The organism is Pseudobutyrivibrio sp. LB2011, assembly GCF_000701765.1.
Lineage (GTDB): Bacteria > Bacillota > Clostridia > Lachnospirales > Lachnospiraceae > Pseudobutyrivibrio > Pseudobutyrivibrio ruminis.
The window spans coordinates 1-45,649 of record NZ_KL370823.1 but is presented as its reverse complement, the minus strand read 5'-3'; the positions used below and the strand labels follow the sequence as shown (position 1 = coordinate 45,649).

The window sequence follows — 45,649 nt, the reverse complement described above, 5'->3', positions numbered from 1 at the left end:
CACACAGCAATTTATGACTATATAAACAAGAAAAGCTGAAGATATATAGTCCAAAAGAGCAAGCATGACTATATAAATCAAAAGATGATGAAAAGGTATAGTCAGAAACAGTCAGAACACAACAAAAATGACTATATATTCCCACTCATCACAGAAATATATAGTCATCCTATCGAACCACGACGAATAACAATCGTCCGATGCGCAGCTATTTGCTCACTACATGCCCTGGATTCCCTACAACTGTGGCTCCGGCAGGGACATCGTGAACAACTACCGCGTTGGCGCCGATGCGGGCACCCTTGCCTACAGTGATAGGCCCGATGATTGCTGCGCCGGCGCCGATGTCTACGCCATCCTCAATCACTGGCACGCCGCGGCCATTTGTGCCAACAACGCAGCCCTGGCGGATTGTGACGCCACTTCCGATGACAGCGTCCACATGAATGACGATGCATGAAAAATGATCAATCATGAACCCGGCCCCAATTGGCTTGATGTGGCTTGGAATATCGATACCATATTTAACAGCAACACTATGAAAGCGAAGCCTGGTGATGAAGGCCAGAGGCTTCATCCAGCTATGTGAATTTTGGTAGCAGAGCTTTCTGTACCAGTAGCTCCAAGCATAGCCAGGCTTCATTTTATAGGCCTTGAAACGGCCGATAAAAGTATCATCATTTGAATATCTTAAAAAATCACTTCTGAGTAATTCCTTGTACTCTTTTTTTGTCATAAATTATCTCCAATAATGATTGTTAAACAGCATTGCGACTGCCATCATACCTTCTATTGAAATGATCTGTAAATGTCTAGCAGCTTTCCGCAATACTCATCGATATTATTATATTCCATGGCACGCTTGGTTGCACCAGAAGATTTGCTGGCATATAAATCAGCATCAGTCAAAAGAGATGTGATAGCAGCCACAAATTCATCCTTACCTTCACAGACGAAGCCACAGCTATCATCCATGATTTTCACTAGTCCGCCGCTATTTGTGCTGACAACAGGAACTCCAAGAGACATAGCTTCTAAAGCAACAAGTCCGAAACCTTCCCATTTTGAAGGCATCATCAAAACCTCTGTGCAAGCCATATAGTCGTAAGAATTCTTTTTGAATCCCTCTAAAACAACCACATCAGAAAGTCTATTATCAATGACAAATTGCTGAAGCTCTGGCATCAACTCACCATCACCTACAATTCGAACTCGCTTCACTAGTCCGGCCTCAGCTAACTCTTTAGCAACCTCAAGCACAAGCATAGGATTCTTTTGCTCTGTAAGACGCCCCACAAAAAGTAAATCACTGTCGTAGCACTGAAACTCCGTGTCAGCCACAGCTGAAATCTCAGCACCAGCCAAGCCGGCTTCACCCGAAACCCCAGCGCCATCAGCTCCAAAAAGCTCCTGCTTCACCTGAGACTTAACCCCATCCACAGAAAAAGGATTTCCCACGATGGTGATAGGGCATTTAATCTTGCTGGTGTAGCGATACTCATCTCTAACAGCATCGGAAACCATCAAAATATGGTCAATATACTTGCAAGCCATTAGATAAGAAATGGTCTTGTAATGAAATTTTTGAATCCATGGTGGATTGTTGTGTAGATGGGAAATGATTGGCACGCTACCCTTAAGCGCAAAAGCACAAAGAACGCTGGCTGTGAAATCGTGGGCGTGAACCACTGTTGGATGAAACTTTTCAACAGCTGCCTTTATTGAAGCAACATCGAGCTTGTCGATGCCGTAGTAATTGTCGTAAAGACCGATAGATTTGAGCTTGTCCTCTATAGGACCATGAGGAGCCATATAAATGAACTCCTCACGATCAGAAAGACCTTTTATAATTTGACAGACAACATTTTCTGCCCCTGAATATATTTTGGATTTGATTACATGTAAAATCATGAATTTATTCTCCTGCAATAGAATAGCGGGCGGTATTGCTGCCGTACACATATGTGCTTAAAAATTCGTCAATTTCGCTGAATGACTTAGGGAATTCCATTCCAAATTCCTCAGCAATTTTTCCGTTGTAAAGCTTAACTGAATCATCTGAGCTGCCGTAGCCGATTTTGATTGTTGTAATATCGTCTCCGTTGAAGACACGTACGGCCTTTTTGCCAGCTGCATATCCAAGTGAATATGGGTCAGAGAAAAGTGTTACAAGTGCGTTTTCGCCGATTGTTGTGTCTCCGGCAACAACAGTAACTTTTGATTCGGTAGCGATTTCTCCGATAACATCCATCTGGTCTGTAAGCATGCTGCCAAATGGGATGTAGATTGCTGAACACTCATCGCAGGCTTCCTGGATGCGAGACTCAAGAGTGATTTCCTCTTCTGATTCCTCAGATGAATCACCGTTCGAAGACTTTACGCTAGCAGATTCAGTCGACTCAGTAGATTCTTCCTCATCTTCCGAAGTCTCTTCATCTACCTTGCTAGATGCCCTTACAACCTTGCCGCCAGTCCAGAAATCTGACTGAAGAGCAACTCGTGTAGATGATGGTGAATTCAAACCTAAAACAGAGTCCTCATTAAGAGCAACTACGTTATTGTCCATTCCCTCTTTTGCAGAGAATGCAACGAATTTACTAGGAGTCAAAGCTGTGGAATTTTGTGCTTCTTCCTCCGCTGCATAATCTGTTGCTGTATCAGATGCTGGAATCAAATATTCCTTCCAAGGGATTCCCGCCTGATCCAGATATGCTTCGAAAATCTCGTTCTGATAGATGGCATCGGTGTCCTCTGGTGAAAAGAAAATGCCGACAGTCTGCAAATCGTCAGTTGCTTCTATCATAAGAGATACCTGGTCAACGATGCTTGGCTTACTGCTGATGCCAGTAACATTTTTGCCTGTAGTCTTGTCCCAGGATTTTCCATCAAGGCTGGCGATTCTAAGTGTGCCCTTGAAATCGATAATGCCAGTGGCGATGATTGGGATAGTATCTGTAGCAGATGTTGCCGATGAAAGTGTTTGTTTTCCAGCAGTGAAAATCATATCCGAACCGTCTTTCACAGCCGCCTTTGCAATTTCTTCACTAGTTGCATCCTCTGATACAGAAGATGTAGTGATTACAAAATGTTCCTCACCTAGATAATCTGAAAGGGCATCAGAAAAGCCCTTTAGTAGATTTTCATTGTAGGTATTGTCTTCGGATAAGAGTGCTGATATATTATATTGATATGAATCCTCAGTGGATTCTTCATTAACTTCTTTTTCAGACTCGGATTCGTTGTTGCTTCCACAGGCAACTGTTGAAAGACCGAGAGTAGCAGCTAATGCTATGCTTAAAAATCTTTTTTTCATATTGTTCCTTTCAAAGATTCAGTTACTAAATAATAATTAGAAATCCCAAATTAGTCAAATAGGAGTCTTATGAAACAATTCGACAAAGGTATTATAGACTTTTGCCTAGAGTTATTATATCCAAAACGATGTGTGGCTTGCGATAAAGTTTTATTAAAAATAGAAAAAGATATGGGAATCTGCAAGGAATGCGCCCCAAAAGTGAAACTGGTGGGAGGTACTTATTGCATAAAATGCGGCGGCCCTATCAATAATCCATCAGAAGAATTCTGCAATAATTGTAAGGAAAACAAGCATCATTTTGATCAGGCAAAAGCAGTGTTCAGATACACAGGTGGCATGAAGGAAGCCATGTACCGCTTCAAGTATTCTAATAGGAGATGTTACGGCAAAGTATTTGCAACTCACGCATTGAGAAACTATGGCAGCTGGCTAAAGGCCATTGATGTAGATGCAATTGTGCCGGTGCCTATGTACGGCCCCAAAGAAAAGAAGCGCGGATACAACCAGGCAGAGGTATTTGCAAAGGCGCTAAGTAAGGAAACAGGCATACCCATCGCTGATAAAATTGTCAGACGAGAAAGGGATACTGTTGCAATGAAAGAACTAAATAGTACAAAAAGAAAGAAAAATCTGTTAAAAGCTTTTATACTAACGGAAAATGTTGTACAATTTAGAAAAGTACTTATAGTTGATGATATTTACACAACTGGCACAACGATGGACGAAGTGGCCAGGGTGTTGAAGAGTGGGGGAGTAAAAGAGGTATTTGGTATGTGCGTCTGCATTGGCGAGTGCAGCGACTAAAGTAGGAGGAATCATCTATGGAGGTACGTAATTGTAGAACTTGTGGCAGATTGTTCAATTATATAGGAGGCAATCCTAACATGTGCCCTGCATGTCGCGACGATTTGGAGAAGAAGTTCCAGGAGGTAAAGAGTTATATCCAGGATAATCCACGTGCTAGCATTCAGCAGATTTCAGAAGACAATGAAGTTAGCACAAATCAGCTTCGTCAGTGGATTCGTGAGGAAAGATTACAGTTTACTGACGATTCACCAATCGGTATCGAGTGCGAAAACTGTGGCGCTAGTATCAAAACCGGTAGATTCTGCGAAAATTGTAAAAATACTATGGCAAATTCTTTGGCTCAATCTATTGAAAAACCAAAGCCAATTGAGGAGCCAAAGAAAAAACCAGATAATAAAAATAAGATGCGTTTCCTTGAAAAATAGTGCATTAATTCAAATACCTGCTAGCAAAAGCTAGTGGGTATTTCTTTTTCAGCCAATTTTATGCTATACTCATTCTGTATTACTAGGTAAAAAGATGAGAGGATTGTTATGATAAATGAAGAGCGCGTAAAGCACATGACATCCATGGCCATTTTCGAAAAGGAATTAGGCCCTGAATATCAGCCTATGCTTCGCTACTCCAAAAAAGAATACATAGCTCTACATGGCTGGGGAGGCTTCCTCGCCGGCACAGTATTTTTTGCGGTTATTTATGTAGGAATTGTTTTGTATATTACAGGCAATGTCCTTGAGAATATCACCACAATGTATATTTTACTTATGATTTTAATCGGGTTGTTGGTATACGCTTTGTACATCATCGTACATGTTCACAATACCCGTCGCAGGGCTGCAAAGCAGTACAGAATGGGCAAACGTCTCATCAAAGAATTGGCAGCTAAATACTCAAAGCTCAACCTCATGTACGAGGATGAAGCTCAACAGACCAAACCATTACTTGCTAGAAACAAAGAAGAAATATACTAAAGGATTATATAAAATGAACGCATTTATCAGATTACGAGATGACATTAGAAGATTCATTCTCTCCAGAGAAATGATTTTTTTGAAAATATGGAGCGCACTTATTGCCTTCGTAGGTCTTATGTGCATCAAATCCAACTTTGGCTATAATGATACAGTTAGCCAGCTTTGGGTTTCTATTATCATTACCATAATAAGCGCATTTTTCCCTATTCAGGGTGTTTCCCTAATTTTATTGTTAGTTTTATTGATTGATTTAGCGGAGCTTGGTGCTCAGGTTGCTCTTGTTGCACTAGCATTGGTGGTCATTGGCTATCTCGTTTGTGCATATTTTAGAAGCAAAAATACTTACAATATGGTCATGGTTCCAGTGTGCTATTCATTCCATTCACCATATGTGATGGCACTTGGCACTGGCCTTATGTCAAATATCAACGAGCTTTGCTCAGTTATCTGCGGAACAGTTACCGCATACTACTTACACGTAATCAAAAACAATGCAGCTGCAATCCTTGATGAGACTAGCGATGTTTCAGTCTTTTCTTTATTAAATGAGCAGCTTCTTAAGAGCAAGATGTTCTACTTCTTCTTGGCTGCCATGGTTGCAATGTTTTTAGTTGTTTATTTACTTCGCCAGGCTAGCATCAATATGTCATGGATAGTTGCAAACTTTGCAGGCGTAGCCGTAGAGTTCATTATCATGATTGCAGGATTTTTGCTCACTAGCCAAAAGGGCGAAATTCCAGGGCTCATCCTTGGCAATATTATCGTCTTAGTTGTAGGTTTCATTTTGAATTACTTCATTCTTGATTTGGACTACTCACGAATTGAAAAGGTTCAGTTTGAGGATGATGATTATTACTATTATGTAACTGCAGTACCAAAGATCAGAATTGTAGAAGAAGAAAAAGAAGTAAAGAAAATATAATCCCCGTTAGGGTAGTAAGGAAGTGGATCATTGGTTGATTTTGTCAATGCTGTAGATGCCTTCATCGATGATTATTTCAATGTAAATATTCCAGATGTTTCCATTACAGATGTAATTGAAATTTTCATAATTGCATACTTCGTATATCACTTATTGGTATGGGTGAAAAACAGCAGGGTTTGGATGCTTATCAGAGGCGTCATTTTTATCATGCTGTTTTTTGTGCTTGCAGCGATCTTCCAGATGAACACTATCCTCTGGTTGGGCGAGAAATTAGTCTCAGTTGCTGTCACAGTGTTGATTGTAGTGTTCCAGCCAGAGCTTCGTCGCGCATTGGAGCAAATCGGTCGACGAAAAATTACTTCCCTTTTCACCTGGAACTTGCTCAAGCCAGGTGCTAAGAAATTCGACGACTCAACCATCACCGGTATGGTTTCTGCATGCTACGAAATGGGCGCAGTTAAAACCGGTGCACTTATCGTTGTCGAAAATGATATGCAGCTTACAGAATTCGAAAGAACAGGAATCAGTCTGGATGCTCTCGTAACCAGACAGCTCCTTATCAATATATTCGAGAAAAACACACCACTTCACGATGGTGCTGTTATCGTCAGAGGAGACAGAGTTGTTTCTGCAACTTGCTACCTTCCTCTTTCTGACAATATGGCTTTATCAAAGGATTTGGGAACTCGCCACAGAGCAGCTGTTGGTATCAGTGAGGTTTCCGATTCCCTTACAATTGTTGTTTCAGAAGAAACTGGAACAGTATCATACGCAAGAGAGGGACGCATCGTTCGCGACGTCAAGGAGGATGAGCTTATTGCAGAGCTTAAGCGCATACAGAATCCTGATGTTGAAGAGGACGGCACAGCCAATACTTCGGAAGGAGGTATGGCATGAAGCAAAAAATTATTAATGCCCTTACAAAGGACGTAGGACTTAAGATTTTAGCAGTAGTATTTTCCTTCCTGCTTTGGCTGGTTGTTGTAAATATCGACGACCCAACCCAGACTAGGACATTCACGGCTGTTGTTACAGTCACCAATGCAGATGTCCTAAAGGAGGCAGGAAAGCTTTATGAAATAAAGGATGGCGTCAACACAGTCAGCTTCCGAGTTACTGCAAAGCGTTCCATCATTGAAAAGCTTTCTCCTTCAGATTTCTCTGCTACAGCAGATATGAACAGTCTGGAAAATGAGGAGCGTATCCCTGTCACAATTGCGGCAAAATCATATGCAAACTACATCACCATCTCAAGCAAGCAAAACTACCTATATGTAGTTCTTGAGGATGAGCAGACAGAACGCTTTGTTATCGAAGCGCAGACTACAGGTACAATTGAAACAGGCCTGACGGTGGATTCTGTCACAAGCAGCCCTACTGTTATCACAGTTACCGGTCCTGAGGATGTGGTTTCTACAATTGATAAAGTAGTTGCTTCAGCAAACATCACTGGTGTTACAAGCAACTTCACAGAAAGTGTTATTCCTAAGTTCTATGATTCTGAAGGCGAAGAAGTGGATTCAAAGGAACTTACGCTTTCGGTGTCTACAGTTAGTGTTAGTGTTACCTTCTCTAATATCAAAACTGTGGATTTAGTAGTCAAGACAAGCGGCACGCTTGATAGTAGCCTGACTCTTGATTCCATTAAAACTGATCCTTCATCAGTTGGTATAAAGGGAGAGGCGACAGCCCTTAATGATGTCACTTCAATCACAATACCTGATACAGTTATCAACCTTTCAGATTTGACTGGTTCATTTACCACCACGGTAGATATTTCATCATACATGCCTGAAGGCATTACTTTGGCAGATGGCTCGTCATCAAAGGTTACAATATATGTTTTGATGTCTGGCGAAACAGCTTCCACAGCAGAAGTCAGCGCAGACAACATTTCACTTACAAACATTCCTGAAGGGCTTGCAGTTTCACTGGATGCTTCTTCAGTGACAGTCAATGTATTCGGTACATCCGATGCACTTTCAGCTTTGAATGCAAGCAGCATCAAAGGCACAATTGACTGCACCAACCTTACAGTTGGGGAATCACAGACAGTTGTGGTTCAGTTTGAAAATATTGAAGGGGTCACCATTCAAAATACATCGGTGACAGTTACCGTTATTGAAGATACATCAGCGGCAACAGAAGATTCAGAGGAGTAATATGGGAAGATTATTTGGAACAGACGGAGTCAGAGGAGTTGCTGGCTCAGAACTTACTATTGAGCTTGCAAAGGCTTTGGGCCAGGCAGGCGCTTATGTACTTACAAAAGAAGCATCACATCAGCCTACAATCATCGTAGGATGCGATACACGAATCTCAGGAACAATGCTTGCTTCAGCACTTATGAGTGGTATCTGCTCAGTTGGTGCTAATGCAGTTTACGTAGGAGTTCTTCCTACACCAGCAATCGCTTACTTGACACGTAAGCACAAGGTAGATGCGGGAGTTGTTATTTCTGCCAGCCACAATCCAATGGAATTCAACGGAATCAAGTTCTTCAATGGCGAAGGCTTCAAGCTTTCAGATGCACTTGAGGACGAAATTCAGGAGCTCATCGAAAGCGATATGAAGGGCATCAGCCTTCCAACAGGCGCAGAAATCGGAAAGGTAGATTTCAGATTCGACCTCGGCCGTGAGTATGTTGATTTCTTAAAGCAGACAGTACCTATGGATTTGTCAGGATTAAAGATTGTTATCGACTGTGCAGAGGGCGCTTCTTACAGAACTAGCGTTGCTTGCCTTTCAGAGATGGGCGCAGAGCTTATCACAATCCACAACAATCCAGACGGAACAAACATCAACTCAAACTGCGGAAGTACACACATGGATGAGCTTAAGGCTCGTGTTGTTGCAGAGAATGCTAACATCGGTCTTGCATTTGATGGCGATGCCGACAGAATGCTTGCTGTAGATGAAAAGGGACGTCTTGTTGATGGCGATCAGGTTATGGCTATCTGCGCAAAACACATGAAGGATAAGGGCACACTTAAGAAAAACACATGTGTAGTTACAGTAATGACAAACCTTGGATTCACTTTGATGGCAAAGGAACAGGGCATCAATGTTGAGTCAACAAAGGTTGGCGATAGATATGTTTTGGAAAATATGCTTGCAAACGGTTATAATATCGGCGGCGAGCAGAGTGGACATGTTATCTTCTTAGATGACAACACTACAGGTGATGGACTTCTTTCAGCCCTTCACTTACTCAGAGTTCTTGTGGAGACAGGCAAGTCACTTTCTGAGCTTGCTTCTATTATGGAAGTATTACCTCAGGCACTTGTTAATGCAAAGGTGCCAAACCACAAGAAAGAAAGCTACATGGAGTATCCTGAAATTGCAAAGGCAATCGGCGAGCTTGAGGCTAAGTTCGCTGGCGAAGGACGTGTACTCATCCGCCCATCAGGCACAGAGCCACTCGTTCGTGTTATGATTGAAGGCAAGAATCAGGAAGAAATCGATGCAGATGCACACGCATTGGCTGAATTGATTACTAACACAATGTTGTAAACTAAACTAGGATATTTGATATGGTTTCAAGAAAAGTAAAGATTGTTAATGCAACAGGCTTGCACCTAAGACCGGCAGGGGTCTTATGCGAGACTGCCATGAAATATACTTCTAAGGTTACATTCACAACTGATAATCATTACGAGGCGAATGCGAAATCAGTACTAGGAGTGCTGGGAGCATGCGTCAAAGCCGGCGAAGAAATCACTATCATCTGCGATGGCGAGGACGAAGCCGCAGCCTTGGAGGATATCGTCAATTCTATCGAGGGAGGACTCGGAGAATAGTTATTATTTGAGTTAATCAAGTTAATGATCTGAAGAACAATCCAATCAAATGGTTTTGTTCAACAGATTCATTCATAGACAAAAAGTAGCATGCACTAAGAGTAAAAATAGCTTTTTATGTTTGACACATAGGTTAAAATAGCCTGTCTATAACAAGCTATGATAATTCTCAAGGGAAAAATTTCTTGATTTGCTAAGCAAATCGAGAACCTGACGAGCCCATTGCGATAGCAATTTGCATGGGCGAGTATCCGCTTTTGTTGACCGGAGAATTCATCATGCTTGTGATAGTAACAGGCGAGAAACCAACTAAAGTAGAACATAACAAGCGAGAGAAAGTCTTTGGGGCATGCGAGATACAAGACTAGGAGGAAGAATAATGTTGAACTACAAGCGTTACAAAGCAAACCCAGTGTTAGAGTTTCCACAGCGTACATGGCCTAACAAGCAGATTACCAAAGCTCCAATTTGGTGCTCAGTAGACCTACGTGACGGCAACCAAGCCCTCGTCGAACCAATGAACGTCGACGAAAAAATGGAACTATTCGACCTCCTACTAAAATTAGGTTTTAAAGAAATCGAGATTGGCTTCCCTGCAGCAAGCCAAATAGAATTTGACTTTTTAAGACAACTCGTTAAGGAAAATAAAATCCCTTCAGACGTTAAGGTGCAGGTGCTTTCTCAGTGTCGCGAGGAACTGATCGACCGCACATTCGAGGCTATTCAGGGAATACCAAATGTTATTTTCCATATTTACAATTCCACATCAACTCTTCAAAGAGATGTGGTTTTCAATGCAGACAAAGACGAGATTATCGAAATTGCCAAAGCAGGCACACAGATGGTAAAGGACAGACTTGACCGTTACAACGGCAACCTTCAGCTGGAATATTCACCAGAATCATTCACAGGCACTGAGGTTGAGTTCGCCCTTGATATTTGTACAGCTGTTCAGGATACATGGGATCATGCAACAGATGCACCTATCATCTTCAACCTGCCAGCCACAGTAGAGATGAACACACCAAACGTTTATGCAGACCAGATTGAATGGATGAGCACGCACTTCAAAGACAGAGATAACATCATCCTTTCAATTCATCCTCACAACGATAGAGGTACAGGCGTTGCTATTACAGAGCTTGGCCTTCTTGCCGGTGCAGACCGCGTGGAAGGTACACTTCTTGGAAATGGTGAGCGTACAGGTAATGTAGATATTCTTACAATTGCTTACAACATGTTCTCTCAGGGTGTTGATCCTGAGCTTGAGCTTGATGATATAAAAGAAATCGTGGAGGTATGTGAGAGAGTCACAAAGATGCCTACCGATGCAAGACATCCTTATGCAGGCGAGCTTGTATTTACAGCTTTCTCTGGTTCACATCAGGATGCAATCAACAAGGGCGTTTCTGCAATGCGCAGTCGCCAGAATATGTATTGGGAGGTCCCATATCTTCCAATCGACCCAGCCGATATCGGAAGAAAGTACGAGCCAGTGGTTCGTATCAACAGCCAGTCTGGAAAGGGCGGTGTTGCTTTCGTTATGGATACAGTTTACGGCTTCAAGCTTCCAAAGAAGATGCAGCGTGAATTTGCTGATGTTGTTCAGTATATTTCAGAAAAGCAGGGCGGCGAGGTTACACCTCAGCGCATTATGGAGGCATTCAAGTCTCAGTACTTGGAAAACAAGGAGCCACTCACACTGGAATATGTTGTTATCAAGGACGACAAGGATACTGACGATACAGTTGCTATTCTTGACTTCAGCTACCACGGAGAGAAATTCCACTCAGAGGCTGAAGGAAACGGTCCTATCGATGCTGTTAAGCTTGCAATTAAGCAGTGCGTACCAGAGCTTGACTTCTCACTTATTGACTACACCGAGCATACACTTGCTCAAGCACAGGGTTCTGGAGCAAAGGCTGCAGCATACATCGAGATGCGCGACGAGCGTCATGGCAACACCACATTTGGCGTTGGCGTAAGCTCAAATATTACTCGTGCCTCAATTCGCAGTATGTTTAGTGCTTATAATCGTCTTATAGCGAAAGCTAAAGACATTTAAAATAGCAAATAATTTGCATAAAGTTAAAGAGGAAATAAAATGAGAAAGATTTTAGTAACAGGATGCAACGGCCAGCTTGGACGTGCCATTCAGAAAGAGTATGGAAATGAAGTAGAGTTCATACTCACAGACGTAGTAGAGGGAGAAAAGATTTCTCCACTCAACATTATGGATTTGGAAGAAGTTCTTAGCTTCGTAGAAGATAAGAAGCCAGATGTCATCATCAACTGCGCAGCAGCTACAAACGTAGATGGCTGTGAAAAGGACTGGGATTTTGCTTACAAGCTTAATGCACTTGGCCCTAGAAACTTGGCTATCGCTGCTTCAAAGGTTGGAGCAAAGCTTGTGCATGTCAGCACAGACTATGTCTTCCCAGGCAATGCAACAAAGCCTATCACAGAGTTTGATCAGCCAGCACCAATCAGTGCTTACGGCAAGACAAAATACGAGGGTGAAAAGTTCGTTCAGCAGTTTGCAGACAAGTGGTTTATCGTACGTACAGCTTGGCTTTACGGCGATGGCAAGAACTTCGTTAAGACTATGCTTTCTCTTGCTGAGACACATGACGAGCTTTCAGTTGTTTGCGACCAGCTTGGTTCGCCAACATCTGCAGTAGAGCTTGCTCGCATGATTCATCACCTTGAGCCTACAGAAAACTATGGTATTTTCCATGGCACATGTGAAGGTGACACAAACTGGGCAGATTTCACAGAGGAAATCTTCAAGCTTAAGGGCATCAATGTAAAGGTCAACCACGTTACTAGCGAGGAGTACAAAAAGATGAATCCAGCTAGTGCCGACAGACCTCACTACAGCATCCTCGACAACTACATGCTTCGTCTTACAAGCGGCTACAAGATGGCCGACTGGAAAGACGCCCTCCGCGAATACCTCGCATAAACCGTTAATGGACGCATGAAACCTTTTTCACGCGTTTAATAAATATATTATTATTAATGTGATTTAAATCGGGCAAATATCATAGAATACCTAGGGGATTTGCCCGCCAAAAAGGAGATTAAAATGAGAACATATTTAGTTACTGGTGGAGCTGGTTTCATCGGCTCAAATTACATTCATTACATGTTTAAGAAATATGATAATGAAATCCGTATCATCAACGTAGATAAGCTTACATACGCAGGTAACCTTGAGAACCTCAAGGACGTTGAAAACCGCGATAACTATACATTCGTAAAGGCTGATATCTGCGACAAGGAAGCTATCCGCAAGATTTTTGCTGAGAACGACATCGATAGAGTTGTTCACTTCGCAGCTGAGTCACACGTTGACCGTTCAATCAAGAATCCGGAAGTTTTCGTACAGACAAACGTACTTGGTACAGCTGTAATGCTTAACTGTGCAAAGGAAGCTTGGGAGCTTGAAGATGGCACATTCAAGGAAGGCAAGAAGTTCCTTCACGTTTCAACAGACGAAGTTTACGGATCACTTCCAGATGATGACAACGCTTTCTTCTATGAGACAAGCCCATACGATCCACATTCACCATACTCAGCTTCAAAGGCTTCATCAGACATGCTTGTAAAGGCTTACATGGATACATACAAGTTCCCTGCAAACATTACAAACTGCTCTAACAACTATGGCCCTTACCAGTTCCCAGAGAAGCTCATTCCACTTATTATCAACAATGCGCTTCAGGGCAAGGACCTTCCAGTATACGGTGATGGAAAGAACGTACGTGACTGGTTATACGTAGAGGATCACGCTAAGGGAATCGATATGGTTCAGGAGCAGGGTGAACTCTTCCAGACATACAACATCGGTGGACACAACGAGAAGCAGAACATCCAGATCATCCACATCATCCTTGATACACTTCAGGAGATGCTTCCAGAGGGAGATCCACGTAAGGAGCTCGTATCTGAGAACCTTATCAAGTACGTTACAGACCGTAAGGGACATGATCGTCGTTACGCTATCGCTCCAGACAAGATTAAGGCTGCAGTAGGCTGGTATCCAGAGACATGCTTCGAAGAAGGCATCAAGAAGACAATCAAGTGGTTCTTCGAGCACGAGGAGTGGATGAAGAACGTAACAAGCGGTGATTACCAGAAATACTATACAGATATGTATTCAGGAAAATAATATGAAAAAATATGATTATTTAGTAGTAGGCGCAGGGTTGTTTGGTGCAACCTTCGCCTACGAAGCTATGAAAAGAGGCAAGTCGGTTCTAGTAATCGACAAGCGCAACCACATAGCCGGAAATATATATACAAAAGAAGAAGATGGAATTAATGTGCACGTTTACGGCGCACACATCTTCCACACTAGCGACAAAAAGATTTGGGAATACATGAACCAGTTCGCTGAGTTCAACAACTACATCAATTCCCCAGTTGCCGTTTATGGCGACGAGCTTTACAATCTTCCATTCAACATGAACACATTCTCAAAGATGTGGGGCATCAAGACTCCTGCAGAGGCTAAGGCCAAGATTGCAGATCAGATCAAGGAGCTTAACATCACAGAGCCAAAGAATTTGGAAGAGCAGGCACTTTCTCTTGTAGGAACAGATGTATATGAAAAGCTCATCAAGGGCTACACACAGAAGCAGTGGGGACGTCCATGCGACGAGCTTCCAGCTTTCATCATCAAGAGATTGCCACTTAGATTTACATACGACAACAACTACTTTAACGATAGATTCCAGGGAATCCCAATGGGCGGTTACACTCAGATCGTTGAAAAGATGCTTCAGGGCGCAGATGTTGTGCTTGAGCAGGATTTCTTCGACATGGTTGGCGGCGTAGAAAACGCACCAAAGTCTACAGAGGGAACTCTCAATGACGGTAGCCAGGTTTCTTGGAATAAGCTTGTTTTCACAGGCCAGATTGATGAGTATTACAATAGCTGCTATGGCGATTTGGAATATCGCTCAGTTCGATTTGAGACGGAAAAAATCGATTGTGACAACTACCAGGGCAACGCAGTTGTAAACTACACTGCAGCCGATGTGCCTTACACTCGTATTATCGAGCACAAGCACTTTGAGTTTGGCACACAGCCAACCACAATCATTTCAAAGGAATACTCAAGCGAGTGGCAGCCAGGCGTTGAGCCATACTACCCAGTAAACAACGATAAAAATAATGCAGTTTACGAGGATTACGCAAAGCTTGCATCAAGCGAGTCAGGTGTTATCTTCGGAGGCCGTCTTGGTCAGTACAAATACTACGATATGGACAAGGTGGTAATGGCTGCATTGGATTGCGTAAAGGAGGAATTTTAAGTGAAAGGAATTATATTGGCTGGAGGTTCCGGCACAAGATTATACCCATTAACTAAAGCTATCTCTAAGCAGATTATGCCAATTTATGATAAGCCAATGATTTATTATCCATTGTCTACACTTATGCTTGCAGGCATCCGTGAGGTTCTTATCATCTCTACACCAAGAGATCTTCCTGTATTCAAGGAGCTTCTCGGTGATGGTAGCCAGCTTGGCATGGATATTCAGTATGCCGTTCAGGAGCAGCCAAACGGACTTGCTGAGGCATTTATCATCGGCGCAGATTTCATCGGAAAAGATGCTGTAGCACTTGTACTCGGCGATAACATTTTCTATGGCCAGTCATTCTCAAAGGTGCTTCAGACAGCGGCACACCGTACAGAGACAGAGCCAGGCGCTACAATCTTCGGTTACTATGTTCGTGACCCAAGAGAGTACGGCGTTGTTGAGTTCGACGAGAACGGCGTAGCTATTTCTATCGAGGAAAAGCCAGCTCAGCCAAAGAGCAACTACGCAGTTCCAGGTCTTTACTTCTACGACAACTCAGTTGTAGAAATCGCAAAGACTATCAAGCCATCAGCACGTGGTGAGCTTGAAATCACAGCTGTTAACAACGAATACTTAAACCGTGGAAATCTTCACGTTGAGACACTTGGCCGTGGATTTGCATGGCTTGATACAGGAAACCACGACATGCTTCTTGCAGCTGCTGAGTTCGTCAGCACATTCCAGAAGCGCCAGGGTATGTATGTATCATGCATCGAGGAAATCGCATTCAAGCGTGGCTTCATCAACAAGGAGCAGCTCCTCAAGCTCGCTGAGCCACTCATGAAGACAGAATATGGTAAATATTTAGTAGACGTTAGTAACGGATTGTAAAAAACTAGCTTGTAACTATCAAGCAAAAAAATTAGAAAGAGTATAGATAAAGAAAATGGCAATTACAGTTGAAAAGAACGTAAATGGTATTGAAGGCCTTTGTGTTATCACTCCTAAGGTTTTTGGTGATGAGCGTGGTTACTTCATGGAGACATACAACGAAAATGATATGAAGGCAGAAGGTCTTGATTACGTCTTTGTACAGGACAATCAGTCTGCAAGCAAGAAGGGTGTGCTTCGTGGCCTTCACTTCCAGAAGAACTTCCCACAGGACAAGCTTGTTCGTGTAATCAAAGGTGAAGTTTATGATGTAGCAGTTGACCTCCGCCAGGGATCAGCTACATTTGGAAAGCACTACGGAATTCTTCTTTCAGAGGAGAACAAAAAGCAGTTCATGATTCCAAAGGGATTCGCTCACGGATTCTTAGTAGTCAGCGACTATGCAGAGTTCTGCTACAAGGTTACTGATTTCTATCATCCAAACGATGAGGGCGGTCTTATGTTCAACGATCCAGATATCGCTGTTCAGTGGCCAATCCCAGAGGGTATGACTGAGGCAGATTTAATCCTTTCAGACAAAGATAAGGTAAACGCATCTTTCAAGGATTACTGCGCAGAGAGAAATATTAACGCATAGGTTTTATTTGGGAGAATTATAAAATGGAAGAATTATGGGAGAGTTTGAAATTCTTTATAGCATCGCATAAGGCGGCCAGTATCGCCGTTGCCAGTGCTGTTGGTGTTACAGCAGCAGGTGCAGGCGGCTATGGCGTTTATAATCTCGTGACTGACGATGAAGAGCCAGTTGAGGTTGTAGAGGTCACAGAGCAGGCTGCTAATAATGATGTCTATATCCCAGAATTTGTTAATGTAAAAATAACAAGTGAATCATTAGAGAAGGATTTGACAATCTACATCTCAGACGAGAACGACAATCCTATCACAGGAATTCCTTTTGAAGTAAAGCTTTTGACTGAGGAAAATGCGGAAAGCCTTCAGTCATATGTTGACGCTATCAAGGATATCGACGCTCAGATTGCTGAGTACACAAAGGATTACGACTTCTCAACAGACACAGAGGAAACAGGTTCTGAGGAAGAAAGCGATGCCCTCCCAGTCGATGGAGAAGAGATTGATTTCTCTAAGGATGATTCAGAAGAATCAGAAGACACTTCAGAGGATACAACAGAGACTGCAAGCAATGAGGCAACAGTTACAATACCAACTAACTCATTCCAGATTATGCAGATCCTCCAGGATAGAAACGCAGCAGTCACTGTTACAGATGAAAACGGTGATGTAGTTGAAACTCAGACTGGAGATATCAGCTCAGATCCATTGTATCTTTTATATCTTGATAAAGAGACAGCAGTTCAGGCTTACACAGTAGCTGTTAATGAGGCAGAAGGTATCGTTTATACAGATGATGATATGGACGGTGTAATCACTCAGACAGATATGGAAGCCGGCGACTATGTACTTTGCTTAGTAAACGACTTGGACACAGAAGTTAGCTACGAGCCTGTAACATACACTACTGCAGCTAATGTAAAGGACAAGGTAGAGTATAAGGTTCAGAAGGAAATCACAAAGCAGATTAAGAAGGATGTGGCTTCTGAGGATGGACAGAAGGCTGCCGCTGCAGAGGTTCCAGTAGAGAACAAGCTTACAGATACAGTTGAGTACGTTGAATCTAAGAAGGTTGAAAACGGCTCAGGTGAGGTTAAGCAGGCCGAGGCCGCAGCACCAAAGAGCACAGCTACAGCAAGCAAGAGCAAGGCAACAGCAAAGAGTGGTGGTATCACAAAGGTAACACACGATGTTGTTAAGACAGCTTCAAGATACTTACGTACAAAGGGCTATGTAGCTGCAGCTAGCAAGCTTGATTACATCGATGCTCTTATGATGAAGGCTACAAAGGTGGCTACTGTAAGTGAAGAAGGCGGTCAGAGTACGGATAAGGCTGATGATACTGATTCAAATACAGAAACAGGTGGTACACCAACTACTGATACAGGCAATGCTGGTAATACAGGTAATAGCTCGGGTTCGGGCTCAAGTTCGGAGTCAGGTTCAACAGGTGGAAGTACAGATAATTCAGGATCAAATTCAGGCTCTACAGGTGGAAGTACAGATAACTCAGGATCTAATTCAGGTTCAACAAGTGGAAGCACAGATAACTCAGGATCAGGTTCAGGAAGTTCAACACCAGCTGAAAAAGCAAAGCATACAATCACTGTTAAGTATGTAGACGAATCAGGAAATGAAATTTCTGGTTACAAAGCATTCACTGAGACAAAAGAAGAGGGCGCACCTTATTCATATAATGCAGAAACAATCAGTGGTTATACATTAACATCAACAACACCTGTAAAGGGTACAGTTGGTACAAGTGATGTAACAGTTACATTCACATACAAAAAGACAACAACTACCAAAACAACAGAAGAAGCCACCCTCGACATGAGCTACTCAGCTGGCACATTCACAATCAAGGCTTCAGCAAATGTTGGTAGCGTCACAGTAAATGGTACAGCTGTTACAATGTCAAACGGTAGCGGTACTTTCAAGGTTACAAAGGATGGAGATTACACACTTAAGGGTGTAGCAACATTCTCAGACAAGGCAACAGATAACACACTTGCTGTTACATACACAGTATCAGGATACGGCTCAGGCGATTCTACAGAAAAGCTTAAGGATGCAGCTGGCAACCAGCTCTATCTTGATGAGCAGTGCACAAAGGAAGCAACTGCTGCTGATTATGAAAAAGGCAAAAAGTATTATTACAAAGAAGCTAGCTATACATACTATGGTTGGCAGTCAATTGATGGCAATACATACTACTTCGACAAGAACGGCAATAAGGTAACAGGCACTCAGGTAATCCAGGGTGTTAGCTACGATTTTGGAACAGATGGCGTTTTAGCAAACAAGGGAACAGGTATCGATGTTTCTAAGTATCAGGCAAACATCGACTGGTCACAGGCTAAGTCAGCAGTTTCATTTGCAATCGTTCGTTGCGGTTACAGAGGTATGTATGATGGACAGCTCCACGAGGATCCATATTTCTACAAGAATATGTCCGGAGCCAAGGCCAACGGAGTAAGCGTAGGTGTTTACATTTACTCAACTGCCCTCAACGAGGCAGAGGCTGTTCAGGAAGCATCAATGGCAGTAGCGATGGCTCAGAAAGCAGGCGGATGTTCATACCCAATCTTCATCGATATGGAGGATAAGGTTCGTGGACAGGGCTCACTTTCAACAGCTCAGCGAATGGCAATCCTTAACGCATTCGTTTCAACAGTTCAATCATCTGGTTATAAGGCAGGCGTTTACTGCAGCAAGAACTGGATGACAAGCTTGATGGATGCAAATTCAGTACCAAGCTCATGCAGCGTATGGATTGCACAATACAATACATCATGTACATATTCAGGAAGAAAGAACATGTGGCAGTACTCTAGCAAGGGTTCAGTTCCAGGAATCAAGGGATATGTAGACATGAATAAGAGTTTCTAGTAGGAGTATTATGAATCAAAACGTAAGAAATATAGAAACTGGCAAAAGAATGTTTCGCTTCGTAAGTAGCGTGGTTTTAGTCGCAGTACTAGCCACGCTCTTTGGCGTTATGTGGTATATGCGTTTACAGATGCTTATGTCACAGCGATTCTTGAGTATCGGTAACTATTTAATGATCGGCCTTTATGTGGTTTTGACAGTTCTCATGATTAACACATTCAAAGGCTTCAACATCGGAAGTGGAAGAATATCAATCCTCACAATGTCTCAGGCCATTGCCATGGGACTTGTAAACATGCTTGAATTTGTAATCGTAATTTTGATGACACGTATCAAGCAGTTGATGTGGATGACATTGGCATACATCATCGTGCTTACAATTGCAGACGCTATTGCAGTCCTTGTGATCACATATGTCAGCACAAAGCTTTATCGCGCAGTGTTCCCACCTTTCACAATTTTAAATATCTACGGAGAATACGAAAACGACCTTGTTCGCAAGATGAATCGTCGTGCAGACAAGTATCGAATCACTGGCGAAATGAGCTGCATGGAGCCACTTGATAAGATTATCCGTGAGCTTGAAAACTACGACGCAGTTCTTGTAAATGACGTTCCATCGGAAATCCGAAACGACATTGTAAAGGCCTGCTTCGCAACAGATAAGCGTGTATATTTCACACCAAAGATTTCAGACATCCTTATCAAGGGCGCTGAGGAGGTTAACCTTTTCGATACACCTCTTTACCTTTGCAAGAATGTTGGAATGGATGGCATTTCAGCTACACTCAAGCGCCTCGGTGATATCGTGATTTCACTTATCGGAATTATTATTTCTTCACCAGTTATGCTTGTGACAGCTATACTTATCCACAATTACGACGGCGGCCCAGTCTTTTATAAACAGACTCGCTGCACTATCGGTGGAAAAGAATACAAAATCATGAAGTTCCGTTCAATGATTACAGATGCGGAGAAGGATGGAAAGGCACGTCTTGCCAGCGAGAACGACGATAGAATCACTCCAATCGGACATTTTATAAGAGCGACTCGTATTGATGAGCTTCCACAGTTCTTCAACATCCTTAAGGGTGAGATGTCAGTTGTTGGCCCTCGTCCAGAGCGTCCAGAAATCATTGCTGAATACATAAAGGATGTGCCAGAGTTTGCATTCCGTACTCACGTAAAGGCCGGCCTTACAGGCTACGCTCAGGTTTACGGCAAATACAACACCACATCTTATGACAAGCTCAAGCTGGATATGATTTACGTTGAGAAATGTTCAGTATTCTTGGACATCCAGCTAATCCTTATGACCCTTCGTGTTATCTTTACAAAGGATGCCACAGAAGGTGTTGCTGAAGGCGAGGTTAATGCAAATGTCCGCAAGTAAAAAAGCTTTAATGCATGCACACACTGCATACATGGTGACTCAATTCAATATTGATAATATTAAGATTTTGCAGGACCTTGGCTACACAGTGGACGTAGCTTGCTGCTGGGCAGATGATGATAGCGCACTTTCTCCAGAGGCTATGAAGGCTCGCAGAAAGATGCTTGATGACCTTGGCTGTCGCGTGATTGAGACAGCCAGCCTTAGAAAGATTTTTAATATTTCAGAGCTTTCCAAGGCATATAAGCAACTAAAGCACGAGGTGGAGACAAACAGGTACGAAATTGTCCACACCCAGTCTCCAATCGGCGGAGTTATCTGCCGCCTGGCCTGCAGAAAGGCCAGAAAGCTTTACGGCACAAAGGTTATTTACGCAGCACACGGTTTCCACTTCTTCAAAGGCGCACCACTTAAGAACTGGTTGGTGTTCTACAATGTGGAAAAGTACTGTAGTAAATTTACCGACCTGTTGATAACCATCAATCAGGAAGATTACAAAAACGCTCAAAAGTTCAAGGCCAAGGAAGTGGTTTACGTACCAGGCGCCGGCGTTGATACAAACAAATTTGTTGCTAGCGCAGACGGTCGCGAAAGAATCAGAAAAGAGCTTGGTATCGATGATGAAACAACCGTTTTATTGTCGGTGGGCGAGCTGATTCCTCGTAAGAACCACATGGAGGTTTTTGAAGCCTTGAAACAGATGAAGGATGCCGGCAAAGACTACAAGATTAAATATCTCATCGCCGGAAGAGGCAAAATCGCTGAGGAGCTTCAGAACAAGATTAACGAACTTGGTCTTCAGGAGCAGGTTCAGATGCTAGGCTTCAGAAGTGACGTAGCAGATGTATTTGCAGCCAGCGATATTTACGTGTTCCCATCTCATCAGGAAGGCCTTCCAGTTGCACTGATGGAGGCAATGGCAGTGGGCATGCCAGTTGTCTGCAGCCGTATCCGCGGCAATGTGGATTTGATTGAGGAAGGCGTAGGCGGATATCTATTCGATTCCAAGGATGCTTCCACACTTGTGACAGCCCTTGATCGAATGATGGCAAAGGCCGAAATCGACCGTAGAGCCATGGGTTCACATAACGTAGCCGTGATGGAAAATTTCGACAAGGTTCACGTGAATGCAAGAATGAAAGAAATATATAGTAACCTATAAACGTAACTTTTTGCGGGGGTAGAAGTACTATGAAAGTTTTACATGTATCTAAATCATCAACTTACAGTGGCATGGAAAATGTGGCGATTAATATAATCAACGCCATGCCAGAAGATATTCAAAGCGTGTATCTCACAGCCACAGGCTCTGTTGAGACAAAGCTATTAGAGCATGACATCGAATACATCGGTGTTGAAAAGGTTGATGAAAACGCTATTAAAGAGGCTATTGATGAGGTAAAGCCAGATATCATTCATGCCTATGAATATGACTGCAGCCTCATGTGCACAAAGGTGACGGACACTATTCCAATCATCAGCCACATTTATTCGGTGCCAAAATGGGTTCAGAAAATTGGCCCTAAATCCGTAATTTACGGCGGAGCATGTAAAAACTTTACAAAGATAATCATCCCAAACAAAATCGTGGAAGAGAAGGCATGGTTCAAGGACAAAATGGCAGGTAAAACTGTGGTCCTTGGCACACCCTTCAACGCTGTAAAGATTTTTGAAAAGGGATATTTACCAGGCACAGAGATGTCAAAAGAAAAGCTGGAAAAGTACAAGTCTGACCTGCTTTTCGTAGGATATCTTACAGATGATAAGAACCCTTATGAGTTTGTAAGAATTGTTAAAGAGGTCAAGGAAACTCATCCTGATGTGAAAGCCATCATTGTTGGTGGTGGCGATTTAGGAAGCGAGTGCCTTGAATTAATTGGAAAATACAATCTTTCCGACAATATAACAATGGTCGGCCTTCAGCACAATCCATACATCTACATGAATCAGACGAAGATTCTTGTGGCTCCTTCCAAGTTCGAAGGCTTCGGTATGGCAGCTGTGGAAGCTATGGCCTTTGGCAAGCCTGTGCTTGTCAGCAAGGTTGGTGGACTTATCACCACCGTAAATGATGATTGTGGAAAAGTATGCGGCACAGACAAGAAGCCTGTGGATAGAGAGGCATTTGTTTCCAATATCAACGAACTTCTGGATAATCAGGAGATATACAGAATCAAGTCTGATGGCGCCAGAAGACGTGCCAAAGACTTAAATAATTTTGAAACATACATGGAAGAAGTAAAGAAGATTTATGAGGATGCTTACCAAACTGCTAGAAAAAATTAAAAGCGCAGATTTCATATTAGTGACTATGTCCACAGTTATCTGCTCGGGAATATCATTTATTTTCAGCGTATACTCAAAGTCTCTTGTTCCTGTAACACCACTGGGTATCTACAGCACTTGCCTGTTGGCCCAGACCTATATGAACTACGCCCAGTTCGGCGTGCTCAACGCCTACAACAGGGATTATCCTCAGGCCCTTGGCCGTAAGGATTATGAAACAGCAAATAAACTGAAAAACACAGCAGCCACATTCATGCTGATGGTTTACCTCATCATTTTTGTGGTATTTGAAGCCTGGGTTTTCTTTTACTATCGCGGCCGCGTTGGTGCTGATCAGTATCAGGCATATTATGCCTTCGGTTACGCCATGTGCCCAATCATGATTCTGCTGAAAAGCTTCGACGACATGTCAAACGCCACAGTCAGAATGAATGGTAAATACAATTATTCCGCAGCTATCGGATTGCTTCGTACAATCATTGCCTTTGGAATCGGCGTTGCTGCACTTAACCTGGTAGGCTACTATGGTCTTTATGCCATGACAATGTCATCAGCGTTACTTGGAATCATCCTGTTCCGCAAGAACGCACTTAAGGGAGTGCGCCTCAGCTTTGACTTCTCATATATGAAAGCCATGATTATCGGCGGCCTTCCACTTTTAATCAACAGCTTGATTTGGACTTTGGTTCAAAGCGTGGATAAATTCGTTATCCTTGGATTTTTGACTACTGACGACTTGGGAGTTTACTCAGTTCCATTGATGGGATTCACCACTATGGTGCTGGTTCCACAGACAATTTCCCAAGTGTTTTACATAAAGGTCTCACATTTGTATGGGGCCAACAAAGATGAAAAGCAGCTCCTTGAAAAAGCCAGCTATTTCACCAACATTACATCAGTTATTTCCGGAGCAGCATGTGTTTGCGTATTCTTCATCATGCCAATCTTCGTGCAGATGTTTATGCCAATGTACACAGATGGAACTCCTGCAACTCAGATTCTTATCATCGGCGTTGCAATCTATTCCACAACCATGCTTTTCGGAAACATTTTCAGCGTGCTGAAGCTAAACAAATCACTGATTGCAAACTCAGTTGCCCTTTGCATTTTCAATGTGATTTTCTCAACCGGTTTGGTTGTTTTTGTAGAGCGAAGCATCAACATGGTTGCCATCGGCACCGGTATGAGCTACGCCCTTTATTCATTGCTTTTGATGATTAAGCTTTCAAGAAAGTTCAACTACTCATTCTTGAAATTATTCGCCAACAGCTGGCTACCACTTTTAGCCATCGTCATCCCTGGCGTGCTTTATTACATGCTCATAGAAAACATCTATGTTGCCGCAGCTTTGGCTTTGTTTACCATACTAGTGGTCTGTGGTATACTTACTAAGTTAATTTTCTTTAGGAGATAAAAATGCTTAACTTATGTTTTATGGGGCGCGAGGCCTTCCTCGACTACACTCCATTGATATTTAAGGATATAAAAGAAAAACACGATAGCGAGGCCAATGGCGTAATTGTTGTGCTGGATTCCAAGGAGAAGCAGTACGTTGAAAGCAAATACGGCGATGCAGTTACCGTTGTGGTTCTTTCAGAATTCATGAACGCCCATTGGGACGAATTCACTTTGGAAAAGCTTTGCGAGTACGAGAAAAAGTACGATGCAGCACCAATGTGGAAATACATCTACACAGATAGATTTTTAATCAACCGAGATTACGATTATTGCGTGCACACAGCCGCCGGCTTGTTTGCATTTTGGGAGTATGTGTTCACCACATACAAAATAGATTTTTACTTTGATGAGGTTATCGCCACACTTTTCACCTATGCAGCATACCTAGTTGGAAAGAAGACAGGAGCGAAGTTCTATTCACTGCTTCTGATGCGTTCAGTTGGAATGGATTTGACTCATCACTACATCTTGAACGACCCATTCGAGATGATTTACAACATGCCAGATGATTATCTGGACAGAAGCTACACTGACGAGCAGCTAAAGCAGGCGGAGGATTATCTCAATTCCTTCGAGGAAAAGCATTCAAAGCCAGCCTTCATGAACTTCTCCGGCAAGGTGCCAAAGTTCAAGCCAAGCTTTTTGATTTTGCCACTGTTTTGGATTCGTCAGAGATTTTTCAATCCGCACACATTGGACAAGGGCAACTACATGTACTACAAGGACTACGAGACAGCCTTTGATCCATGGAAATTTTATAGAAGATATAAAAAGAGCAAGAAGTATTACAACAAGGCAGATTTATCAAAGAAGTTTGTTTACTATCCTTTGCATCTTCAGCCAGAGGCATCCACAATTGTCTGCGCTCAGAAATATGAGAAGCAGCTTTTCTTCCTGGACAATTTGGCCAAGTCAGTTCCAGCTGACACATTGATTTATGCAAAGGAGCACTATTCATTCCTTGGCAGCAGGGATAATAGCTTCTACGAGGAGCTGAAGAAATATCCAAACATTGTCCTTATCGACCCATGGGAGGATTCCTTCGCACTCATCAAAAACTGCCAGTGCGTTGCAACACTTACTGGCACAGCTGGTCAGGAAGCCATGCTTCTTCGCAGACCAGTCATCATGGGTGGCGACATTCTCTACAAGAATGCACCAGGCATTATGCGCATGGAAGATATTTATGACAATTATCTTGAGGCCATGGCAAACTGGAAACAGCCATCTCGAGAGGATGTTATCAAATATTTGGCAGCCTATATGAGCTGCGCTCGCGTCGGCAACACATACGTGCTCAGCGCCGACCGCTTAAAGCCAGACAACATTTCACTTATAGCAAAGTCTATGTATGATTATTTTTTAGAGGTAAAAGAAAATGAGTAAAGTTTTAGTTACAGGTTCAGATGGATTCATCGGTTCACACTTAGTAGAAGAGTTAGTAAAGAAGGGCTACGAAGTTCGTGCATTCGTTTACTACAATTCATTCAACAACTGGGGATGGCTCGACACACTTCCAAAGGATATTATGGATCACGTTGAGGTATTCGCTGGTGATGTTCGCGACCCTAATGGTGTTCGTGAAGCTATGAAGGGATGCGATGCAGTATTCCACCTTGCAGCCCTTATTGCAATTCCATTTAGTTATCACAGCCCTGATGCTTACGTTGACACAAACATCAAGGGAACTCTTAATATTTTACAGGCAGCCAGAGACCTTGGCACAGCCAGAGTATTAGTAACTTCTACATCAGAAGTTTACGGAACAGCACAGTACGTTCCAATCGACGAGAAGCACCCATACCAGGGCCAGTCTCCATACTCAGCTACAAAAATCGGTGCAGATAGACTTGCAGAGTCATTCTATCGTTCATTCGATTTGCCTGTTACAATCGTGCGTCCATTCAACACATTCGGACCACGTCAGTCAGCACGTGCCGTTATCCCTACAATCATCACACAGCTTCTTGCTGGCAAGGAGGAGATCAAGCTTGGTTCACTCACTCCTACACGTGATTTCAACTACGTAAAGGATACAGCTCACGGTTTCATCGCTATGTACGAAAGCGACAAGACAATCGGCCAGGAAATCAACATAGCAACACAGAAGGAAATTTCTATCGGACAGCTCGCTGAGGAGCTCATCCGCCAGATCAACCCTAATGCAAAAATCATATGCGACGAAGATCGCCTTCGCCCAGAGAAGTCTGAGGTAAACCGTCTCCTTGGATCAAACAAGAAAATCCTTGAGCTCACAGACTGGAAGCCACAGTACACATTCGAGCAGGGTCTCGCGGAGACCATCGCGTTCTTACGTGAGAATATGGATAAGTATAAGGTAGATATATATAACATTTAGAGGTAATAGAAATGTCAGATGAATTTATAGCGTTATCTGTTCCAAATTTGAAGGGTAACGAACTTAAATATGTTACGGATGCAGTAGAGACTGAGTGGGTATCCACAGCGGGCCCATACGTTTCAGATTTTGAGAAGAAGATTGCAGAGTATGTAAAGGCTCCAGGTGCTGTCAGCACCCAGAATGGTACATCAGCCCTTCACATCAGCTTACTCCTCAGCGGAGTTACTCGTGAAGATGCAGTCATCGTTCCAACTCTTACATTCATTGCAGCAGTAAACCCTACAAAGTACATCGGCGCCGAGCCAGTATTCATGGATTGCGATGATAGCCTTTGCATGGACCCAGTGAAGCTTCAGAAGTTCTGCGAGACAGAGTGCGACTTCACAGATGGCAAGCTTATCGACAAGCAGACAGGCCGCCACATCAAGGCTATGGTAGTAGTACATGTCTTCGGAAACATGGCCGACATGGAAGCCATCATGCCAATCGCTGAAAAGTACAACATCAAGGTTGTAGAGGATGCAACAGAGGCTCTTGGAACATACTACACTGAGGGCAAGTACGCTGGAAAGTTTGCCGGCACAATCGGTGATATGGGTTGCTATTCATTCAACGGAAATAAAATCATCACCACAGGCGGTGGCGGAATGATTGTTTCAAATGATGAGAAGCTTCTTGCTCACGCAAAGCATTTGACAACTCAGGCCAAAGCAGACCAGGCCAACTTCATCCACGATGAAATCGGCTTCAACTACAGAATGACAAACCTTCAGGCAGCACTTGGAATGGCTCAGTTAGAGCAGCTTGAAGATTTCATCAAGACAAAGACAACAAACTATCATTTATACAAGGATGCAGTCGACAAGATGCCAGGACTTCACGTTCAGGATTTCAGAGAAGGCATCCGCAGCAACTACTGGTTCTATTCAGTAGTATTTGAAAATGACGAGAAGGGCCGCGACCAGCTCATCGAAGCATTAAAGGAGGCCCACATCCAGTCTCGTCCAATCTGGGGACTTATCTCAGATCAGCTTCCATATCAGGGAGCTCGTACATTCGAACTTGAAAAAGCACCATGGTACTGGAAACGCGTTGTAAACGTACCATGCTCAACAAACCTCGATGAGGCCGGCGTACGCCGCGTTCTCGACGTGGTAAAGACTTTTGCGGAGTAAATTTTATGGAAAATGTATTTATACATGAGGAAGATTCTGTGCTTCAGGCTATGCGTACTTTTGACGCCAGCGGCAGAAGAACAGCCTTTATAGTCGATGACAATAACAAATTGATTGCTGCACTATCCGAAGGAGATGTAAGAAGATTCATCCTCTCAGGCGGAGATTTAAATGATGAAGTGCGCACAATCGCAAACTACAAGCCACGCAGCCTCAAGGCCGATGAAAAGGAGGAGGCAAGAGATTTCTTGCGCCGCCACAACATCGAAGGCTTGCCAATCGTAGATGAAAATGGCGTTGTTATCGACACAGTCTTCTGGAGTGAAAATCATTATAAAAAGCAGAGCGAGTTATCTTGCCCAGTTGTCATGATGGCAGGCGGTAAGGGCACTCGTCTTTACCCATACACACGCATTTTGCCAAAGCCACTTATCCCAGTTGGTGAGAAGCCTATTGCAGAGCTCATCATGGATAGCTTCGCAGAGTATGGCATCGGCAGAATGATTCTTGTAGTTAATCACAAGAAAAATATGATTAAGTCGTACTTCGGTGAGGTTGAAAAGCCATACACAATCGAGTATGTGGATGAGGACAAGCCACTTGGTACAGGCGGCGGTCTATCACTTCTCCGTGGCAAGGTTAATGAGACTTTCATCCTTACAAACTGCGACATTCTTATCGAGGAAGATTATTCCAAGATTTACGCTCACCACAAGGCTGAGGGCAACATGATTACCATGGTTTGCTCACTTCGCAACTTCCAGGTTGCCTACGGTGTCGTTGAATTTGGCGAGCACGGCAACATCCTCGATATGAAGGAAAAGCCAGAGTTCAGCTTCTTCACAAACACAGGCATCTACATCGTAGAGCCAGAGGTTTTGGATTATATTAACGATGACGAATTCATCGGCTTCCCAGATATCATCAACCGCTTGAAGGACGATGGTAAGAAGGTTGGTGTCTACCCAATCAACGAAAACACTTGGATGGACATGGGCCAGCTGGACGAGCTTGGCAAGATGGAAAATCGCCTACGTGGAATTAACAAATAATAGATAGAGAGGATTATCCTTGGAAAAATTAAAGAGTTTCTTTTATCCAATGACAATGGATAAGGCGTTCAAACTGGGGACAGTTTTAGTCAGCGCATTTGGAATCATCTTTTCAATTGTGTTCTTCTGCCTCAACGCATTCGACACTACAAAGACAAAATTTTACAACGGTTATTTCGCCCTAATATTGATTGTGATGATAGCTCTCACTATCTACCTTGCAAGATTTTTGCTTCTAGATAAAGAGTGGAGTTACTCAAAAATCTATCTGGTTTTGGCAATCGGCTGGAGCATCTGCATGCAGTTCGTTATGCCTCCTATTTCCGGAGCCGATGAGGTTCAGCACTTCTACAGCGCATACCATTGCTCCAACATTTATCTAGGAATAAAAGACCACGATTTCGACACCACTCCAGGTAGCTACGGCAACTGGATTGAAGGCACATCTTACTTCTACATGCGAGCAGAAGACTACTACAAGCTGCCTTACATCGATGTCACATTCCCATATCAGTATCAGATTTTGGCCGATGGCAATTGGTTCCACACTGATGACGATATGAAGGAATTGGTTCAGTGCTACACTAAGCCTACCCAGGCAAGGCGCTACTTGCTTTCCGGCCTTGGAATAGCAATCGCCCGTCTCCTTGGATTCGGTTTCTCCGGTGTAGTTTTCATGGGTCGAATCATGAACAGCTTGACCCTTGTGCTGGCTGGTTGGATCTGCATCAAGCTACTTCCTGTTGGAAAGCTGCAGCTGCTGATGTTTTCACTTTTCCCAACCACCTTGCAGCTTTGCTCATCATATTCATACGACAACATGAGCATCCTGTTTTCATTCATTTTGCTGACTACTTGCCTATATCTCAGCCAGGAAAATGTGAAGCTTCATGCTTGGCACATATATTTGATAGCCATCATCGTGGTGATTCTTATACCAAACAAAATGGTTTACACACTGTTTGCAGTATGGTTCTTCGCCATCCCACTTAAGAAATGGTGGACAGATGTTGGCAAGAGCAAGAAATGGTACGAGTATACATTGGCAGGCGCATTTATCGCAGGAGCACTTCTTGTGGTAAAGAAATTCGCCGGCAAATACATGTACATCCTTTACGATATGTTCGTGCTTGCTCACAATCACGCAACCATCGAGCAGGACGCCAGCCGTGCAGCATACAGCATGTACGATGTTTTGGATGATCCACTTGGCACACTTCAGTTTGCCTGGGAAGGAATCAAGGTCGATTTCTGGTACAACATCCATCATGTAATCGGCTCCGAGCTTGGCCACATCAAGCTCAACGCAACAGTACCAATGGCTTGCGTAGTTACAATGCTTATCGTTCTCATTTTGGGACTGATAATAAACAAAGGAAAACGCCTCAAGAAATGGCAGTACGTAATCATCGGCCTTGGCCTTTTGATTTGCGTAGTTGCAATCTTCGCAGGCTGCCTGGTTCGATTCACACCTGCAGAGGGCAGTGAGCGTATCCAGATTTCTTACCGCTATCTGATTCCAGTCTACATGTGCATGTGCATCGCCCTTGGAACAGATGCAAAGGAAGACAAAAAAGCACTAGCTTTGATTTTGATTCAAAACGTAGCCCTTATGGTTGGCTTGTGCGGCACCATCTACTTCTTACTTCACTTGAGAGATGGCATGGCAGCACCAGAGATTTTGAACGCAATTGGAATATACTAATTAACTGATTTTGGAGGAATTAATAATGACAAGAGAAGAAGTATTCGCAACATTAACAGATATTTTTAGAGATGTATTTGACGATGATGATATCGAACTTACAGATGCAACAACAGCTGACGACATCGAGGATTGGGACTCACTTGAGCAGATTAACCTCGTAGTAGCTTGCGAAAAGAAGTTCAACGTTAAGTTCGACATGAAGGAAATCCAGGCCCTCAAGAACGTAGGCGAAATGGTTGATACTATTGTAGGTAAGCTTTAATGAATAACTATACTTTTGATGAATTAACTGTGGGGATGACTGAGAGCTTCAAGGTGACAATCACTGAGGCCATGCTCAATGCTTTTAAGGGCATCACAGGGGATGTCAACCCACTACATAATGACGAGGAGTTTGCTAAGGCAAAGGGCCATCCAGGCCGTGTGGCTTATGGCATGCTCACTGCAAGCTTCCTTTCTACATTAGCTGGTGTCTACATCCCTGGTGAGCGCAGCCTCATCCAGCAGGTGGAGACAAAGTTCGCAAAGCCAGTCTACATCGGCGACGAGCTCACAGTCACAGGCGAAATCACAGAGCTTGTGGAAAGCGTCCAGCGTCTTGAATTAAAAGTAACCATCACAAATCAGGATGGAAAAAAGGTACTCCGAGGAACCATGGGTATCCTCGTGGTATAGAGGGAGATTAAATGAGAGAAAACAAGACATTATTCGTGACCGGTGCGTCCTCTGAACTAGGAACTGCACTTATTGAATTGGTGGCTGACAATTACGATACCATCGTGGCTCACTATCGCAGCAGCGCCTCACGTCTTCTTCCATTGGAGGAGAAGCTTGGGGAAAAGCTTGTTATGGTACAGGCTGATTTTGCTGATGCAATGTCCGTGAGAAAGATGCTTGATTTTATGGCTGAAAGAGAACTCAAGCCTGATCACGTGGTACATCTTGCCGCAGCACCAATGGAAAATGAAAAATTCAAAAAGCTCGGCTGGTGTGATTTTGCAGCAGCAACCGAGACTGACCTTCGTCCAATAGTTGATATACTGGGCGATTTTTTGCCCTTTATGACAAAGCAAAAATATGGCAAGGTTATCTTCATGCTCACATCATGCACAGTTGGCATGCCACCAAAGTACAAGAGCGTCTACACTACTACAAAATACGCCCTTCTTGGCCTTATGAAGTCACTTGCTGTTGAGTACGCAGACAAAGGAATCACAGTCAACGGCGTCAGCCCAGAGATGATAGAGACACGCTTCCTTGACAATCTGCCAGATCTTATCAAGGAAATGAATGCAGCAGATATGCCAATGGGCAAAAACCTTACAGTTGACCAGGTTGTGCCAACACTTGCATTCCTTCTTTCTGACGGCGCAGATATGATCAGCGGCCAGAACATTGCTATCACAGACAGCAAGCACTAATTAACTTTAGTAGAGAATTGAATTGGAGAAAATATGAGAAACTTAGTTATTGCAGGAACAGGCGGTGCCGGCAAAGAGACAAAGTGGCTGGCAGAGCGCATCAATGCAGTAAATCCAACATGGAACATATTAGGTTATATAGATATTGAACCAGGCGAAGGCGTAGTTGGCGATGATAGCTTCATTACTGAAGCTACCGAGGATTTAGACGTAGTCATCGCCATGGGTTCAATGGAGCGCAGAAAGTTTTTGTACGAGCTTTACAAGAAAAATCCTCATGTGCACTTCCCTAATCTTATCGACCCATCTGCAACTTTGTCAGATAGCGTTGAAATGGGAGAGGGCAATGTTATCTGCGCCGGCGCTATCCTTACAGTTGATGTGAAAATCGGCAATCAGAACCTTATCAACTTCAACTGTACCGTGGCCCACGACAGCACACTTGGTGATTTCAACACCCTCAACCCTAATGCCAACATTTCCGGAGCTTGCACACTTGGCAACCTCATCGAAGTTGGCACTGGCGCCCAAATCGTACAGGGCAAGACAATCGGAGACGAGACCCACATTTGGGCCGGCTCCTGCGTTATCAAAAACACGAAGGGAAGATGCGAAGTCGTCGGCGTCCCAGCCAAAACCGTACGCCGTTTCGACTAGCGAGAGATAAATTTGAAAAAACATATATTGATAATTTGCCAGTACTTCTATCCTGAGCAATTTAGGATAAACGACATGGCCTTCGAGTGGGTGAAGCGCGGCTACAAAGTAACTGTAGTCACAGGCATTCCAAATTACCCAGAGGGTAAATTCTACCCAGGCTATGGCTGGTTCAAAAATACAAAAGAAACAATAAATGGCGTGGAAGTCCACCGCATTCCTCTCATCGCCAGAGGAAAAGGCAAGTTTGGATTGGTAATGAATTACTTCAGTTTTCCATTCTTTGGCTTTTGGTGGAGCTTGTTCACAAAGATAAAGGCTGACGAGGTGTTCATGTTTGAAACATCTCCTATGAATCAATGTAAGGTGGGAGTGAGATATGCAAGAATGCATCACATCCCATGTTATTTGTATGTTCAGGATTTATGGCCTGACAATGTGGAAATGATTACTGGAATCCACTCGCCACTTGTGCTTAAGCCAATTGAGCGAATGGTTAGAAAAATATATAAAGGCTGCACTCACATCTGGGGCACCAGCCCAAGCTTTGTCACAGAGATTCGCAAGCTTGTAGATGAGGACGAGCAGGATAAGGTTTCCTTCTGGCCACAGTACGCCGAGGAATTTTATCAGCCTCAGCCAAAGAAGGAGCACAAAGGCTTCAATGTAATTTTCACAGGAAACATTGGCCAGGCGCAGGGCTTGGAAATCCTTCCATTTGCAGCTAAAAAGATTCGCGACGAGGGAATCAAAAATATCAGATTCACTATCGTTGGCGATGGTAGAGCTAGAAAGTCATTTGAGCATTCCATCACTCAGCATGGTGTGTGGGATATGTTTGAGTTTGCAGGCAGAGTAAAGCCAGAGGAAGTTCCAGCACTTCTTGCAACAGGCGATGCAGCCTTCATCTCATTCGCAGATGATGAGCTTTTTGCAAAGACAATCCCAGCAAAGCTTCAGTCATACATGGCCTGCGCAATGCCAATCATTGCCTCAGCCCGCGGTGAAACAGCCCGCATCATCAACGAGGCCGACTGTGGCATGTGCTCAGACATCGGTGACGCAGAGGAGCTTGCGGTAAGTATTATCGCCATGAGCAAACTTTCACCAGAGCGCCTCGCACAGCTTGGCGAGAACTCTCGCAACTACAACAAAGCCCACTTCGACAAGAAGACTCTCATGGACGAGATGGATGCATTTGTTGGCTAGCTATTATGTTTTATACATGAATCTACATTTACAAGAGGTAAGCAGTATGAAGGCTGTTTTAGGGACAGTTATATACAAGCAGGCGGAAGTTTTCCTCAAGGATTTACTCACATCCGTGGATAACCAGCAGGATAAAGACTTCGACTTGTTGATAACTAATGACAATTACACAGATGAGGATTTGATTAGGCTTAATGTGATTAATGACCAGCAGGATGCAAATCAAAACTTGGTCCAGCTTAATGGCAAAGTCAATTTCCTCAACCTGCGTCCGCTGGGTTGCACCATCGCCCAGACTCGCATAGAGATGATAAAGAAAGCCAAGGCGCTAGGCTATGATTTGCTGGTGGTTTGCGATGCAGATGACACATTTGTGCAAACCAGAATCGGGGCTTTCAAGGAGGCCTACCAATTAGACAAATCATATGCTTTCTACTATAATGGATTAGTTACAGAGGATGGCAAAACCGTCCTTGAAAACATGCCTAAAACAGTTGATAGTGCAAGGCTTATTTCCCAGTCCAACTTCATCGGAATGGGCACCACAGCAATCAATCTCCACATGCTGACCGACGATTTCATCGCCACACTTTCAGAGGGAGATTGCCCAGTGTTTGACTGGTATTTCTTCACAAGGCTTCTTATGGACATTGGCCCAGGCAAGCTTGTTGACAATGCCGACACCATCTATCGTATTCACGATAGCAACCAGGTTGGCACCAGCCACAATGTGGAGCAGGAGTACCAGGTAAAGCTGACACACTATAAAAACTTGGCAAAGAGATATCCATACTTCGAGCACCTGTATCAGGATTTGCAGAAGCTGGATATTGATTCAATAGATACAAGCCATGACCGTAACGGTTATTGGTGGAGCAATATTTTAATGGAGGATTCCTATGAGATTTAATTATCAGGATATGGTAACAGGTGGCAAAAAGCCATACGTAATTGCAGAGCTTGGAGCAAATCACAATGGTGATATGGAGCTTGCAAAGACAATGATTAAGACAGCAAAGGAGTGCGGTGCTGACTGCATCAAGCTTCAGTCTTTCACAAAGAGCAATGTATTCTCAAAGAAGAATTACGACGACAACTATTTCTTAGGCGATGACTATCGCAACAGAACAGACTATACACTTGAGTCAATCGTAGAAGCTTACGCTCTTTCAAAGGAGCAGCATCACGAGCTTAAGGCATACTGCGACGAGCTCGACATCGACTTCACATCAACACCTTTCGATAAGGCAGGCGTTGATCTTCTTGTTGATGAGCTTCACGTTCCATTCATCAAGGTTGCTTCTATGGACGTTGAAAACGTACCATTCCTTAAGTACATCGGAAGCAAGGGCGTGCCAGTAGTTATCTCAACTGGTCTTACAGGCATGGATGATGTTGTTAACGCTATCGCAGCTATCGAGGCAGGCGGATGCCACGAAATCTGCGTACTTCACTGCGTATCAATCTACCCACCAGCAGACGAGCAGGTTAACCTCAACAACATCGATATGTATCGCATGGCATTTGGATATCCAACAGGATACTCTGATCATACATTTGGTGTGGTTGCACCTATCATGTCTATTGCAAAGAATGTTTGCATAATTGAGAAGCACTTCACAATGGACAAGAATATGAAGGGATGGGATCACAAGATCTCAGCAAACCCAGAGGAAATGAAGATTATCTGCGACGCTGCAGAGCAGGGCTACAAGATGATGGGAAGCTTCCGCAAGGTTGTAAACGAAAGCAAGCACCAGCGTGAGGAGTACAAGCGCTCAATCGTAGCAGCTTGCGACCTCAAGAAGGGCCACATCCTCACAGAGGAAGACCTCGACTACAAGCGCCCAGGTACAGCCATCTCACCTAAGTTCTACGAGATGCTCATCGGTAAAGAACTCAAGCGTGACATCGAAGCCGACGAATTATTCCAGTGGGGTGATTTTTAAGAAGCAAATTGTTTTCTACACTTTAGTGTAGAAATACTGTTTGCCACAGCGCGCCCATCGCGAAGCGATTTTTAAATGGGCCGCGCTTTCCCGTTAGCCTTATAGGAGGTAGATTATTAGATATGTTATGTATAATTCCAGCACGTGGGGGTTCAAAAGGAGTCCCAGGAAAAAATATTAAAGAGATTTGTGGCAAGCCTCTTATCGCATATACGATAGAAGCCGCCAAGAAAGCTAAAGGCGTAGATCGCGTCATCGTTACCACAGATGATGAGGCAATCGCTGCAGTTGCACGTGAGTACGGAGCCGAGGTTCCATTCATGCGTCCAGCAGAGCTCTCAAGCGATACAGCATCTGCCATCGATGTTTATCTTCATGCAACAGAGTTTGTCATGAACGAAACAGGCGAGCAGATTGAAAAGTTCATGGTGCTTCTTCCAACAGTGCCTCTCCGTACAGAGCAGCACATCGATGAAGCATTGGAGCAGTTCAAAAATGATGGAGCCACTACACTTATTTCCTTTGCAGAGGCAGAGGTTCCAGCTAGCTGGTATCACAAGCTCAATGAGCAGGGCCGTGTTGAAAACGCAGGTTTTGGCCAGGGCATCACTATGACAAACCGCCAGAACAACGAGACATATATCGTGCCAAACGGAGCCATCTACATTTTGGATTACAAGCTCCTTAAGGAAAAGCGCACATACTACTGCGACAACACAGTTGCATACATCATGAAGCGCGAGGATTCAATCGACATCGATTATCCAATCGACTTTGAATTTGCAAAATGCCTTTTACAAAAAAGATTAGATGAGAATAAATAATGATTTTAATTAGAGCTTTAGCCTTCCTGCTACATTTCACGCTCGTGCCTGTAGCAGTGGGCAGACTAATTACATACAGATCGCAAAACCATATTTTAAAATCACCTACAGTTAGATACGTCACTGGTTTCTTCGGTGCCCAGGCCATTTTCTTTTTACTGAACTTCGGCTTCCTCTGGTACCAAAACAAAACCATGACCACCCAGCTGGTTGTAGGCGGCTTCCACAGATTGACTATCACATATTCAGTGATTGTGGCAGCCTTGGTAATCTTGTGGCTTGTTCTTGATTTCAAGACATTCAAAAAAGATATCCTTGCCTACAGAATTCGCATCAACACTATGCTTCACGAAGTAAAATACAACAAGCTGACTACCGTATATGCGATAATCTTTACTATCCTTGTTGTGCTTCAGCTTTATGCAGCATATCGATACGAAGTCAACGAATGGTCTTACGATGATTACGATTACGTGGTTACATCTGTTGATGATATCGATAGCGATATGATTACAAATGTAAACTTCATCACTGGCGAGGCGCCATACACATCACCAAAGCGCGCAGCCCAGTCGTGGACCACATACATTTCGTACCTTTCTGTTGTTTCGTCTTTTGATGTCACAACAGTTTGCCATACAATTTTGCCAGTCATTCTGCTTTTGGTGGCATACGGCATCTATTTTTACATGGCTAAGTTTTTGTTTGCCAAGGTAGAAGATAGAATGATTTTCATGGTCATCCTAGCTACGGCATACATCATGGGAATGTTTTCACACTATTCCCCAACCTTCCGCCTGCTATGTACATTGTGGCAGGGCAAGGCAGTCCTTACTGCCCTGGTTGTCCCATTTTTGATTTGTTTCCTCTCGCGAGTTTTCGCCAGCGAGCTGGACAATAATGTAGCTTTCGCCATCGCATTTATATCCCTTGGCGCTTGCTCACTTACAGTTTCTACAGTGTTTGTAATGGTGATGACAGTTCTTGGAATCTTCATTTCCATGTCCATTTATCACCGAAAAATATACGGAGTGCGATATCTTCTGGCAGGTCTTTTCGGACCATTCGTGCAGTCGATTGTCTACATCTGCGTTGCACTGTTACTTCAGAGACAATGGGAGCCTAAATTCTTTATAAATTTATGGAATGGATTAATATCATAACCGGCATTTCAGCCACCTTCTGGGGCAAGCTTGCATTTGCGCTGCTTTTCGTGGTTGCTCTGGGGCTGATAATGCACTTTGAAAAAGAAAAAATAAAACGATACACCTTCCTGTGGTACACAGGCCTGGTGCTAGTTTTCATATACAATCCACTGACCCTTATCATAGGAAAATGGATTCTAAACGACGGCACATTCGAGCAGTACTATCTGCGCCTTTACAGTGCCCTTCCGGTGCTGATTATTGTGGCATACGGCCTCACACTTTTCGTGATGAGATTTGAGGGCAGGAAAAAGCTTTTTGCACTTCTTGCAAGCCTTGCAGTTGTTTGCCTTTGCGGCAGCTGCCTTTACACTCAGGATTGGTTCACAAAGGCTGAAAACCGCAACAAGGTTCCACAGGATGTAATCACCATTAGCGATATTTTTGCTGACTACGAAGGCGACACCATCCGCATCATGGCACCTCAGGATGTGGCCATTTATTTACGCCAAATCGACAGCAGATTTTCAATGCCATACGGCCGCGATATTCCGGATGAGGCTTACGAGCTTACAAACCCAACACCTAATCCAGAAATCGTTGCAGATTATTGTGCCGAAAACAATGTTGATTACGTGGTGGTTTCCGCAGTTGATGATATTTTAAACACATATCTCAACTACGGCTTCAAGCTTTACGGCCGCACCACTTACTACGCAGTTCTCACTCCAATCTACGGCGATTGGGTTTTGACAGAATATGATGATGGTTCAGATTTGCAGTGTATGTGCTACACCATGTACAACAAAAACGATGGCACACTCATCGTCATCGATGGTGGTCATGGTGAAAATGACGACACACTTCGCGAGAACATCAAAGCTTTGGGTGGAGAGGTTGATGCCTGGATAATCACTCATTATCACATGGACCACATCGACGCCTTCAATGCCATTTACGAGGATCCACAGGGCATCACCATCGACCAGGTTTATATCACATCTCTCGATGCTGATTTGTTCTACAGCGTGGCTCAGGAATGGGATGATGTTGATTCCTTCAACAAGTTCCAGGAAATCACAGCGGAGGCGGACAACATCAACTATGTGCAAAGAGACGATGTTTTGACCTTCAGCGACGATTTGACTATCACTTTTTACAACGCTTTCGATGATGTTGTTGTAGATTGTGCCGAGGATATTCCAAATAACGATTCATTAGTGTTTAAAATGGCTACACCAAACCGCAGTATACTTATCTGTGGAGATTGCCACAGTGAGTACATGGCCAAATATTTGGTGGAGACTTACGGCGATGAATTGAAGGCAGATATCCTTCAGTGCGGACATCACGGCAACAACAGCATGCCTACCGAGACAGGCTTTTATGAGTTGGTCGACCCAGAGGTTGCTATCTTCGATACAACCGATGCAATCATGACTAGCCCTAACTATACAGCAGGCGCCTTGGCAGCTTACTTAAGCGAAGCCGGCGTGCGCTTGGTTTGGTTCAAATCTGCGCCAAACACATTTGTTTTTGATTAACTATTGGAGATTTAGATGGATAAGATTTACAAACATAAACGACTTATATCCATAATAATTGTGGCGGCCATCGTGTACGCCAGATGCGACCTTGGCATCGCCCTTGGAATGCAGTACGTTCTTGCAAACGTCCTTGCAAATGCCCTTGGAGTAGCATGGTGCCTTGCTCTTTTCGTAAAAGACAAAGCCACCACCAAAAAGGCGCTGCTCAATCCGGCCATGGCATGGGCTCTTGCATTTTCGATTTTGGTGTTCATTTACGGACATTTTAAATTGGGAGTTTACACTGACATGTACAGCCGTCAGTACCACATCCTCACTGTGGTTCCGGCCATCCTCATAATGGTGATTCTCTTTTATCATAAGGATGATATGCTTGATGTGATTTCAAAGGCAGCTTGTATTGTCATTCCACTTACACTCGTTACAAGCTTGCTTTTCGATCCAGTTTGGAAGCAGCTTTTCATGGGCAACGCTTACCGAGTAGGCGCAACACCAGCAGGTACCTGTGTTGATACAGGAAATCTTTTGCTTATCATGCTGATACCACTGATGTATCAGCTCATCATAAATCGCAAGTTCAAGGCTTACCTTTGGGCAGCCATTCTTGCAATCGGACAGATTTTTGCATCCGGTTCCAAATCGTCGGTGCTTCCAATCATTCTGGTATTTGCAGTGATGTTACTTGGAGCAGCCAAGGACAAAAAGACAATCCGTAGAAACATCATCATCCTTGTGATTATCGCTGTTTGCGGCTCTGTTGCAGTCATGGTTATCCCAGCACTCTACAGCATCATCGGCGAGCGAATCGTGGAGATGATTTCAGGCGTAGGCTCTACAGACTACGATTTGCACACCAGCACAGGCCAGCGAATGGCCGTTATCGCAGCGGTGAAGGAGCACTTCTGGGAGCATCCAATTTTCGGACACGGCTTCTACGCATTCAAGCAGATGGCATACTCACAGCTTGAAGAGTACAGACCAAACGACGGTGTGGAGATTGCCTACCGCAACATTCACACTCACATGAATTATCTGGAGCTTTTGTTCTCATTCGGAATTTTCGGATTTGTAATGTACTACTGGTTCCCGGTTTACTTAATCATCAAATCTTTCTTTACCAAAAATAAAATGGCAAAGTTGATTATATTTTCATTTATGATTTCATTTGTGTTCATGGATTTAGGCATCGATATGTTCTATAAATACATGACACCGTACTACACTTATTTAGTGGCGTATTGTTTGTTGAAACAGGAGGATAAATAATGAGATATGCAATAATTGGATGCGGACGTATTTCACCAAACCACGTAGTAGCATCACAGAAGACAGGCCTTGATTTAGTAGCACTTTGCGATCTTGACCTTAAAAACACAGAGGACAAAATCAAGAAATTCGATCTTGATGCTGATTATGTTAAGCAATACACAGATTACAAAAAGATGCTTGAGGAGATGAAGCCAGAGCTCGTAGCAATCGCTACAGAGTCAGGCAAGCATGCACAGATTGCTCTTGATTGCATCGAGGCTGGCTGCAATGTTATCATCGAAAAGCCAATCGCACTTTCACTTGCAGATGCTGATAGAATCATCGAGGCAGGTCACAAGAAGGGTGTTAAGGTTTGCGCTTGCCACCAGAACAGATTCAACAAGTCAATCCAGATGATTAGAGAAGCTCTTGAAAAGGGCAGATTCGGTCGTCTTTTATACGGTACAGCTCACATCCGTTGGGCTCGTGACCACGAATACTATGACCGTGCTTCATGGAGAGGCACATGGGAGCAGGACGGTGGCGCACTTATGAACCAGTGTATCCACGATATCGACCTTCTCCGTTGGATGATGGGCGACGACGTTGTTCGCGTTGTCGGTATGACTGACAGATTAAAGCACGACTACATCCAGGCAGAGGATCTTGGTATCGCCCTCGTTCAGTTTGCAAACGGCAGCTATGGTATCATCGAAGGAACAACTGACGTATTCCCTAAGAACCTTGAGGAGACACTTTACATCTTCGGCGACAAGGGCACAGTTAAGGCCGGCGGCGATGCTGTAAACCTTCTTGAGGAGTGGAACTTCTCAGATTACATCGACGAGCCAGAGCAGGTTAAAAAGGAATGCTCAGAACTTCCTCCAAATGTATACGGATTTGGTCACACAAAGCTCTACCGTGATGTTATCGATGCTATCGAAAACGACAGAGAGCCATATGTAAATGGTGAGGCAGGCCGTCGCGCCCTTGAAATGGTTCTTGCTATTTATAAATCAGCTGCAACAGGCGAATCAGTTGAGTTCCCAATGAAGGATTGCAGCACAATGGACTTCGTAGGAAGATTCGACAAATAATTGGAGGATAAAAAGTTGCGAGAATTCGGAGGATGTCTTCCGCTTGAATTAAAGAAACTGAATACAGACTTCTTCCCAGGTTTCGACTACGTAGCTTTAAACTCTGGAAGAAATGCTATTGCCTACGCTGCGTTAGCTGGCGGCTTCAAATCCTGCTACATTCCTTACTACACTTGTAAGACAGTGGAGGCAGGATTGCAGGAAGTTGGTGTAGAGGTTAAATATTACAACATCGATGAACAGCTGATGCCAATCGAGCCAGAGGGCGGTTTTGATGACAGAGCTCTCTTCGTATATACGAATTACTTTGGCATCATGACTCATGTAATGCAGCAGGATATTATCGCTGAGCACAGCCACGTGCTTTTCGATAATACCCAGGGCTTTTTCACTAAGCCAATGCGAGGCACCTACTCAGCATACAGCTGCCGCAAGTTCTTCGGTGTGGCAGACGGAGCATACCTGGTGGGAGATAAGCTCACTCGCTTGGATATTCCAACAGGTGAAAGTGCTGATGCAGCAGGCTTTTTATTAAAGGCAATCGAGGCTGGCCCAAATGCAGCCTACGCCATGTCAAAGGACAACGAAGAACACATCAACGTTGAAGGCATGGCCTACATGTCAAAGCTTACAGATGCTATGATGAGTGGCATCGATTTGGCATCAGTCAATGAAAAGCGAATTGCAAATTTCAACAGGCTTCATGAGTTATTGGGAGAGCTCAACGAACTAAAGCCGGTTTTGGAAAATGGAGCACCTATGGTCTATCCATTCTTGTTTGAGAAGGAAGGCCTCAGGGAGATGCTTGTTGAAAACAAGATATACGTTCCACGTTGGTGGAGATGGATTGAAGAATCCAAAGAAACAAACAGCTTTGAGAAGAAGCTTTCTAAGTATTTGGTGCCACTACCAATTACTCAGACATATGACACAGGGGACATGGATTATATAGCAGGGGTTTTACTTAGACACATACAATAATGCTAGAATAAGACTGGAGTGTATATGGAAAAATTTGAAAAGAAAATATCCTTCGTAATTCCATGCTACCATAGCGAGAATACAATTGAAGCGGTGGTAGATGATATTTGTAAGGAGTTTCCTTCCGAAGAGTACGATAAAGAAATTGTATTAGTAAACGATGGTTCAAGAGATGGCACATATGCCAAGCTTCGTGAGCTAGCTGATAAAAATTCAGAAGTGGTTGCCATCAACCTATCCAAAAACTTCGGCCAGGATGGCGCTACAATGTGCGGCCTTTCTCAGGCAACTGGCGAATATATAATAGTCCTTGATGATGATGGACAGAACCCTCCATACGAAGCACACAAGCTTCTGGAGCAGATTGAAAAGGGCTATGATGCAGTCTTTGGAAAGTATCGCACTAAAAAGGATACTCTCTTCAAGAAGTTTGGTCACGACATCAACGATATGATGGCTACATCATTTATCGGAAAGCCAAAGTCACTACAGCTCAACAGCTACTTTGTTATCAATAAATTCGTCCGTGACGAAATGCTTAAATACAAAGGAGCATACCCATACATCTGGGGCTTGATCCTTCGCTGCACAGACAACACAGCCAATGTATACGTAGAGCACAAGGCTCGCGAGGAGGGCAAAAGCACTTACACACTCAGTAAGCTTTTAAACCTTTGGTTTGATGGATTCATTTCCTTCTCTGTAAAGCCACTTCGCCTTACATCATGCCTTGGATTTGTATCTTGCATCATGGGCTTCCTGCTCACAGGTGTAATCATCATAAAGACAATCCACCACGGCGACGTCCCTGGCTGGCCAACAATGATGGCTGCCACACTTGTCCTCGGTGGCCTTCAGATGCTGATGGTCGGAATCGTCGGCGAATACGTTGGCCGTATATTCATCAACGGCAACCACTCACCACAGTTCGTCATCCGCGAAAAGTATCAAAAGGAAGAACAAGAATAGAATATCTGGCGCCCCTCGGGGCGCTTTTTTTGTTTCAACCTGCTAGCCACAGCATATCAGCCTTCGGTCCAGCGTCAAGAGCAAGGCCTGCGGCGCTGCGCCTCTTGACCCTAGCCCTCCGACTGATATGGGGTGGTCAAGCAGGTTTGAAACTGGGACTGTGGCGAAGCCACCAGCACCATGGGGAGGACGGAGACACGAAGAAGTGGCGGTAGGCCAAATTTTCGTGTCTGGATTGGAGTGAATTGAAACTAGAAAATGGCATATTCATGTGTAGATGAGGGGCAGTGCTGCTGTGATAGCTGATTGAAGGGGTTGAGGCTTTCTCTAGTTTTCTGGCTAGCCTGAAGAGTTTGTTTCAACCTGCTAGCCACAGCATATCAGCCTTCGGTCCAGCGTCAAGAGCAAGGCCTGCGGCGCTGCGCCTCTTGACCCTAGCCCTCCAGCCGATATGGGGTGGTCAAGCAGGTTTGAAACTGGGACTGTGGCAAAGCCACCAGTACCAGGGAGGGGGCTGGGACACGAAGGGCTGGTAGAAGCAGGAATGTTGAGTCGGACTTTTACAGGGGGGGAGGCTTGCTTTAGTTTAGTAGGTTAGCCGATAGAGTTGTTTCAACCTGCTAGCCACAGTGTATCTGCAAAGACATCTCAGTCAAGGGCAAGCCTTCGGAGCTACGCTCCCTTGACTTCGTGCCTTTTTGCAGATAAACAGTAGTCAAGCAGGTTTGAAACTGGGACTGTGGCGAAGCCACCAGTACCAGGGGAAGGCCTGGGACACGAAGAACTGGCGGTAGGCCAAATTTTCGTGTCTGGATTTAAAGCGAAAGACACGAAAATTGAGTAAATGTTGGAATTTACGTGTCTGAAAAAGGGGCGATAGACACGTAGATTCGGGAAAACCAGGGAATTTCGTGTCATTTTTTCAGGTGATAGACACGAAGAAATTGATGAAGCTTTAATCTTCGTGTCCATGAAAGAGAAAAAAGACACGAAGATTAAGTAAATGCCGGAATCTTCGTGTCGGAAGAAGGATTTTAAGACACGAAAAAATAGAGAATACCCTGATTTACGTGTCTTGGTATTGAAATATAGACACGCAGAATTGAAGATTTGTAGAATCTGCGTGTCGAAGGATTAGTCGGAGACACGCGGTAATGGAAAAAGTGTAAATCTGCGTGTCTTCTAGAAGGGCGAAAAGCACGCGGAAAAGAGAAAAAGAGGAAAGGGCGTGTCTTCGGAAAGGACAAAAAACACGCCGAAAGAGAGAATGAAGTGGTAACGTAAAAGTAGACACTACACGCATTATGTAGACATCTGTATTTTATAAAGGTAACATCTATTTATAAAAGTATTCTTGTTTACATAATCAAAGACAGCGAGGTGCTATATGCGATACTCTAAAGAACAAAAATTAGACATAGGACGCCAGATTTATAACCATGAATTAACCAGAGCGGAGGCAATGGAAAAATATGGTTGTAAAGGAACTTTTCTGGATACAAGCATCAGAGCTTATAAAGAATCCATTGGGGTTCCTACATCTACAACAATCAATGGAAAAAAATCTAAATGCAGCAACATAACTGAGCTTTCTTCCAAAGAGGCTGATATTGATGCATATATG

42 protein-coding genes are annotated in these 45,649 nt (G+C 43.7%); 39 read left to right on the top strand and 3 right to left on the bottom strand.

Features of this window, described 5'->3' with window-relative positions:
* Nucleotides 1-208: 208 nt before the first annotated feature.
* Genes T375_RS13350 through T375_RS11940 form a run of 3 tightly spaced genes read right to left on the bottom strand, consistent with a single transcriptional unit; the run spans nt 209 to nt 3,313 of the window.
* On the bottom strand, nt 209-736 hold the full coding sequence (locus T375_RS13350) for a serine O-acetyltransferase (protein WP_049960429.1): 528 nt from the start codon (nt 734-736) through the stop codon (nt 209-211).
* A gap of 53 nt (nt 737-789) precedes the next feature.
* Nucleotides 790-1,911: a glycosyltransferase gene (locus T375_RS11945; RefSeq protein WP_044938891.1), complete on the bottom strand. Its 1,122-nt coding sequence runs from the start codon at nt 1,909-1,911 to the stop codon at nt 790-792.
* Nucleotides 1,912-1,915: 4 nt separating this feature from the next.
* Nucleotides 1,916-3,313 carry an ABC transporter substrate-binding protein gene (locus T375_RS11940; protein ID WP_044938888.1) on the bottom strand — a complete coding sequence of 466 codons (1,398 nt, stop codon included), beginning with the start codon at nt 3,311-3,313 and terminating at the stop codon, nt 1,916-1,918.
* Nucleotides 3,314-3,382: 69 nt separating this feature from the next.
* Here T375_RS11940 and T375_RS11935 point away from each other — a divergent pair, with 69 nt between their 5' ends.
* From T375_RS11935 to T375_RS13625, 39 genes are all read left to right on the top strand, one after another.
* Complete coding sequence (locus tag T375_RS11935) at nt 3,383-4,120, top strand: ComF family protein (RefSeq protein ID WP_044938879.1); 738 nt, start codon at nt 3,383-3,385, stop codon at nt 4,118-4,120.
* Nucleotides 4,121-4,137: 17 nt separating this feature from the next.
* Nucleotides 4,138-4,548: a FeoC-like transcriptional regulator gene (locus T375_RS11930; protein ID WP_044938876.1), complete on the top strand. Its 411-nt coding sequence runs from the start codon at nt 4,138-4,140 to the stop codon at nt 4,546-4,548.
* Nucleotides 4,549-4,656: 108 nt separating this feature from the next.
* Complete coding sequence (locus T375_RS11925; protein WP_044938874.1) at nt 4,657-5,094, top strand: hypothetical protein; 438 nt, start codon at nt 4,657-4,659, stop codon at nt 5,092-5,094.
* Nucleotides 5,095-5,107: 13 nt separating this feature from the next.
* Nucleotides 5,108-6,019 carry a hypothetical protein gene (locus tag T375_RS11920; protein ID WP_090395170.1) on the top strand — a complete coding sequence of 304 codons (912 nt, stop codon included), beginning with the start codon at nt 5,108-5,110 and terminating at the stop codon, nt 6,017-6,019.
* Between the two features lie 30 nt (nt 6,020-6,049).
* Nucleotides 6,050-6,919 carry a diadenylate cyclase CdaA gene (cdaA, locus tag T375_RS11915; protein WP_044938869.1) on the top strand — a complete coding sequence of 290 codons (870 nt, stop codon included), beginning with the start codon at nt 6,050-6,052 and terminating at the stop codon, nt 6,917-6,919.
* Nucleotides 6,916-8,184: a CdaR family protein gene (locus T375_RS11910; RefSeq protein ID WP_049960428.1), complete on the top strand. Its 1,269-nt coding sequence runs from the start codon at nt 6,916-6,918 to the stop codon at nt 8,182-8,184. Before cdaA ends, T375_RS11910 begins: the two co-directional genes overlap by 4 nt.
* Nucleotide 8,185: 1 nt before the next feature.
* Nucleotides 8,186-9,535 carry a phosphoglucosamine mutase gene (gene glmM, locus T375_RS11905; protein ID WP_044938866.1) on the top strand — a complete coding sequence of 450 codons (1,350 nt, stop codon included), beginning with the start codon at nt 8,186-8,188 and terminating at the stop codon, nt 9,533-9,535.
* A gap of 20 nt (nt 9,536-9,555) precedes the next feature.
* The gene (locus T375_RS11900) at nt 9,556-9,822 is read left to right on the top strand and encodes an HPr family phosphocarrier protein (RefSeq protein WP_044938863.1); all 267 of its coding nucleotides are present in this window, start codon (nt 9,556-9,558) and stop codon (nt 9,820-9,822) included.
* 379 nt (nt 9,823-10,201) lie between these two features.
* Nucleotides 10,202-11,887, top strand: coding sequence for a 2-isopropylmalate synthase (leuA, locus tag T375_RS11895; RefSeq protein ID WP_044938860.1), 1,686 nt, complete (start codon nt 10,202-10,204; stop codon nt 11,885-11,887).
* Between the two features lie 39 nt (nt 11,888-11,926).
* Nucleotides 11,927-12,787 carry a dTDP-4-dehydrorhamnose reductase gene (gene rfbD / locus T375_RS11890; RefSeq protein WP_044938858.1) on the top strand — a complete coding sequence of 287 codons (861 nt, stop codon included), beginning with the start codon at nt 11,927-11,929 and terminating at the stop codon, nt 12,785-12,787.
* Between the two features lie 123 nt (nt 12,788-12,910).
* A complete protein-coding gene (rfbB, locus tag T375_RS11885) occupies nt 12,911-13,996 on the top strand; it encodes a dTDP-glucose 4,6-dehydratase (protein WP_044938855.1) in 1,086 nt (361 codons plus the stop codon).
* A gap of 1 nt (nt 13,997) precedes the next feature.
* Nucleotides 13,998-15,143 carry a UDP-galactopyranose mutase gene (gene glf, locus T375_RS11880; protein WP_044938851.1) on the top strand — a complete coding sequence of 382 codons (1,146 nt, stop codon included), beginning with the start codon at nt 13,998-14,000 and terminating at the stop codon, nt 15,141-15,143.
* On the top strand, nt 15,144-16,022 hold the full coding sequence (gene rfbA, locus T375_RS11875) for a glucose-1-phosphate thymidylyltransferase RfbA (protein WP_044938848.1): 879 nt from the start codon (nt 15,144-15,146) through the stop codon (nt 16,020-16,022).
* A 55-nt stretch (nt 16,023-16,077) separates the two neighbouring features.
* Entirely contained in the window at nt 16,078-16,659 is a 582-nt protein-coding gene (gene rfbC, locus T375_RS11870; protein ID WP_044938844.1) for a dTDP-4-dehydrorhamnose 3,5-epimerase, read from the top strand.
* A 23-nt stretch (nt 16,660-16,682) separates the two neighbouring features.
* On the top strand, nt 16,683-19,544 hold the full coding sequence (locus T375_RS13345) for a GH25 family lysozyme (RefSeq protein WP_049960427.1): 2,862 nt from the start codon (nt 16,683-16,685) through the stop codon (nt 19,542-19,544).
* Nucleotides 19,545-19,554: 10 nt separating this feature from the next.
* Complete coding sequence (locus T375_RS11860; protein WP_044938841.1) at nt 19,555-20,937, top strand: exopolysaccharide biosynthesis polyprenyl glycosylphosphotransferase; 1,383 nt, start codon at nt 19,555-19,557, stop codon at nt 20,935-20,937.
* On the top strand, nt 20,924-22,099 hold the full coding sequence (locus T375_RS11855; protein ID WP_049960426.1) for a glycosyltransferase family 4 protein: 1,176 nt from the start codon (nt 20,924-20,926) through the stop codon (nt 22,097-22,099). Before T375_RS11860 ends, T375_RS11855 begins: the two co-directional genes overlap by 14 nt.
* Nucleotides 22,100-22,128: 29 nt before the next feature.
* Complete coding sequence (locus T375_RS11850; RefSeq protein WP_044938839.1) at nt 22,129-23,223, top strand: glycosyltransferase family 4 protein; 1,095 nt, start codon at nt 22,129-22,131, stop codon at nt 23,221-23,223.
* Entirely contained in the window at nt 23,195-24,637 is a 1,443-nt protein-coding gene (locus T375_RS11845) for an oligosaccharide flippase family protein (protein ID WP_044938835.1), read from the top strand. The genes T375_RS11850 and T375_RS11845 overlap by 29 nt, the downstream gene beginning before the upstream one ends.
* A 2-nt stretch (nt 24,638-24,639) precedes the next feature.
* Entirely contained in the window at nt 24,640-26,067 is a 1,428-nt protein-coding gene (locus T375_RS11840) for a capsular polysaccharide export protein, LipB/KpsS family (RefSeq protein ID WP_044938833.1), read from the top strand.
* Nucleotides 26,060-27,040, top strand: a complete 981-nt coding sequence (locus T375_RS11835) for an NAD-dependent 4,6-dehydratase LegB (RefSeq protein ID WP_044938831.1) — start codon at nt 26,060-26,062, stop codon at nt 27,038-27,040. The genes T375_RS11840 and T375_RS11835 overlap by 8 nt, the downstream gene beginning before the upstream one ends.
* 11 nt (nt 27,041-27,051) lie before the next feature.
* Nucleotides 27,052-28,218 (top strand): LegC family aminotransferase, encoded by a 1,167-nt coding sequence (locus tag T375_RS11830; protein ID WP_044938828.1) that lies wholly within the window; start codon nt 27,052-27,054, stop codon nt 28,216-28,218.
* Between the two features lie 5 nt (nt 28,219-28,223).
* Nucleotides 28,224-29,270 carry a sugar phosphate nucleotidyltransferase gene (locus tag T375_RS11825; RefSeq protein ID WP_044938825.1) on the top strand — a complete coding sequence of 349 codons (1,047 nt, stop codon included), beginning with the start codon at nt 28,224-28,226 and terminating at the stop codon, nt 29,268-29,270.
* Between the two features lie 19 nt (nt 29,271-29,289).
* The gene (locus tag T375_RS11820; RefSeq protein WP_044938821.1) at nt 29,290-30,975 is read left to right on the top strand and encodes a DUF2142 domain-containing protein; all 1,686 of its coding nucleotides are present in this window, start codon (nt 29,290-29,292) and stop codon (nt 30,973-30,975) included.
* A 25-nt stretch (nt 30,976-31,000) separates the two neighbouring features.
* Nucleotides 31,001-31,240, top strand: a complete 240-nt coding sequence (locus T375_RS11815) for an acyl carrier protein (protein ID WP_044938818.1) — start codon at nt 31,001-31,003, stop codon at nt 31,238-31,240.
* Nucleotides 31,240-31,653 carry a MaoC family dehydratase gene (locus T375_RS11810; RefSeq protein WP_044938815.1) on the top strand — a complete coding sequence of 138 codons (414 nt, stop codon included), beginning with the start codon at nt 31,240-31,242 and terminating at the stop codon, nt 31,651-31,653. Before T375_RS11815 ends, T375_RS11810 begins: the two co-directional genes overlap by 1 nt.
* 11 nt (nt 31,654-31,664) lie before the next feature.
* Entirely contained in the window at nt 31,665-32,399 is a 735-nt protein-coding gene (locus T375_RS11805) for an SDR family NAD(P)-dependent oxidoreductase (protein WP_044938812.1), read from the top strand.
* A gap of 33 nt (nt 32,400-32,432) precedes the next feature.
* Nucleotides 32,433-33,056, top strand: coding sequence for a NeuD/PglB/VioB family sugar acetyltransferase (locus tag T375_RS11800; protein ID WP_049960425.1), 624 nt, complete (start codon nt 32,433-32,435; stop codon nt 33,054-33,056).
* Between the two features lie 12 nt (nt 33,057-33,068).
* Nucleotides 33,069-34,265 (top strand): glycosyltransferase family 4 protein, encoded by a 1,197-nt coding sequence (locus T375_RS11795; RefSeq protein ID WP_044938808.1) that lies wholly within the window; start codon nt 33,069-33,071, stop codon nt 34,263-34,265.
* 46 nt (nt 34,266-34,311) lie between these two features.
* The gene (locus tag T375_RS11790; RefSeq protein WP_044938805.1) at nt 34,312-35,175 is read left to right on the top strand and encodes a glycosyltransferase family protein; all 864 of its coding nucleotides are present in this window, start codon (nt 34,312-34,314) and stop codon (nt 35,173-35,175) included.
* A complete protein-coding gene (locus tag T375_RS11785; RefSeq protein WP_049960424.1) occupies nt 35,165-36,214 on the top strand; it encodes an N-acetylneuraminate synthase family protein in 1,050 nt (349 codons plus the stop codon). Before T375_RS11790 ends, T375_RS11785 begins: the two co-directional genes overlap by 11 nt.
* A gap of 122 nt (nt 36,215-36,336) precedes the next feature.
* The gene (locus T375_RS11780; RefSeq protein ID WP_044938804.1) at nt 36,337-37,038 is read left to right on the top strand and encodes an acylneuraminate cytidylyltransferase family protein; all 702 of its coding nucleotides are present in this window, start codon (nt 36,337-36,339) and stop codon (nt 37,036-37,038) included.
* Entirely contained in the window at nt 37,038-38,201 is a 1,164-nt protein-coding gene (locus T375_RS11775; RefSeq protein ID WP_044938802.1) for a DUF6077 domain-containing protein, read from the top strand. Before T375_RS11780 ends, T375_RS11775 begins: the two co-directional genes overlap by 1 nt.
* Entirely contained in the window at nt 38,180-39,727 is a 1,548-nt protein-coding gene (locus tag T375_RS11770; RefSeq protein WP_044938799.1) for a ComEC/Rec2 family competence protein, read from the top strand. Before T375_RS11775 ends, T375_RS11770 begins: the two co-directional genes overlap by 22 nt.
* Nucleotides 39,728-39,742: 15 nt before the next feature.
* Nucleotides 39,743-40,996: an O-antigen ligase family protein gene (locus tag T375_RS11765; RefSeq protein WP_044938796.1), complete on the top strand. Its 1,254-nt coding sequence runs from the start codon at nt 39,743-39,745 to the stop codon at nt 40,994-40,996.
* Entirely contained in the window at nt 40,996-42,075 is a 1,080-nt protein-coding gene (locus T375_RS11760; RefSeq protein ID WP_044938793.1) for a Gfo/Idh/MocA family protein, read from the top strand. The genes T375_RS11765 and T375_RS11760 overlap by 1 nt, the downstream gene beginning before the upstream one ends.
* Nucleotides 42,076-42,090: 15 nt before the next feature.
* Nucleotides 42,091-43,056: a hypothetical protein gene (locus T375_RS11755; protein WP_155952516.1), complete on the top strand. Its 966-nt coding sequence runs from the start codon at nt 42,091-42,093 to the stop codon at nt 43,054-43,056.
* Nucleotides 43,057-43,080: 24 nt separating this feature from the next.
* Nucleotides 43,081-44,025, top strand: coding sequence for a glycosyltransferase family 2 protein (locus tag T375_RS11750; protein ID WP_044938786.1), 945 nt, complete (start codon nt 43,081-43,083; stop codon nt 44,023-44,025).
* Nucleotides 44,026-45,412: 1,387 nt separating this feature from the next.
* Nucleotides 45,413-45,649: hypothetical protein (locus T375_RS13625; protein ID WP_197019854.1), on the top strand; the 237-nt coding region annotated here is incomplete at its 3' end.

Coding starts and splice junctions, on each gene's coding strand:
- T375_RS13350 (WP_049960429.1), bottom strand. CDS start 736: ATGACAAAAAAAGAGTACAAGGAATTACTCAGAAGTGATTTTTTAAGA.
- T375_RS11945 (WP_044938891.1), bottom strand. CDS start 1,911: ATGATTTTACATGTAATCAAATCCAAAATATATTCAGGGGCAGAAAAT.
- T375_RS11940 (WP_044938888.1), bottom strand. CDS start 3,313: ATGAAAAAAAGATTTTTAAGCATAGCATTAGCTGCTACTCTCGGTCTT.
- T375_RS11935 (WP_044938879.1), top strand. CDS start 3,383: ATGAAACAATTCGACAAAGGTATTATAGACTTTTGCCTAGAGTTATTA.
- T375_RS11930 (WP_044938876.1), top strand. CDS start 4,138: ATGGAGGTACGTAATTGTAGAACTTGTGGCAGATTGTTCAATTATATA.
- T375_RS11925 (WP_044938874.1), top strand. CDS start 4,657: ATGATAAATGAAGAGCGCGTAAAGCACATGACATCCATGGCCATTTTC.
- T375_RS11920 (WP_090395170.1), top strand. CDS start 5,108: ATGAACGCATTTATCAGATTACGAGATGACATTAGAAGATTCATTCTC.
- T375_RS11910 (WP_049960428.1), top strand. CDS start 6,916: ATGAAGCAAAAAATTATTAATGCCCTTACAAAGGACGTAGGACTTAAG.
- glmM (WP_044938866.1), top strand. CDS start 8,186: ATGGGAAGATTATTTGGAACAGACGGAGTCAGAGGAGTTGCTGGCTCA.
- T375_RS11900 (WP_044938863.1), top strand. CDS start 9,556: ATGGTTTCAAGAAAAGTAAAGATTGTTAATGCAACAGGCTTGCACCTA.
- leuA (WP_044938860.1), top strand. CDS start 10,202: ATGTTGAACTACAAGCGTTACAAAGCAAACCCAGTGTTAGAGTTTCCA.
- rfbD (WP_044938858.1), top strand. CDS start 11,927: ATGAGAAAGATTTTAGTAACAGGATGCAACGGCCAGCTTGGACGTGCC.
- rfbB (WP_044938855.1), top strand. CDS start 12,911: ATGAGAACATATTTAGTTACTGGTGGAGCTGGTTTCATCGGCTCAAAT.
- glf (WP_044938851.1), top strand. CDS start 13,998: ATGAAAAAATATGATTATTTAGTAGTAGGCGCAGGGTTGTTTGGTGCA.
- rfbC (WP_044938844.1), top strand. CDS start 16,078: ATGGCAATTACAGTTGAAAAGAACGTAAATGGTATTGAAGGCCTTTGT.
- T375_RS13345 (WP_049960427.1), top strand. CDS start 16,683: ATGGAAGAATTATGGGAGAGTTTGAAATTCTTTATAGCATCGCATAAG.
- T375_RS11860 (WP_044938841.1), top strand. CDS start 19,555: ATGAATCAAAACGTAAGAAATATAGAAACTGGCAAAAGAATGTTTCGC.
- T375_RS11855 (WP_049960426.1), top strand. CDS start 20,924: ATGTCCGCAAGTAAAAAAGCTTTAATGCATGCACACACTGCATACATG.
- T375_RS11850 (WP_044938839.1), top strand. CDS start 22,129: ATGAAAGTTTTACATGTATCTAAATCATCAACTTACAGTGGCATGGAA.
- T375_RS11845 (WP_044938835.1), top strand. CDS start 23,195: ATGCTTACCAAACTGCTAGAAAAAATTAAAAGCGCAGATTTCATATTA.
- T375_RS11840 (WP_044938833.1), top strand. CDS start 24,640: ATGCTTAACTTATGTTTTATGGGGCGCGAGGCCTTCCTCGACTACACT.
- T375_RS11835 (WP_044938831.1), top strand. CDS start 26,060: ATGAGTAAAGTTTTAGTTACAGGTTCAGATGGATTCATCGGTTCACAC.
- T375_RS11830 (WP_044938828.1), top strand. CDS start 27,052: ATGTCAGATGAATTTATAGCGTTATCTGTTCCAAATTTGAAGGGTAAC.
- T375_RS11825 (WP_044938825.1), top strand. CDS start 28,224: ATGGAAAATGTATTTATACATGAGGAAGATTCTGTGCTTCAGGCTATG.
- T375_RS11815 (WP_044938818.1), top strand. CDS start 31,001: ATGACAAGAGAAGAAGTATTCGCAACATTAACAGATATTTTTAGAGAT.
- T375_RS11810 (WP_044938815.1), top strand. CDS start 31,240: ATGAATAACTATACTTTTGATGAATTAACTGTGGGGATGACTGAGAGC.
- T375_RS11805 (WP_044938812.1), top strand. CDS start 31,665: ATGAGAGAAAACAAGACATTATTCGTGACCGGTGCGTCCTCTGAACTA.
- T375_RS11800 (WP_049960425.1), top strand. CDS start 32,433: ATGAGAAACTTAGTTATTGCAGGAACAGGCGGTGCCGGCAAAGAGACA.
- T375_RS11790 (WP_044938805.1), top strand. CDS start 34,312: ATGAAGGCTGTTTTAGGGACAGTTATATACAAGCAGGCGGAAGTTTTC.
- T375_RS11785 (WP_049960424.1), top strand. CDS start 35,165: ATGAGATTTAATTATCAGGATATGGTAACAGGTGGCAAAAAGCCATAC.
- T375_RS11780 (WP_044938804.1), top strand. CDS start 36,337: ATGTTATGTATAATTCCAGCACGTGGGGGTTCAAAAGGAGTCCCAGGA.
- T375_RS11775 (WP_044938802.1), top strand. CDS start 37,038: ATGATTTTAATTAGAGCTTTAGCCTTCCTGCTACATTTCACGCTCGTG.
- T375_RS11770 (WP_044938799.1), top strand. CDS start 38,180: ATGGAATGGATTAATATCATAACCGGCATTTCAGCCACCTTCTGGGGC.
- T375_RS11765 (WP_044938796.1), top strand. CDS start 39,743: ATGGATAAGATTTACAAACATAAACGACTTATATCCATAATAATTGTG.
- T375_RS11760 (WP_044938793.1), top strand. CDS start 40,996: ATGAGATATGCAATAATTGGATGCGGACGTATTTCACCAAACCACGTA.
- T375_RS11750 (WP_044938786.1), top strand. CDS start 43,081: ATGGAAAAATTTGAAAAGAAAATATCCTTCGTAATTCCATGCTACCAT.